Annotated in this window: 51 protein-coding genes and 1 pseudogene (1 of these 52 cut by a window edge); 20 read left to right on the plus strand and 32 right to left on the minus strand. The window is 73.1% G+C overall.

From position 1 onward, the window contains the following. From cobA to AWQ68_RS41475, 4 genes are all read right to left on the minus strand, one after another. Positions 1–155: the 5' end (the start) of a uroporphyrinogen-III C-methyltransferase gene (gene cobA / locus AWQ68_RS32440; RefSeq protein WP_066947931.1), read on the minus strand. The gene continues 1,078 nt to the left of window position 1, outside the view; only the first 155 of its 1,233 coding nucleotides appear in the window; its start codon is at positions 153–155; its stop codon lies beyond the left edge, outside the window. Positions 156–302: 147 nt separating this feature from the next. Then, the gene (cobT, locus tag AWQ68_RS32445; protein WP_084464633.1) at positions 303–1,391 is read right to left on the minus strand and encodes a nicotinate-nucleotide--dimethylbenzimidazole phosphoribosyltransferase; all 1,089 of its coding nucleotides are present in this window, start codon (positions 1,389–1,391) and stop codon (positions 303–305) included. A gap of 16 nt (positions 1,392–1,407) precedes the next feature. Next, a complete protein-coding gene (locus AWQ68_RS32450; RefSeq protein WP_084464634.1) occupies positions 1,408–2,307 on the minus strand; it encodes a sirohydrochlorin chelatase in 900 nt (299 codons plus the stop codon). 156 nt (positions 2,308–2,463) lie between these two features. Further along, positions 2,464–3,537: a GNAT family N-acetyltransferase gene (locus tag AWQ68_RS41475; RefSeq protein ID WP_084464635.1), complete on the minus strand. Its 1,074-nt coding sequence runs from the start codon at positions 3,535–3,537 to the stop codon at positions 2,464–2,466. A gap of 80 nt (positions 3,538–3,617) precedes the next feature. Here AWQ68_RS41475 and AWQ68_RS32460 point away from each other — a divergent pair, with 80 nt between their 5' ends. Both AWQ68_RS32460 and AWQ68_RS32465 read left to right on the plus strand, forming a co-directional pair. Beyond that, positions 3,618–4,034, plus strand: coding sequence for a DUF2795 domain-containing protein (locus AWQ68_RS32460; RefSeq protein WP_066947934.1), 417 nt, complete (start codon positions 3,618–3,620; stop codon positions 4,032–4,034). Between the two features lie 11 nt (positions 4,035–4,045). Further along, positions 4,046–5,116, plus strand: coding sequence for a baeRF2 domain-containing protein (locus AWQ68_RS32465; RefSeq protein WP_066947936.1), 1,071 nt, complete (start codon positions 4,046–4,048; stop codon positions 5,114–5,116). Here the strand turns inward: AWQ68_RS32465 and AWQ68_RS32470 are convergent. From AWQ68_RS32470 to AWQ68_RS32480, 3 genes are read right to left on the minus strand one after another with little or no spacing between them, the layout of a single operon-like run. Beyond that, entirely contained in the window at positions 5,106–5,750 is a 645-nt protein-coding gene (locus AWQ68_RS32470) for a LutC/YkgG family protein (protein ID WP_066947939.1), read from the minus strand. The genes AWQ68_RS32465 and AWQ68_RS32470 overlap by 11 nt on opposite strands. Beyond that, complete coding sequence (locus AWQ68_RS32475; RefSeq protein WP_066947942.1) at positions 5,747–7,198, minus strand: lactate utilization protein B; 1,452 nt, start codon at positions 7,196–7,198, stop codon at positions 5,747–5,749. Before AWQ68_RS32475 ends, AWQ68_RS32470 begins: the two co-directional genes overlap by 4 nt. Continuing rightward, on the minus strand, positions 7,195–7,938 hold the full coding sequence (locus tag AWQ68_RS32480) for a (Fe-S)-binding protein (protein WP_066948065.1): 744 nt from the start codon (positions 7,936–7,938) through the stop codon (positions 7,195–7,197). The genes AWQ68_RS32475 and AWQ68_RS32480 overlap by 4 nt, the downstream gene beginning before the upstream one ends. Positions 7,939–8,028: 90 nt before the next feature. Here AWQ68_RS32480 and AWQ68_RS32485 point away from each other — a divergent pair, with 90 nt between their 5' ends. Both AWQ68_RS32485 and AWQ68_RS32490 read left to right on the plus strand, forming a co-directional pair. Further along, entirely contained in the window at positions 8,029–8,742 is a 714-nt protein-coding gene (locus AWQ68_RS32485; protein WP_066947944.1) for a FadR/GntR family transcriptional regulator, read from the plus strand. Between the two features lie 50 nt (positions 8,743–8,792). Further along, positions 8,793–9,806 carry an LLM class F420-dependent oxidoreductase gene (locus tag AWQ68_RS32490; protein ID WP_066947947.1) on the plus strand — a complete coding sequence of 338 codons (1,014 nt, stop codon included), beginning with the start codon at positions 8,793–8,795 and terminating at the stop codon, positions 9,804–9,806. A 48-nt stretch (positions 9,807–9,854) separates the two neighbouring features. Here AWQ68_RS32490 and AWQ68_RS32495 read toward each other — a convergent pair whose 3' ends face one another. Beyond that, a complete protein-coding gene (locus AWQ68_RS32495; protein ID WP_157546022.1) occupies positions 9,855–10,259 on the minus strand; it encodes a hypothetical protein in 405 nt (134 codons plus the stop codon). A gap of 41 nt (positions 10,260–10,300) precedes the next feature. Between AWQ68_RS32495 and AWQ68_RS32500 the strand changes: the two genes are divergently transcribed. Beyond that, positions 10,301–10,915: a TetR/AcrR family transcriptional regulator gene (locus tag AWQ68_RS32500; protein ID WP_066947953.1), complete on the plus strand. Its 615-nt coding sequence runs from the start codon at positions 10,301–10,303 to the stop codon at positions 10,913–10,915. A gap of 387 nt (positions 10,916–11,302) precedes the next feature. Next, positions 11,303–11,692, plus strand: a pseudogene (locus tag AWQ68_RS45385) (DUF4328 domain-containing protein); the annotation flags it as partial. A 47-nt stretch (positions 11,693–11,739) separates the two neighbouring features. On the opposite strand, the gene AWQ68_RS32505 reads toward AWQ68_RS45385, so the two are convergent. Both AWQ68_RS32505 and AWQ68_RS32510 read right to left on the minus strand, forming a co-directional pair. Next, positions 11,740–15,468 carry a DNA polymerase III subunit alpha gene (locus tag AWQ68_RS32505; RefSeq protein ID WP_066947955.1) on the minus strand — a complete coding sequence of 1,243 codons (3,729 nt, stop codon included), beginning with the start codon at positions 15,466–15,468 and terminating at the stop codon, positions 11,740–11,742. Further along, positions 15,468–15,734, minus strand: a complete 267-nt coding sequence (locus AWQ68_RS32510; protein WP_084464637.1) for a DUF6504 family protein — start codon at positions 15,732–15,734, stop codon at positions 15,468–15,470. Before AWQ68_RS32510 ends, AWQ68_RS32505 begins: the two co-directional genes overlap by 1 nt. Before the next feature lie 245 nt (positions 15,735–15,979). Between AWQ68_RS32510 and AWQ68_RS32515 the strand changes: the two genes are divergently transcribed. From AWQ68_RS32515 to AWQ68_RS32530, 4 genes are read left to right on the plus strand one after another with little or no spacing between them, the layout of a single operon-like run. Beyond that, positions 15,980–17,125: an ABC transporter substrate-binding protein gene (locus AWQ68_RS32515; RefSeq protein WP_218007123.1), complete on the plus strand. Its 1,146-nt coding sequence runs from the start codon at positions 15,980–15,982 to the stop codon at positions 17,123–17,125. After that, positions 17,122–17,985: an ABC transporter permease gene (locus AWQ68_RS32520; protein ID WP_066947961.1), complete on the plus strand. Its 864-nt coding sequence runs from the start codon at positions 17,122–17,124 to the stop codon at positions 17,983–17,985. The genes AWQ68_RS32515 and AWQ68_RS32520 overlap by 4 nt, the downstream gene beginning before the upstream one ends. Continuing rightward, positions 17,973–18,824 (plus strand): ABC transporter permease, encoded by an 852-nt coding sequence (locus AWQ68_RS32525; RefSeq protein WP_084464638.1) that lies wholly within the window; start codon positions 17,973–17,975, stop codon positions 18,822–18,824. The genes AWQ68_RS32520 and AWQ68_RS32525 overlap by 13 nt, the downstream gene beginning before the upstream one ends. Further along, positions 18,821–19,915: an ABC transporter ATP-binding protein gene (locus AWQ68_RS32530; protein ID WP_066947964.1), complete on the plus strand. Its 1,095-nt coding sequence runs from the start codon at positions 18,821–18,823 to the stop codon at positions 19,913–19,915. The genes AWQ68_RS32525 and AWQ68_RS32530 overlap by 4 nt, the downstream gene beginning before the upstream one ends. Positions 19,916–19,921: 6 nt before the next feature. Here AWQ68_RS32530 and AWQ68_RS32535 read toward each other — a convergent pair whose 3' ends face one another. Next, complete coding sequence (locus AWQ68_RS32535; protein WP_066947967.1) at positions 19,922–20,866, minus strand: NADP-dependent oxidoreductase; 945 nt, start codon at positions 20,864–20,866, stop codon at positions 19,922–19,924. Between the two features lie 113 nt (positions 20,867–20,979). On the opposite strand from AWQ68_RS32535, the gene AWQ68_RS32540 reads away from it, so the two are divergent. Both AWQ68_RS32540 and AWQ68_RS32545 read left to right on the plus strand, forming a co-directional pair. After that, a complete protein-coding gene (locus tag AWQ68_RS32540; protein WP_218007124.1) occupies positions 20,980–21,828 on the plus strand; it encodes a helix-turn-helix transcriptional regulator in 849 nt (282 codons plus the stop codon). A 49-nt stretch (positions 21,829–21,877) separates the two neighbouring features. Continuing rightward, the gene (locus AWQ68_RS32545; RefSeq protein WP_066947970.1) at positions 21,878–22,837 is read left to right on the plus strand and encodes a quinone oxidoreductase family protein; all 960 of its coding nucleotides are present in this window, start codon (positions 21,878–21,880) and stop codon (positions 22,835–22,837) included. Here the strand turns inward: AWQ68_RS32545 and AWQ68_RS32550 are convergent. From AWQ68_RS32550 to AWQ68_RS32565, 4 genes are all read right to left on the minus strand, one after another. Next, complete coding sequence (locus tag AWQ68_RS32550) at positions 22,827–23,939, minus strand: PucR family transcriptional regulator (protein ID WP_066947973.1); 1,113 nt, start codon at positions 23,937–23,939, stop codon at positions 22,827–22,829. The two genes, AWQ68_RS32545 and AWQ68_RS32550, sit on opposite strands and share 11 nt — an antisense overlap. Further along, positions 23,939–24,739 carry a DUF2705 family protein gene (locus AWQ68_RS32555; RefSeq protein ID WP_066947976.1) on the minus strand — a complete coding sequence of 267 codons (801 nt, stop codon included), beginning with the start codon at positions 24,737–24,739 and terminating at the stop codon, positions 23,939–23,941. Before AWQ68_RS32555 ends, AWQ68_RS32550 begins: the two co-directional genes overlap by 1 nt. Continuing rightward, positions 24,720–25,643 (minus strand): ABC transporter ATP-binding protein, encoded by a 924-nt coding sequence (locus AWQ68_RS32560; protein ID WP_066947979.1) that lies wholly within the window; start codon positions 25,641–25,643, stop codon positions 24,720–24,722. The genes AWQ68_RS32555 and AWQ68_RS32560 overlap by 20 nt, the downstream gene beginning before the upstream one ends. A 118-nt stretch (positions 25,644–25,761) precedes the next feature. After that, entirely contained in the window at positions 25,762–26,727 is a 966-nt protein-coding gene (locus tag AWQ68_RS32565; RefSeq protein WP_281217807.1) for a cobalamin biosynthesis protein, read from the minus strand. A 663-nt stretch (positions 26,728–27,390) separates the two neighbouring features. On the opposite strand from AWQ68_RS32565, the gene AWQ68_RS32570 reads away from it, so the two are divergent. From AWQ68_RS32570 to AWQ68_RS32580, 3 genes are all read left to right on the plus strand, one after another. Further along, positions 27,391–28,137 carry a hypothetical protein gene (locus tag AWQ68_RS32570; protein WP_066947984.1) on the plus strand — a complete coding sequence of 249 codons (747 nt, stop codon included), beginning with the start codon at positions 27,391–27,393 and terminating at the stop codon, positions 28,135–28,137. Between the two features lie 174 nt (positions 28,138–28,311). Continuing rightward, entirely contained in the window at positions 28,312–28,665 is a 354-nt protein-coding gene (locus tag AWQ68_RS32575; protein ID WP_066947986.1) for a hypothetical protein, read from the plus strand. Positions 28,666–28,777: 112 nt separating this feature from the next. Further along, on the plus strand, positions 28,778–29,539 hold the full coding sequence (locus AWQ68_RS32580) for a Mut7-C RNAse domain-containing protein (protein ID WP_066947989.1): 762 nt from the start codon (positions 28,778–28,780) through the stop codon (positions 29,537–29,539). 376 nt (positions 29,540–29,915) lie between these two features. Here AWQ68_RS32580 and AWQ68_RS32585 read toward each other — a convergent pair whose 3' ends face one another. The 10 genes from AWQ68_RS32585 to AWQ68_RS32630 all read right to left on the minus strand — a co-directional run bounded on the left by AWQ68_RS32585 (position 29,916) and on the right by AWQ68_RS32630 (position 40,272). Then, a complete protein-coding gene (locus AWQ68_RS32585; protein ID WP_066947992.1) occupies positions 29,916–30,905 on the minus strand; it encodes a cytochrome d ubiquinol oxidase subunit II in 990 nt (329 codons plus the stop codon). A 21-nt stretch (positions 30,906–30,926) separates the two neighbouring features. Beyond that, positions 30,927–32,282, minus strand: a complete 1,356-nt coding sequence (locus tag AWQ68_RS32590) for a cytochrome ubiquinol oxidase subunit I (RefSeq protein ID WP_245656328.1) — start codon at positions 32,280–32,282, stop codon at positions 30,927–30,929. A 100-nt stretch (positions 32,283–32,382) separates the two neighbouring features. Beyond that, positions 32,383–33,339, minus strand: coding sequence for a UDP-glucuronic acid decarboxylase family protein (locus tag AWQ68_RS32595; RefSeq protein ID WP_066948078.1), 957 nt, complete (start codon positions 33,337–33,339; stop codon positions 32,383–32,385). Continuing rightward, entirely contained in the window at positions 33,339–34,259 is a 921-nt protein-coding gene (locus AWQ68_RS32600) for a glycosyltransferase family 9 protein (protein ID WP_245656330.1), read from the minus strand. The genes AWQ68_RS32595 and AWQ68_RS32600 overlap by 1 nt, the downstream gene beginning before the upstream one ends. Then, positions 34,250–34,927 carry an SDR family oxidoreductase gene (locus AWQ68_RS32605; RefSeq protein WP_066947995.1) on the minus strand — a complete coding sequence of 226 codons (678 nt, stop codon included), beginning with the start codon at positions 34,925–34,927 and terminating at the stop codon, positions 34,250–34,252. The genes AWQ68_RS32600 and AWQ68_RS32605 overlap by 10 nt, the downstream gene beginning before the upstream one ends. Before the next feature lie 57 nt (positions 34,928–34,984). Then, positions 34,985–35,536 carry a D-sedoheptulose-7-phosphate isomerase gene (locus AWQ68_RS32610; protein ID WP_066947997.1) on the minus strand — a complete coding sequence of 184 codons (552 nt, stop codon included), beginning with the start codon at positions 35,534–35,536 and terminating at the stop codon, positions 34,985–34,987. Next, entirely contained in the window at positions 35,512–36,690 is a 1,179-nt protein-coding gene (locus AWQ68_RS32615) for a glycosyltransferase (protein WP_066948000.1), read from the minus strand. Before AWQ68_RS32615 ends, AWQ68_RS32610 begins: the two co-directional genes overlap by 25 nt. Continuing rightward, positions 36,687–37,706: a glycosyltransferase family 9 protein gene (locus AWQ68_RS32620; RefSeq protein ID WP_066948003.1), complete on the minus strand. Its 1,020-nt coding sequence runs from the start codon at positions 37,704–37,706 to the stop codon at positions 36,687–36,689. The genes AWQ68_RS32615 and AWQ68_RS32620 overlap by 4 nt, the downstream gene beginning before the upstream one ends. Next, the gene (locus AWQ68_RS44425) at positions 37,703–38,632 is read right to left on the minus strand and encodes a glycosyltransferase family 2 protein (RefSeq protein ID WP_066948006.1); all 930 of its coding nucleotides are present in this window, start codon (positions 38,630–38,632) and stop codon (positions 37,703–37,705) included. Before AWQ68_RS44425 ends, AWQ68_RS32620 begins: the two co-directional genes overlap by 4 nt. Further along, positions 38,629–40,272: a carbamoyltransferase family protein gene (locus AWQ68_RS32630; RefSeq protein ID WP_066948009.1), complete on the minus strand. Its 1,644-nt coding sequence runs from the start codon at positions 40,270–40,272 to the stop codon at positions 38,629–38,631. Before AWQ68_RS32630 ends, AWQ68_RS44425 begins: the two co-directional genes overlap by 4 nt. Before the next feature lie 146 nt (positions 40,273–40,418). On the opposite strand from AWQ68_RS32630, the gene AWQ68_RS32635 reads away from it, so the two are divergent. Together AWQ68_RS32635 and AWQ68_RS32640 are read left to right on the plus strand one after the other, a co-directional pair. Continuing rightward, the gene (locus tag AWQ68_RS32635; protein ID WP_066948012.1) at positions 40,419–40,946 is read left to right on the plus strand and encodes a D-glycero-alpha-D-manno-heptose-1,7-bisphosphate 7-phosphatase; all 528 of its coding nucleotides are present in this window, start codon (positions 40,419–40,421) and stop codon (positions 40,944–40,946) included. Positions 40,947–40,983: 37 nt separating this feature from the next. Then, positions 40,984–41,913: a glycosyltransferase gene (locus AWQ68_RS32640; RefSeq protein ID WP_066948015.1), complete on the plus strand. Its 930-nt coding sequence runs from the start codon at positions 40,984–40,986 to the stop codon at positions 41,911–41,913. A gap of 30 nt (positions 41,914–41,943) precedes the next feature. On the opposite strand, the gene egtD is transcribed toward AWQ68_RS32640, so the two are convergent. The 5 genes from egtD to AWQ68_RS32670 form a co-directional block, all read right to left on the minus strand. Further along, positions 41,944–42,873 carry an L-histidine N(alpha)-methyltransferase gene (gene egtD / locus AWQ68_RS32645; RefSeq protein WP_066948018.1) on the minus strand — a complete coding sequence of 310 codons (930 nt, stop codon included), beginning with the start codon at positions 42,871–42,873 and terminating at the stop codon, positions 41,944–41,946. Between the two features lie 48 nt (positions 42,874–42,921). Then, positions 42,922–43,737 (minus strand): class II glutamine amidotransferase domain-containing protein, encoded by an 816-nt coding sequence (locus AWQ68_RS32650; protein WP_066948021.1) that lies wholly within the window; start codon positions 43,735–43,737, stop codon positions 42,922–42,924. A gap of 6 nt (positions 43,738–43,743) precedes the next feature. Further along, positions 43,744–45,123, minus strand: coding sequence for an ergothioneine biosynthesis protein EgtB (gene egtB / locus AWQ68_RS32655; protein ID WP_066948024.1), 1,380 nt, complete (start codon positions 45,121–45,123; stop codon positions 43,744–43,746). Between the two features lie 96 nt (positions 45,124–45,219). Further along, complete coding sequence (locus AWQ68_RS41490; protein WP_084464641.1) at positions 45,220–46,470, minus strand: glutamate-cysteine ligase family protein; 1,251 nt, start codon at positions 46,468–46,470, stop codon at positions 45,220–45,222. A 90-nt stretch (positions 46,471–46,560) separates the two neighbouring features. Beyond that, positions 46,561–47,229 carry a hypothetical protein gene (locus AWQ68_RS32670; protein ID WP_066948026.1) on the minus strand — a complete coding sequence of 223 codons (669 nt, stop codon included), beginning with the start codon at positions 47,227–47,229 and terminating at the stop codon, positions 46,561–46,563. 95 nt (positions 47,230–47,324) lie between these two features. Between AWQ68_RS32670 and AWQ68_RS32675 the strand changes: the two genes are divergently transcribed. From AWQ68_RS32675 to dapD, 3 genes are read left to right on the plus strand one after another with little or no spacing between them, the layout of a single operon-like run. Further along, on the plus strand, positions 47,325–48,626 hold the full coding sequence (locus AWQ68_RS32675) for a sensor histidine kinase (RefSeq protein WP_066948030.1): 1,302 nt from the start codon (positions 47,325–47,327) through the stop codon (positions 48,624–48,626). After that, positions 48,623–49,294: a response regulator gene (locus AWQ68_RS32680; protein WP_084464643.1), complete on the plus strand. Its 672-nt coding sequence runs from the start codon at positions 48,623–48,625 to the stop codon at positions 49,292–49,294. The genes AWQ68_RS32675 and AWQ68_RS32680 overlap by 4 nt, the downstream gene beginning before the upstream one ends. A gap of 1 nt (position 49,295) precedes the next feature. After that, a complete protein-coding gene (dapD, locus tag AWQ68_RS32685) occupies positions 49,296–50,261 on the plus strand; it encodes a 2,3,4,5-tetrahydropyridine-2,6-dicarboxylate N-succinyltransferase (RefSeq protein WP_084464644.1) in 966 nt (321 codons plus the stop codon). 336 nt (positions 50,262–50,597) lie between these two features. On the opposite strand, the gene AWQ68_RS42980 is transcribed toward dapD, so the two are convergent. Further along, complete coding sequence (locus AWQ68_RS42980) at positions 50,598–50,912, minus strand: HNH endonuclease signature motif containing protein (RefSeq protein WP_066948033.1); 315 nt, start codon at positions 50,910–50,912, stop codon at positions 50,598–50,600. A gap of 910 nt (positions 50,913–51,822) precedes the next feature. Then, on the minus strand, positions 51,823–52,041 hold a 219-nt coding region (locus AWQ68_RS44430), incomplete at its 5' end, for a hypothetical protein (RefSeq protein WP_218007125.1).

Here is a 52,041-nt window from a genome sequence, read left to right on the forward strand (position 1 = left end):
AGATCGTCGAGGGCGGGGGTGGCGCTGGGCGAGACGAGGACGACGGAGGCTCCGGCGTCGAGCAGGGCGGGGATTCTCCGCTGTGCGACGCGGCCGCCGCCCACGACCAGAACCCGCCGTCCATCGAGGCGAAGGCCAAGCAGGTAGGGCGCCATGACCCCAATCTCCCTAATGCGTCAAGCGTGCAGTGTTAGGAGGCAAATTTACCGGTTGGCCGGTGACCGACGGCTCAGCGGATCAGGATCTGCCGGACGACGCGTCCCCCGTGCCGTCCGCCCCGACAGATCCTAGAGCAGGGCGGGTCAGTGCTCCTTGTCGGTCACTCCGGCGGAATCGAAGGTGGCGACCTCGTGCATCACCCGTACGGCGGCGCTGACCAGCGGGTGGGCGAGCAGGCCGCCGGTGCCCTCGCCGAGGCGGAGTTCGAGGTCGACGAGCGGCCGCAGGCCGAGGTGGTCGAGGGTCGCGGCGTGGCCCGGCTCGGCCGAGCGGTGCCCGGCGACACAGTAGGAGGCTGCGGCGGGAGCGAGGGCGACGGCCGCGAGGGCGGCGGAGCCGGCGATCACGCCGTCGAGGATGACCGGCACACGCGCCGCGGCGGCGGCGAGGATGAACCCGGCTATCGCGGCGTGTTCCAACCCGCCGACGGAGGCGAGGGCGCGCAGGGCGTCGTCGCGCCGCTCCGGCGCGAAGCCGTCGGTCTCCCGCAGCCGGTTGGCCTCCAGCGCCCGGCGCACGACACCGATCTTGTGCTGGTGGGTGGCGTCGTCGATGCCGGTGCCGCGCCCGGTCACCTCCGCCGCCTCGCGTCCGGTGTACGCGCAGATGAGCGCGGCGGAGGCGGTGGTGTTGGCGATGCCCATGTCCCCGGTGATGAGGCAGCGGGCGCCGCCCTCGATCAGCTCCCGGGCCGTCTCGACACCCACCGCGAGCGCGGCAGCGGCCTGGTCGGCGGTCATGGCGGGGCCGAGGGACAGGTCCGCCGTGCCGTACGCGACCTTGCGGGCGCGCAGGCCGGGTGCGGCGGGCAGATCGGAGGCGACTCCCACGTCGACCACGGTCACCGAGGCCCCGGCCGAGGCGGCGAACGCGTTGGCCACGGCCCCGCCGGCCAGGAAGTTGGCCACCATCTGGGTGGTCACCTCCTGCGGCCACGGCGAGACGCCCTGAGCGTGCACGCCGTGGTCGGCGGCGAAGATCGCGAGCGCGGCGGGCGTCGGCATCGGGGGCGGGCAGACGCCCGCCACCCCGGCGAGCCGTACGGCGACGTCTTCGAGCGCACCGAGGGCGCCGCGCGGCTTGGTGAGCCGGTCCTGGTGCTCTCGTGCCCGTGCCATCGCATCGCGGTCGGCCGGGCGGATCGCCGAGATCGTCTCATCAAGCGGTGTCAACGCGTGCTCTCCAATGTCAGACGGGGGTGGGGATCTCCGACTCGGGCTCGCCCCTGGTCAGCCGCTCGACGGCCAGGGCCTCGGTGAACCGGCGGCGTGCCGTCCACACGCCTGGGTCGGCGGCGCCGGCCAGCGCCTCCTCGTACCGGTCGATGACGACGTCGGCGAGGCCCTCGCAGTCGCCGATGACCTCGGCGCAGCGGATGTCCAGGCCCTCGTGGTTCGCGCCGTACGCCAGGGCCTGGGCCCAGATGCGTTCGAGGACGCCGCCGGCGAACAGCAGGTACGGCAGGACGATCACGCGCTTGGCCCCGAGCCTGCGGCAGCGCTCCAGGCCGCCGGGGACGCCGGGCCGGTTGTGCGACATGTACGCGGTCTCGACGGTCAGCATGTCGGAGGCGTGGGTCTCCCAGAACAGCCGGGAGACGCGGTGGACCTCGGCGTTGACGGCGGGGTCGGCGGCGCCGTGGCCGACCAGGACGACGGCCGTCTCGGCGGGGTCGATGTCCTCGGGCATCTCCTCGGTGACGAGGCGGGGCATGTCGGCCTGGGCGTCGGCGAGCCGCTCGGCGAGCAGTTCGAGGATGCGGGGGTCGGGGCCGAGCGGCCGGGCGAGGTCGAACTCCAGAGTGGGGTGGCGCTCCTGTTCCAGCGCCATGGTGCCGGGGATGTCGCCGAGGGCCTCGCGGTCGCCGGTGAGACTGAGCGGCAGCGCGATGAGGTGGTGGTGGCCGTGCGCGATCAGCGAGGAGATGGAGTCGCGGAGCTGCGGCCGGGCCTTGTTGATGAAGCCTCCGGTGACCTCGGCGACGCGCTGATCGAGCCGGCAGCGGAGCCGATGAACGAACCTGCCGAACTCGGCGACCCCCGTCTCATCGTGGGTCCCGTGCCCGATGAGCAGCAGCGGCGGTTTCATCTGCCTGATCTCCCATGCCTTGACCTGCGGATTTGTAATCCGGCTCGCGAGGATAGCCGACCGTGCCGACGATGGGCACTGCTCGTGCCGTCGGCAAGGGTCAGACGGGCGAGACGATCATCCGGCCGGCGGCCGCTCCGGACATAGGAAATTTCATTACATTTCCCCTCTGAGCACACTGAACATTACGGCATCGGAGCGTCCGCCGGGCACCGGAACCGCCTGCCGCAGTATGCCTTCCTGGACGAAACCGGCCCGTTTCGCCACCGCCTGGCTCGCGTGGTTGCCGGTCGCGATCACGAGCTGGACGCGGTCGAAGCCGAGGTCGAGCAGGTGCGCGGTGACGAGCCGGGTCGCCTCGACGGCGTGGCCGCGCCTGCGCGCCCACGGCGAGATCCAGTAGCCCACCTCGACGTCGCCCCGCTCCCGGTCGGCCCGATGGACGCCGACCGCGCCCGCGAGCCGTCCGCCGTCGCGCGGCTCGATGGCGAAGTTGGCGCCGGAGAGGCCGGGCGCGTGGGCGTGGCGGGTGCACCACTCGACCGCGCGTTCCAGGGTGTATCCGGCGGCCCACGGCATCCAGCGGGCGATCTCGGGGTCGTCCCGCACCGCGGCGAGCACGTCGAAGGCGTCCCGCCGGTCGAACGGCCGCAGGACGATGTGCTCGCCGCCGAGCCTGCGTCCGACGACCGTACGGCCGTCGCCGCGCAGCAGACCGAAGACGACCAGGTCGTGCGGGCCGTCGTCCTCGAAGCCGGCGCCGCGCAGCACCCCCTCACGGATGAATCCGGCCTTCTCCGCGACCCTGATCGAGGCGGTGTTGTCCAGGTTCGCGCGCAGCTCGACCCGGCGCAGCGGCCCGGGGCCGAGCATGCGGTCGGTGAGCCCCTTGAGCGCCTCGGGCGCGTACCCGCGCCCCCGGTAGGCGGGGCGGACGCCGTAGCCGACCTCGGCGGTGGCCGCGGCCCACTGGGCCTTGAACAGGCTGATGGCGCCGACGATCACGCCACCCGCCTCCATCGCGAGGTGGATGCCCTGACCCGAGCGCCACAGCTCGTGCACGCCCTGGGAGAGCCAGGCGCCGACACCGATCGCGTGGCCCGGGGCGCCCGGGGGCAGCCCCACCTGCCCGCCCTCCTTGACGATCTCGCATACCTGCGCGGCGTCACCCGGGCCGAAGGGCCGCAGGACGAGCCTCTCGGTGGTGATCATGAGGCGCTCGTCGAACATGGATTCCCTCCGGTTGCGATGTTTGGGGGGGACGGGGCGGGTACGGGCCTCCTCATGACCCGGATTCGGGAGGTGAGGTCATGAGTATCCAACGCGGCAGCGACAAGCACAGCCCCCGGGTGGACGACGAGCAGAAGCACGAGACTGAGGGCCTCACCCGGGGCGGTGGCACCACCCACGCCGAGGAGTGGAAGGAGCCGGAGCCGACGCAACGGGCCGAGGAGGACCTGCAGCCGGGCCGCCGGCCGCCGGGGCACGAGCCGGGAACCCCGATCGGCATCACCCCCGCGGACGTCGAGCGCCGCAGCAACCTGGCCAAGTGGCTGAGCGACGCCGAATACCCGGCCAACCGCGAGAACCTGTTGGCCCACGCCGAGGAGAAGAGCGCTCCCGACGCCGTGATCGAGGCCGTCCGTCAGCTTCCCGAGCTCAAGTTCCACAATGTCGGCGAGGTGGCCGAGGCCCTCGGGCTCGGGGTCGAGCGCCACCGCTGGTGAGGGGAGACCTCGTGAGACTGGACTCAGTCCGTCATCTGTACGAGCGCCGCGGACCTTTCGTCTCGGTCTATCTGGACACCGCCCGCATCACGGAGGACGCGGCCACCGCGGTCGAGCTGCGCTGGCGGCGGATCGACGAGGAGCTGACGGCGCGGGGCGCGCCGCCCGAGGTGCGCGCCCCCATCGGCGAGCTGGTCAAGGAGCCGACGCAGGCGGCGCCGGGGCGCGCGGTGTTCGCCGAAGGGACGTCCGTGGTGCTGACCGAACCCCTGGCCGCGCCGCCGCGGCGCGAGATCGCCCGCTGGTCGCCGCTGCCCCACGTGGTGCCCATGCTGGCCCAGCGCGGGGAGACGGTGCCGCACCTGGAGGTCCTGGCCGACCACGCGGGGGCGGACGTGATCGTCTCGTGCGGCGGCCGGAAACGCGAGCTGACGGTCGAGGCCGCCGCCGAGTGGCCCATCCAGAAGACCGGCCAGGGGGGCTGGTCGCAGACCCGGTACGAGCGGGACGCCGAGGAGACCTGGCGGCGCAACGCCGTCGCGGTGGCCGAGGTGATGGAGAAGGAGGCGCACGGCATCGGCGCGGAGGTCATCGTGCTGGCGGGCGAGCCGCAGACCCGCCGCATGATCATGGACGCTCTCAGCAAGGACACGGCCTCCCGGGTCGTGGTGGCCGAGCGCGGCAGCCGCGCCCCGGGGGCCGCCGACGAGCCGTTCCAGTCGGAGGTGAACCACGCCATCGAGGTCTGGCAGCGGAAACGGCACACCGCGCTGCTCGACGCCTACCACGCGGGGCCGTACGCGACGGGTCTGGCCGAGACCGCGCGGGTGCTGCGCGACGGGCGGGTGGCGACGCTGCTGCTGCGGGACGACCCGACCTCCGACGCCACGCTGTGGATCGGCCCGGAGGGCACCCAGCTCGCCGCCGACCCGGGCGAGCTGAACGACCTGGGCGTGGACCTGCCGGTCGAGGAGCGGGCCGACGCCGCCCTGGCCCGTGCCGTCGCGATGACCGACGCCGAGCTCTGGTTCGTGCCGGAACTCGACTCTCCCGACGGCGTCGGCGCGGTGCTCAGGTACTGATCACGACTTCGAGGGTGCGCGGGCCGTGCACGCCCTCGACCCGGTCGAGCTCGATGTCGCTGGTCGCCGACGGCCCGCTGATCCAGGTCAACGGCCGTTCGGGGGCCAGCCGGGCCACGGCGTCCGGCACCCCCGCCACGACCTGGTCGGCGCGTACGACGCACAGGTGGTAGTCCGGCAGCAGCGTCAGCGCGCGGCGTCCCTGGCCCGTGCCGGCGTCGAGGACGATCGTGCCGGTCTCCGCGATCGCCACCGCGCATCCGGTGATCACGCCGTCCACGCGGTCGAGGTCGTCGGCGCTCAGTTCGGGGTCGTCCCCCACGGTCTCGTACGGCAGGGCCTCGGCCTCCCGGGGGCGGAGCCAGGCGGGCGGGAGGCCGTCCGGGACGACGAGGCGAGCGGCGTCACGGCGGGCGAGCGCCTCCCGCACCACGGAGGCGATCTCGGCTTCGGGGACCACGTGGACGATCGCCCGGTAGTCGCGCAGCCGCTCGGCGAGCAGGTCGATCGGCCGCGGCTCCGCGGTCCCGGCGTCGGGACCGGTCGCCCCCCGGTAGTCGCGGGGCACCTCCACGTCGGGCGCACCCGCGACGGCGCCTCTGATGCGGGCGAGGATCTGGTCGCGCGCGTTCATCGGGCGCCTCCGTCCTGGCGCTCGGTTCCCGTCCGTCCCCCGGTGCGGTCCCACCAGTCGCGGAACGACTCGCGAGGGATGTCGGGGAGGTCGCGGGTGTCGGTCCACGCCGACATCGGGCCGGGCAGCCGCTTCGGCACGAACCGGCGCAGCCGCCCGCCCGCCCGCTGCGCCAGCGCGAGCCGTTCCGGCCGGTTGAATATCCAGCCCGCGGCCGCCATGCCCAGGCGCTCCGCGCGCGGGTGCCGCGCCTTGGCCCGCAGGTCGACCAGCACCTCCGGGATGTCGATGGCCACCGGGCACACCTCGTAGCAGGCGCCGCACAGCGACGATGCGTACGGCAGCGAGCGGTCCAGCTCCGATCCCATGCCGCGGAGCTGCGGCGTGAGGATCGCCCCGATCGGGCCGGGATAGACCGATCCGTAGGCGTGGCCGCCGGCGCGCTCGTACACCGGGCAGACGTTGAGGCAGGCGGAGCAGCGGATGCAGCGCAGCGCCTGGCGGCCGACCTCGTCGGCGAGGACGCCGGTGCGCCCGTTGTCGAGCAGGACGAGATGGAACTCCTGCCCCTCGGTCGCGCCGGTCCAGGTGGAGGTGTAGGGGTTCATCCGCTCGCCGGTCGAGCTCCGGGGCAGGAGCTGGAGGAAGACCTCCAGGTCGCGCCAGGTCGGCAGGATCTTCTCGATGCCGACGACGCTGATCAGCGTCCGGGGCAGGGTGAGGCACATCCGGCCGTTGCCCTCGGACTCCAGCACGACCAGGGTCCCCGTCTCGGCGATCATGAAGTTCGCCCCGGAGATCGCGACCTTGGTGGAGAGGAAGCGCTCGCGCAGGTGCAGCCGGGCGGCCTCGGCGAGCGCGCGCGGGTCGTCGGTGAGGTGCTCCGGCGCGGGCCGGCCCCACTCGCCCATCCGTTCCTGGAAGATCTCGCGGATCTCCGCGCGGTTGCGGTGGATGGCCGGGACCAGGATGTGCGAGGGCCAGTCGTCGCCGAGCTGGACGATCAGCTCGGCCAGGTCGGTCTCGTACGCGGTGACCCCCTCAGCGGCGAGCGCCTCGTTCAGGCCGATCTCCTGGGTGGCCATCGACTTGACCTTGACCACCTCGGTCTCGCCGGTGGCCCTGACCAGGTCCGCGACGATGCGGTTGGCCTCGTCGGCGTCCCTGGCCCAGTGGACGTGCCCGCCCGCCGCGGTGACCGCGGCTTCGAGCTGCTCCAGGTAGCGGTCGAGGTTGCGCAGCGTGTGGTCCTTGATCGCCTTGCCGGCCTGGCGCAGCCCCTCCCAGTCGGGGAGCTCGGCGACGACGGCCGCCCGCTTGCCGCGGATCGTGCGGGTCGCCTTGCGCAGGTTGAACCGCAGTTGCGAGTCCCGTACGGCCACGGCCGCGTTGGCAGGGAAGCCGCGTTCGAGGGCGCGGCCGGGCATGCCGAGGAAGGTGCGGCTCACGGGGCGGACCTCTCGATCGTCGCGGTGACCTCGGCGGCCTCGGTCGCGGCGAGGATCTCGGCCAGATGCATGATCTTGACTCCGGTCTTCTGGCGGGTCAGCGTTCCCCCGATGTGCATCAGACAGGAGTTGTCGGCGGCGCACAGGACCTCCGCCCCCGTGGCCATGACGTTCCCGACCTTGTCGGCGCACATCGCGGCGGATATCGCGGGATTCTTCACGGCGAAGGTCCCCCCGAAGCCGCAGCACTCCTCGGCGCCGGGAAGCGGCACGAGCTCCAGTCCCCGGACGTTCCGCAGCAGCCGCAGCGGCCGGTCGCCGAGGTGGAGGCCGCGCAGGGAGTGGCAGGTGGGGTGGTAGGTCACCCGGTGCGGGAAGTACGCCCCCACGTCGGTCACGCCGAGCACGTCGATCAGGAACTCGGAGAGCTCGTAGACCTTCGGCACCACCTCTCCGGTCGCGGCTGGGGCCAGCCGCGGGTATTGCTCGCGGACCATGGCCCCGCACGAGCCCGACGGCACGACCACGGCGTCGTACCCGCCGAAGACCTCGGCGAAGTGGCGCGCCAGCCGTACGCCCTCCTCGCGATAGCCGGTGTTGACGTGCATCTGCCCGCAGCAGGTCTGCGCCCGGGGGAACGCGACGTCGACGCCGAGGCGGCGCAGCAGCGTCACCGTCGCCTTCCCCGTCCCGGGGAAGAGCGTGTCGTTGACACAGGTGATGAACAGGGCGACCCGCACGTACGGCTCCCGCATGTATGGTCTGACCAAATATGGTCTGACCATACACCCGGCCACGGAGCCGGTCCCACACGGCGAGGAGGACGGACGTTGAGCGTCGTCGACGGTCACCGGGAGCCCCGGCGCGCCCCGGAGGGCGCCCGGACGCGGGCCTTCGAGGAGGTCCTCGACCGGATCGAGGAGCGGATCGCCGCCGGCGGGCTCACCGTCGGCGACCGGCTGCCCGGGGAGCGCCAGCTCGCCGAGGAGCTCCGGGTGAGCCGCTCGTCGGTCCGCGAGGCCCTGCGCGCGCTCGCGACGCTCGGCGTGGTGTCGTCCCAGGTCGGGCGGGGCCCGGACGCCGGGGCGGTGTTGACGTCGCGGCCGGACAGCGCGCTCACCGAGCTGCTCCGGCTCAACCTGAGCCTGTCCACGCTCACCATGCGCGAGGTCGTGGACACCCGCCTGATGATCGAGCAATGGGCGGCCGCCCGGGCGGCGGGCGACGGCGGGGCCGCGCTCGGCGAGATGGCCGAGGCCGTCGCCGCGATGGACGCCGCCGCCACCCCCGAGGAGTTCGTCGCGCACGACATCGCCTTCCACATGGCCCTCGCGGCGGCGTCCGGCAACCGGCTCACCTCCGCGATCATGCGCGCCCTGCGCGACGCGGTACGGCACTACGCCATCGACGCCGTGCTCCGCCTCGGCGACACCGCCGATCTGCAGGCCGACCACCGCCGCATCCTCGACGCGGTGCGCGACCGCGACGCCGAGGCTGCGACGGCCGCCGTCACCGAGCATCTGGCCCGTGCCTATCCGGGCTAGAACGTGTTCTAATCAGGTTCCACGCGCAGACGCGACCTGAGGAGGACCGGGTGGCCGAGGACCTGAAACTGGGACTGAATCTGGGCTACTGGCAGCGGACGGCCGACGACGCCACCGCGCTCGTCCAGGCCGCCGAACGCCTGGGATACGACTCGGTGTGGACGGCCGAGGCGTACGGGAGCGACGCGTTCACCCCGCTCGCCTGGTACGGCGCGCGGACCAGCAGAATCAAGCTCGGCACGAGCGTGGCGCAGATCTCCGCGCGCACGCCCGCGGCCACCGCGATGACCGCGATGACGCTGGACCACCTCACCGGCGGCCGGCTGCTCCTCGGCCTCGGCGCGTCCGGGCCGCAGGTCGTGGAGGGCTGGTACGGCCGGCCGTTCGCCCGCCCGCTGGCCCGGACCCGCGAGTACGTCGAGATCATGCGCAAGATCTGGCGCCGGGAAGAACCTGTTATGAATGACGGGCCGAACTATCCGCTGCCGCTGCCCGGCGGCCTCGGCAAGCCGCTGAAGCTGATCACCCGCCCGCTCCGCGCCGACATCCCCGTCTACCTCGGCGCGGAGGGCCCGAGGAACGTCGCGCTCGCCGCCGAGATCGCCCAGGGCTGGCTGCCGCTGTTCACCTTCCCCGACAAGATCGACACGATGTACGGCACGGCGCTCGCGGGGGCGCGGCCGGGCTTCGACGTGGCGGCCATGGTCATGACGCTGGTCACCGACGACGTCAGGGCCGCTCTGGACGGCGTCAAGATGATGCTCACGCTGTACATCGGCGGCATGGGCGCGAAGACGCGCAACTTCCACGCCGACATCATCGGCCGCATGGGGTACGCCGAGGCGGCGGAGCGCATCCAGGCGCTCTATCTCTCCGGGCGCAAGGAGGAGGCGTTCGCCGCGATCCCGGACGAACTGGCCGACGGCATCTCGCTGGTCGGGCCACCCTCCCGGATCCGGGAGCGGCTGAAGCCGTGGCGGGCGAGCCCGGTGACGAACCTCCTCGTCATGGGGCCGCGCGACGAGGAGACGCTGCGCACCATCCGCGACCTCGTCCTCGGATAGGTCCGGCACAACACGGCGAGACGCTTCTCGCAGACGTCCCCGTGCCCCTCAGCCGTCGCGCCGCAGCCGGATCAGCGGCCCGACGGCGAGCGCGCCGTACGCGTAGAGCAGGAAGACGGCCAGCGTCGCCTGCCGTTCGACGGCCAGCGCGGGGTAGGCGAAGCCGGCCACCGTCATGAGCGCGGCGTCGCCGAGCAGGCCGACGGCGGCGAGCGCGACACCGAGGCGCAGGCGCGCGTCGTGGCCGGTCCGCCCGAGCAGCCGCGCCTGCACGTCCCCGAGGAGTGCGCCGAGGAGGAGCGAGCCGCCCCCCAGTGCCAGGACGAACGCCCAGGCCGCGGCGGTGTCCGCGACGGGGACGACGACGTGGCCGAGCGGCCAGAACACGGCGGTGGCGGCGACCCACACCCCGAGACCGGACAGCAACGGGAACGCCCACGGTGATCTCATCATGGGGCACAGAATATATGAAACAGTCGTGGTAGAAATTGGGGGTGGGCAGACCGAAGAATCCGACGCGCCGGGACGAGCTCCTGGAGAAGTGCTGCGACCACCTGCTGGAGCACGGGGTCTCCGGGGTGTCGCTGCGTCCCCTGGCGGCCGAGGTGGGCGCGTCGCCGCGCACGCTCCTGTACCACTTCGGATCGCGAGAGGAGCTGATCGCCGAGGCACTGCGCCGCTGCCGGGCGCGCTATCTCGCCGTGGCCGACGCGCTCGTACGGGACGCCACCCCCGTGGGCGGCGACATCGCAGGCGTGCTGGCGACGCTCTGGACCCACTCCGCCACCCCGGCCGCCCGGCCGTTCCTGCTGCTGTTCCTCGACGCGTACACGTGCGCGCTGCGCTCCAGCGACGGCGAGGGGGAGATCCTCACCGAGCTCTTCGGCCGCTGGCACGACCGGATCACGGGGGAGCTGACGGCCGTCGGCGCCGATCCCGGCCCGGCCGCGTCCGTCGCCTCGCTGGCGATCGCCGTTCACCGCGGGCTGCTGATCGAGTGGCTGGCGACCGGCGACAGCGCCCGCCTGGACGCCGCCCGCGCCGCCGCGCTCGACATGCTCGGCGCGCTCGCCTCGCGCGCCCTCGCCCGGGGCGGGCCAGGCGCCTAGAACCGCGCCCCTGGACCGCGCCGCGGTCGCTCTTCGCTCCCAACTCTCCGGACCGCCCTTCACCAGCGACGATCGATCTCCCGGCCAAAGCGGCGGGAAGCGCGTGCCAAACCTTTCTATGGCCCGTGGCGGACGCCGGATCGACTCCGATTAGCCCCGGTACCAATGGGATACGAGAGGGGCAAGTGACACGGAGGCCGGGGGGAGAAACACATGCGGTCCGCCTCGTCGGAAGTGAGCCGGTCGGCCGTGGCGGTCTACGCGAGCCTCGGCGCGCAGGTCGCCGCGATGGCCGCGCTCGTGGTCTTCGAGCACGTACGCGGGCGGCGGCTGTCCCGCGAGATCGCGGCGATCGGCGGCGACCCGCACAACCCGGCCGCCCGCGAGATGGTCGGCGCCGTGACCGTGTTCGCGGTCCTCATGCTGCTGCTCGCCGGGGCCACGGTCACGGCGGCGGTGGCCTATCTGAGCTGGCTGCGGAGGGTGCGGCCGGCGTCCTCCGGTCTCTACGCGATCGGTGCCTGGCTGGTGCCGGGCGTGAACCTCGTGGCGCCCCCGATCATCGCCGACCAGGCCTGGCGGGAGGCGGCGCGCGGCCGGGGGAACCGCTCCCGCTGGCTCCCGCTGCTCGTCGGCTGGTGGGTGAGCTGGCTGGCGCTGATCTGGCTGGTCCTGGTACGGCTGCCGCGCACCCGTGGCCCGGCCGACCTGACCGGCGTGGGGCTGCTCGAACTGGTGACGGCGGCGGTCGCCGCCGCGCTGTGCGCCGCGACCGTCCACCGGATCACCGGATTCCGCGGCCTGCGGGCGGTCGCCGCCAGCCGTCACCGCCCGCGCGTGCGGGTGGGCCCGGAGCTGCCGGAGCTCGCGTGCCAGAGCCGCCGCTGGGGCTCGGCGGGATGGGCCAGGAAAGCCGCGGCGTCGCGCACGCCCGGGGCCGGCCCGATATCGGAGTAGGGCGAGAGCCGGTAGCCGTTGCCGTACTCGATGGGACGGCCGCCGACGCCGCCGCCGGACTCCGGCGTCTCGTCCAGCAGGGCGCGTACGGCGTCGATGCCGCCGCGCGGCGGCGGCGCGCGCCACAGCTCGTCGAGATCGACGAGGTTCCAGCAGTTCAGCGCGCGCAGCGAGACGGCCCGTGCGCCGGTCCGCCGGACCACCCCGCGCGCGACCAGCAGCCACGACCCGAACACGGTCGCCGCCGTGTGCGCCTGCACCGACTCGAAGAACGTCAGGTCGATCGGTCCGGTGGAGTCGTCGAGGGTGAGGAAGATCACCCGCTGGCCCGACCGCACGGCGGGCGTCTGGGTCGCCACCTTGACCCCGGCGACCAGGATCTCGGCGCCGTTGCGCTGCCGCAGCAGGTCTCTCGCCCGGACGACGCCGATCGCGTCGAGCAGCTCGTCGTGGAAGCCGATCACGTGCCGGCTGACGTCCATGCCGAGGACGGCGAGCTCGGCCTCGACCGCCTCGGCCTCGGTCATCTCCGGCAGCTCGCCGGGTGTGACCCGCTCGGCGAACGCCATCGGGAGCTGCACCGCCGCCGTGTCGCCCTTGGCCGCCACACCGGCCGCCGACGAACGGTCGAGCGCGCCCACCTGGGCGATCAGGTCACGCCTGGTCAGGCGGCCCGGACGCCATCGGGGGCCGCCGGGGCGCAGGCCGTACATGGCGTCGAGGCCGCCGACCTCGACGATCCGCTCCGCGACCGGCCGGGACGGGCGGGCCCGATCCCAGAAGTCGGCCACCGACGTGTACGGCTGGCCGGCGACCATCCGGTCGACCTCGGCCTCGCTGACGCCGCGTACCGCCGAGAACGGCACGCGCAGGGCGTAGCCCCGGCCGAACCCTCCGGTCTCCCCGTCAGGTCCGCCGTCGACACCGCTGTCGGCGCCACCGCCGAGATCGACGTCCTGCCGCCGCGGGCCCAGGTCGCCGGGCCGGACGCGGAGGGTCAGCGACTCCCCCGTCGCCTCCCCGCCCTCCGGCGTCTCGCCGTACGGCTCTTCGGGGGGCGGCCCGGCCGTCTCGCCGGCGGCCTTCTCGACCCGCCAGTGCCGGCCGGAGCGGTTGACGTCCAGGGCCAGGATCCCGACGCCGCACCGGCGGGCCTCGTCGAGGATCACCCGGCTCGGGTACATGCCCGGCTCGTGGGTGAGCACGCCCGCCAGGAAGGCGGCCGTGTGGTGCCGCTTCAGCCACGCCGACTGGTAGGTCGGCAGCGCGAACGCCGCCGCGTGCGCCTTGCAGAACCCGAACGCGCCGAACGCGTCGAGGACCTTCCACGCCTTCTCCACGGTGGCGGGGTCGAACCCCCTCTCGCCGGCCAGCGGCACGAACCAGTCGTGGACCGCCTCCCTGCCCGCCGGCGTGTCGAGGGCGCGGCGGGCCTTCTCCGCCTCCGACAGCCCGCAGCCGGTCATGACGTCGATGACCTTCAGCACCTGCTCGTGGAAGACGACCACGCCGTGGGTCTCCCGCAGCGGCCCGTGCAGCTCCTCGTGCGCGTACGACGGCCGCCGGAAACCGTGCCTGGCCTCCAGGTACGGCGTGACCATGTCGGAGTTGACCGGGCCCGGCCGGAACAGCGAGATGTCCACGATCAGGTCGTGCATCGTGCGCGGCTCCAGCTTGGCGACCAGCTCGCGCTGGCCGGGCGACTCGATCTGGAAGCAGCCGATCGTGCGGCCCGAGCAGATCATGTCGTAGGTGTCCGTGTCGTCGCGGGGGACGGCGTCCAGCTCGATCCGCACGCCGTCGACCCGCTCGATCTCGTCCAGCGCGTGGGCCATCGCGGACTGCATCCGCACGCCGAGCACGTCCAGCTTGAGCAGGCCCGCCTCCTCGACGTCGTCCTTGTCGAACTGCGACATCGGGAAGTCGAGCATGCTGCGCTCCACCGGCGTGCGGTCGCGCAGCGCCGCGTTGCCGACCAGCACGCCGCACGGGTGCAGCGCGATGTGCCGGGGCAGCCCGTCGAGCTTCTCCGCGAGCCGGAACACGGTCTCCAGCGACCGGTCGTTCAGACCGCTGTCGCGCAGCTCGGGGAGGTCTGCCAGGGCGGCCCGGATCTGCTTGGCGCGGATGTGCGGGAACGCCTTCGCGATGGCGTCGACCTCGTGCGGGGGCAGCCCCATGGCGGAGCCGACGTCCCTGATCGCGCTGCGCGCCCGGTAGGTCTCCATCATGGAGACACAGGCCACCTGGGCCTCGCCGTACCGGCCGAGGATGGCGCGGTAGCAGTCGAGCCGGCGCGCGGACTCGACGTCCACGTCGATGTCCGGCAGGCCGCGGCGTCCCTCGGACAGGAAGCGCTCCATGAGCAGGCCGTGTTCGATGGGGTTCACCTCGCCGATGCCGGCGAGGTAGTTGACCAGGCTGCCCGCGCCGGAGCCGCGGATCGCGCAGCGCACCCCCATGCCGCGGATCATGTCGGTGATGCCGGCCACGGCGACGAAGTAGCCGGACAGCCGCTTCCGCTCGATGATGTCCAGCTCGGCGGCGAGCCGCTCCCTGGCCTCTTTCGACCGTTCCATTCCCCGGCGGCGCAGCCCCTCCTCGCAGCGGCTCCGCAGCATCGGGACCGGGTCGCCGCCGATCTCGGGCAGGTGCAGCGCGCCCGGCGGGTCGGACAGGAGCGGGACGATCTCGACCGGGTCGAGCGCGCACCGCTCCGCCACGCGGCGCGTCTCCGCCAGGAGCCGGGCCATCCGGCTCCGGTCGCCGCCGCAGACCCGCTCCGCCACCCCGGCCATCTCCTCGCCGCTCTTGAGGTACGCCTGGGAGGACTGCTCCAGGTGCCGGGCGTGCAGCGGCGCGAGCCGGCGCGCGGCGTCCAGCACGTTGCCGACCTGGTGGTCGGCGGGGTCGAGGTGGCGCGCCGCGTTGGTCAGCACGGCGGGAAGGCCCGCCCAGTCGGCCAGGCCGAGCATCCGGGCGGCGACGTTCGCATCGCGGTAGCCGTAATGGTCGGTCACCTCGACCACGACGTCGGGCACCGCGGCGCGCCAGGCGGCCAGCAGCGCCCGCGCCTCCTCGTCGCGCTGCCCGGCCGCCGCGCGGCCGACGTCGGACCTGGGCCCGAGCAGCACCACCAGCCGGGGCTCGCCCGAGGGCCCGCGCGCGTGCTCGGCGAGCATCTCGCGCGTCACGTACGGCTCGCCGCGCTCGCCCGCGTGGTGGGCGGCGGTGACGAGGCGGCATAGGGGGCCCCAGCCGTCCGCGCGGGCCAGGACGACGACCCGCCGCTCGCCGTCGCCCGCCGAGCCGTCGCCCCGGGTCTCCCCGGCCTCGCCGTGGACGCCCGCGCGCCTGCCGCGCGCCGTGTGATGGTCGTGGGCGCGCAGGACCAGGTCGACGCCGGCGATGGGGGCGAGCCCCTCGGCGTGGCATGCCTGGATGTGCTTGATCACGCCGTAGAGGCCGTCGCGGTCGGTCAGCGCGAGGGTGTCCATGCCGTGGGCCGCCGCGCGCGCGACCAGGGCGGGCGGGAAGGCCGTGCCGTACCGGAGGGAGTAGGCCGAGGCCACGTGGAGATGGACGAAGGAGGCCATCAGTCCCACGCCCTCAGCAGCAGCCAGCCGCGGCTCGCGGTGTCGAAGCGCAGCTCGTAGGTCCCGACGCCGGGGCCCATGCCGGCCTCGACCCGCCAGAACCGCCGCTCACCCGGGTCGGTGTCGGAGGTCTTCCACCACTCGCGGGCCACCACCCAGTGATCCTGGACCTGGCGGATCGCGTAGAGACGGTCGCGCCAGACGAACTGGGCGGGCCGGCCGTCCCTGACCCACACCTCGATCGGATCGCCGTAAAGTCTGCTCAAGACGGATCTTCCCCCCATGATCGGCACCCGGGGGAAGGCGGGCGCTACGTGCTACTTCGAACATATGTTCTCAGAAGATCGACCGCAACTCGGTCGGAGGAACGCGCCGCGAGCCGTTCACAAAGCGCCATCGTCTCGGGCCCTTCTGTTCACCAAAGCGCAATCTGCCCAGGGCTAACTGGGGCTGGTTTGTTGCATTGAGTTCGCCTACGTTCGATCCACGTACGACAGTGGGAGACAAAAGCGTGTCTGCGCGCATCGCCGGCCTCGTGGCCGCCCTTTCCCTGGCCATCCCCTTGAGCGCGGCGTGCGGAGCCGCCCCCACCGAGAGCACGTCCGGCTCCGGAGGGCCCGACGCGAAGACCGCCACCTCCGCCGCCGACTTCGGCGGGATGGACAAGCTGGTGGAGGCCGCCAAGAAGGAAGGCAAGCTCAACGTCATCGCGCTGCCCCGCGACTGGGCGAACTACGGCGAGCTCCTCGACACCTTCTCGCAGAAGTACGGCATCACGATCACCAGCGACAACCCCGACGGCTCCAGCTCGGACGAGATCAACGCGGTGAAGACGCTCAAGGGCCAGGACCGCGCCCCCGACGTGCTCGACCTCGGCCAGTCCTTCGCGCTCAGCGGCGCACAGGAAGGCCTGTTCGCGCCGTACAAGGTGCAGACGTGGGACAAGATCCCCGACGGCCAGAAGGCCGCGGACGGCGTCTGGGTCAACGACTACGGCGGCTACGTCTCGATCGGCTGCGACGCCAAGAGGGTGGCGAACTGCCCGCAGACGTACGCCGACCTGCTCAAGCCCGAGTACAAGGGCAAGGTCGCCCTGAACGGCGACCCGACCAAGGCGGGCGCGGCCTTCGCCGGGGTCTACGCCGCCTCCCTGGCGAACGGCGGCTCGTTCGACGACATCCAGCCCGGCCTGGAGTTCTTCAAGAAGCTCAAGGCCGCCGGCAACTTCAACCCCGTCGAGTCCACCCCGGCGACCGTCCAGAACGGCGAGACGCCGATCAGCATCGACTGGGACTACCTCAACGCCGGGTACGCCGACCAGTTCGCGGACAAGGGGGTCGACTGGAAGGTCGTCGTCCCGGGCGACGGCAAGTACGCGCAGTTCTACGCGCAGGCCGTCAACAAGGACGCGCCGCACCCGGCGGCCGCCCGCCTGTGGCAGGAGTTCCTCTTCAGCCCCGAGGGCCAGAACCTCTACCTCAAGGGCTACGCCCGCGCGGTCCTGCTGCCCGCGATGCAGGCCGACGGCACGGCCGACGCCACCGCGGTGGCCAAGCTCCCCGCGGTCGAGGGGACGCCCACGTTCCCGGGCGAGGCCCAGATCAACAAGGCCAAGGAGACCCTCGCCACCGGCTGGGGCGCCGCGGTCTCGGGATGAGCCGTCCCGCAAGTACGGCGTCCGCCCCGGTGCCGGGCCGGAGCCGTAGAAGATCGAGAGGATGGATCGCGACGGCGCCGCTGCTGGCGTTCGTCGCGGTCGTCTTCGGCGCGCCGCTGGTCGTGCTGCTCGGCGGCACGTTCGTCCGCCAGGGGCGGTTCACCGGTGAGAACCTGGCCGAGTCGCTGCAGGGGGCCTACCTCACCGCGCTGATCGGGAGCGTGAAGCTGTCGGCGACGGTCGCGGTGCTCGGCACGGTCCTCGGCGTCTTCCTCGCCCAGGCCGTGGTCGCCTCCCGGCTGCGCGAGGCCGTCCTCACGGCGTCGGGCGTCCTGGCGAACTTCGGCGGGGTGCCGCTGGCGTTCGCCTGGATCGCCACGCTGGGCAACTCCGGCGTCGTCACCCGCGTCCTCGGACTCGGCGAGCACGGGTGGAGCCTCTACAACTTCTGGGGGCTCACCCTGGTCTACCTGTATTTCTCCATCCCGCTGACCGTCCTCGTCGTCACGCCCGCCCTGGACGGCCTGCGGCCACAGTGGCGCGAGGCCGCGCTGAACAACGGCGCCTCGGCCTGGCAGTACTGGCGGTACGTGGGCGTGCCCGTGCTCGCGCCGTCGCTGCTCGGCGCGGTGGTGCTCCTGTTCGGCAGCGCCTTCGCCGCCTACGCCACGGCCGCGGCGATGGTCGGCACGACGGTGCCGCTGGTCACCCTCCAGATCGCCAACGCGCTGACCGGCAACGTCCTCATCGGCCACGAGAACGTGGCCCTCGCGCTCAGCCTCGACATGATCGTGATCGCCGGGCTGGTCATGGCCGTCTACCTGCCGCTGCAACGGAGGAGCGCCCGATGGCTGCGCTGACCCCGGCCCCGATCGCCGGGGACGCGTCCTCCGCCCCCACGCGCAGGGAACGGCCGCGGGCCTGGCGCGTGGCCGTGCTGGGGCTGGCCGCGCTGTACTTCCTGGTTCCGCTGGCCGCCTCGTTCTGGTTCACGGTGGACGATCCCCAGGGCTTCAGCCTCGACGCCTACGGGCAGATCTTCTCGGCTCCCGGGTTCGCCTCCAGCCTGCTGCTGTCGCTGGGGCTGGCGGTGGCGACCATCGCGGTCGTCCTGCTGCTCACCCTGCCGGCCATGCTGGCCGTACGGCTCGGCGCGCCGCGGCTGCGTCCGGTCCTGGAGGTGGTGTGCACGCTGCCGCTCGTCGTCCCGCCGATCACGTTCGTCGCGGGGATCGGCACCGTGCTGCGGTTCGGGCCGGAGTACCTGGCCACGACCCCCTTCTACCGGACGATCATCGCCCTGCAGAACCCGGACTTCCCCGTGGTGCTCGTGCTCGCGTACGTGGTGCTCGCCCTGCCATACGTCCACCGCTCGCTGGACGCGGGGCTGCGCGCGATCGACGTGCGCACGCTGGTGGAGGCGGCGCGGAACTGCGGGGCCTCCTGGCCGCACGTCGTGTTCCGGGTGATCGTCCCGAACCTGCGCTCGGCCCTGGCCGGCGCGTCGTTCCTCACGCTGGCGCTGGTGCTCGGCGAGTTCACCGTCGCGCGGCTGCTCAGCTTCCAGCCGTTCCCGGTGTGGATCGTCTACATCTCCGGATCGCAGGCCCAGGTGTCGGTCGCCGTCTCACTGTTCAGCCTGCTGCTCACCTGGCTGGTGCTGCTCGTCGTCTCCGTCGCAGGAAGGAAGCGATCATGACCACGCCCGTCACCGGGGCCACCGGCGAAGCCGTCACGGAGGCCGCCACCGGAGCCAGGGTGGAGCTCCGCGGGCTGCACCGGCGCTTCGGCGGCACCGTCGCCCTCGACGGCCTGGATCTCTCCATCGAGCCCGGCGAACTGCTCGCCCTGCTCGGCCCGTCCGGATGCGGCAAGACCACCGCTCTGCGGTGCGTCGCCGGGTTCGAGCACCCCGACGAGGGAGCGGTCCTCATCGACGGGCGGGACATCACCGGCGTGCCCGCCAACCGGCGCGACGCCGGAATGGTGTTCCAGTCCTACAGCCTCTTCCCGAACCTCAACGCCCGGGACAACGTGGCCTTCGGCCTGCGCGTGCGCAAGGTCGCGGCGGCCAGGCGGCACGCCCGGGCGCAGGAGCTGCTGGAGCTGGTCGGCCTCCCCTCCGTCGGCGAGCGGTACCCGCACCAGCTCTCCGGCGGGCAGCAGCAGCGCGTGGCGCTGGCCCGGGCGCTCGCGCTCGAACCGCGGGTGCTGCTGCTCGACGAGCCGCTGTCCGCCCTGGACGCCAAGGTCCGGAGCGCGCTCCGCGAGGAGATCCGCCGGCTCCAGCTCTCCCTCGGCATCACGACGATCTTCGTGACGCACGACCAGGAGGAGGCGCTGTCGGTCGCCGACCGGGTGGCCGTGCTGCGCGCGGGACGCCTGGAGCAGATCGCCGACCCGGCCACGTTGTACGACCGGCCGGCCACGCCGTTCGTCGCCGAGTTCGTCGGCACCATGAACCGCGTCCCCGGGGCCGCCTCGGGCGACCGGGTCGCGGTGCTGGGACGGACGCTGCCCGTCGACGGCCCGCCCGCCCACGGGCCGGTCGAGGTGCTCGTCCGGCCCGAGGCGGTGATCGTCACCCCCTCGGCCGAGGGCACGGCCACGGTGGTCGCCTCCTCCTTCCGCGGCTCGACCGCGCGCCTGCGCGTACAGCTGGCGGACGGTGGGGAGCTGCTGGCCGACGTGCCCGGCCACGACTCCGTACGGCTCGCGCCCGGCGTCACCGTGACCGTCACCCTCGTCGACCGTCCCGTCCTGGTGTCGGAACCGCGGCGATCTCCCTGAAACCGTTCAGGGGACGAGGATGATCTTTCCGCGTCCGTGCCCCCGCTCGCCCAGGCGGTGCGCGGCGGCGGCGTCGGCCAGCGGGAATGTCGCGCGGATGGGCAGACACAGGGTGCCCGCCGCGTGCAGGGCGACGGCCCGGGCGAGAGCCGGGGCGGTGCGGTCCTCCGCGGGATCGCCCCCCGTGAAGCGCACCCCGAGAGGGCCCGCCTCCGCCGGATCCACGATGCTGACGACCCGCTCGGGGCCGCCGAGCAACTCGACGGAGCCTGCGAGAACGCCGCCGCCCGCTGTGTCCAGCACGGCGTCGACGCCGCCGGACACGACCTCGCGGACCCGGTCGAACAGCCCCTCGCCGTATTCGACGGGGACGGCGCCCAACGTGCGCAGGTAGGCGTGGTTCGCCTCGCTCGCGGTTCCGACCACGTGCGCGCCCGCCGCGATCGCGAACTGCGTGGCGAGGCCGCCGACGCCGCCCGCCGCCCCGTGGATCAGTACGGTGTCCCCGACCGCGACCTCAAGGAACTCCAGCGCGCGGTAGGCCGTCTCCGCGACCATGTGCAGGCCGGCCGCCCGTTCCCAGTCCAGATCGGCGGGCTTGGCCGCGAGCCGGTCGGCGTCCGCCAGGGCGTACTCGGCGTACGCGCCCACGGCGGGCCCGAAAACCTCGTCGCCGACCGACCAGGAGCTGACACCAGCGCCGATGCTCATCACGACACCGGCCGCCTCAAGCCCGGGAACGTGTGGGAGATCCACCGGGAGGAAGTCCGTCAGCGCGCCCCCTCTGATCTTCCAGTCGACCGGGTTGACCCCGGCGGCGCGAACCCGCAGCAGCACCTGGCCGTGACCGGGGTGGGGGACGGGTGCGTCGACGAGCCGCAGTTCCTCGGGCTCGCCGTACGAGGAGAACGCGATGGACGCGGCACTGGCCGGGACAGCTGGAACAGACATGATCGACCGCCTTGGGTTCGTTCGGATTCGGGCACGGACGACGGTGCCACCCCGCACGGGCGATGAGGAGCGGAGCGTTTTCCCTAGGACCGGGAATCCTGCTCTGGGGCGGCGTGTTCGGCCTGCTGATGAACGACATGAACCGGGGCGAACTCGCCGACTTCCTTCGCCGATCCCGAGGGCGACTGCGTCCGCTGGACGTGGGCCTGCCCGAGGGGCCACGCCGCCGGACACCAGGCCTGCGGCGCGAGGAGATCGCTCAGTTGTCCGGCATGTCCTTCGACTACTACATGCGCCTCGAACAAGCCCGGAGTCCGCAGCCGTCGACCCAGATGCTCGCCGCGCTCGCGCGGGCGCTGCGGCTCGGCGACGACGAGCGTGACCATCTCTACCTGTTGTCCGGGCATCGGCCGCCCGCCGCCCGTCCCGCGGGAGAGGAGATCAGCCCCGGAGTGCGTCACCTGCTGGACCGGTTGCGCGACACACCCGTCCAGGTCGTCAGCGATCTCGGATACCTCCTGACGCAGAACGCGAAGGCGGAGGCCCTGTTCGACCCTGTCTGCAAGGTGGACGGCGAAGACCGCAACATCGTGTGGGCCTGGTTCACCAACCCCCGGCTGCGGGAGCCGTACACCGCCGAGGAGTGGGAACAAGGCAGCCGCCGCCATGTCGCCGATCTCCGGGTGACCGTCGCCCGGCGCGGCGGCGACGCCGCCTCGACGAACCTGGTCCAGCGGTTGCTGGCGCGCAGCGACGAGTTCGCCGAGCTGTGGGCGCTGCACGAGGTCCGCGTCAACCGGAACCGCCGGATCAGGATGCACCGGCCCGGGATCGGGACGATCGAGTTCGACGTGGAGACGCTGCTCACACCGGCCGACGACCAGCGGCTGCTGATCTACACCGCGCCGTCCCAGCGCCCGAGTAGGACCCGGATCTTCTCTGCGGGCGGGAACAAGGGGTGACCGCGCGGGGGTTGGGCACGAGCAAGGAAGTCTCGCAACGGGAGTTTTCATGCGTGCCATAGTCGTCTCCACCCCGGGTGACTCCTCCGTCCTGGAGTACGTCGAGCGGCCCGACCCGGCGCCCGGCCCGGGCGAGGTGCTCGTCCAGGTCGCGGCGAGCGGCGTCAACTTCATCGACGTCTACCACCGCCAGGGGCGCTACCCGCTTCCGCTGCCGTTCGTCCCCGGTTCCGAGGGCGCGGGCACGGTCATCGCGACCGGGGAGGGCGTGACCGACCTGGTCGTGGGCGACGCCGTCGGATGGGCGAACGCGCTCGGCGGTTACGCCACGCGCGCGGTGATCCCGGCCGACCTGGCGGTGCCGCTCCCCCGGGGCCTCTCGCCCGAACTCGCGGCCGCCGTGCTGCTCCAGGGGCTGACCGCCCACTACCTGACCCACTCGGTGTACGCGGTGCGACCGGGAGACGACGTGCTGGTCCACGCGGCGGCCGGCGGCGTGGGGCTGCTGCTCACCCAGATGGCCAAGCTGCTCGGCGCCCGGGTGATCGGCACCGTCTCCAGCGAGGCGAAGGAGAAGCTCGCCCGGGAGGCGGGCGCCGACGAGGTGCTGCGCTACGAGAACTTCAGCGAGGCGGTCCGCGAGATCACCGGCGCGGGCGTCCACGTCGTCTACGACGGCGTCGGCGCGTCCACGTTCGACGGCTCGCTGGCGTCGCTGCGCCCGCGCGGCATGATGGCGCTGTACGGCGCGGCCAGCGGCCCGGTCCCGCCGTTCGACCCGCAGCGGCTGGACGTGGGCGGCTCGCTGTTCCTGACCCGGCCGACGCTCGGCCACTACGTCGCGACGCGCGAGGAGCTGCTCGGGCGGGCGGGCGAACTGCTCGGCTGGGTCGCCTCGGGGGCGCTCAAGGTGCACATCACCGGCCGCTACCCGCTGGCCGAGGCGCGCCGGGCGCACGACGACCTGGAGGCCCGCCGCACGACCGGCAAGCTCCTGCTCATCCCCTGAGCCCGAAGGGGTCGTGCCGCCCGTCGGGTTCCACCTGACCGTCGAGGGGACGCGCCGGCCAGTCGAGCAGGCGCGCCCCGAGCACCGCGGTCTCCAGGGTGAACCGCTGGGTGGGGTCGGCCGGGGAGAAGCCGGTGAGCCTGCGCACCCGCTCCAGCCGGTAGGTGACGGCCCGGGTGCTGACGCCGAGCCGGCGCGCGGCGGCCGTGTGGTTCCCCTGGGACGCGAACACGGCCTCCAGGGTGGAAAGCAGCGGCTCCGGTCCGCCGCGCGCCGCCTCCAGCGGGCCGAGCACGGTGCCGACCAGGTCCACGATCGCGCCGCGGTCGCGCAACAGAACGGGGAAGACGAGCAGGTCGGCCGCCTTGAGCACCTGGGCGCGCAGGCCGAGCCGCTCACCGAGGTCGATCGCGCCGACCGCCTCCCGGTACGACGTGACGATGCCGCCCGGCCCGTGGTGCGGCCGCCCGACACCGGCCCGCCACGCCGCGAGCGACGACCGTACCTGGTGGGTGAACTCCCCCGTCGCCGCCGCCAGCGAGGCGGGCGCGGCGCAGACCAGCATGCCGTCGCGCCCGGCGACGAGGATGTTGTGCGAGCCGAACCTCGCCACCAGCGCCCGCTCGATCCGCCGGAGCACGGGGGCGTCCGGCGGCAGCGGGTCCGCCGCCCGCACCACGGTCACGGCGTACGCCTCGGCCAGGCGGAGCCCGAAGTGCTCGGCCTGCCGCGCGTCGGCCCGGCCCTGGAGCAGGTCGTCCACGAACTCCCGGCGCGCCTGCTCCTCCCTGGCGATGGCGGTGAGGTGGGCCTCCTCGTACCCCTCGGCGAAGGCCGAGAGGCTGCGCCGTACGGCGCCCAGGATCGCGGCGGTCCCCGGCGCCGCCTGCGTCAGCTCGGCGGCGAGGAGGCAGGCGTCGGCGAGGGCGCGCAGCGGGACCCCGCGCTCGGCGGCGAGCGTGCCGCACACCCTGAGCGCGTCCGTCTCTGAGCGGTCGGGGAGCCGGCCGGTGGCGACGGACGCCGCCAGCGCGGAAAGGTACCCGCCGAGCAGGTCGGCGGGTACCCCGGTCGCCTCGCTCACCCGAACGAGCACGTCCATCAGACTCCTACGTCACGCCGGTCGAACGCGAGGACGGCCACCGCGAGAAGCACGGCCGTCGCGGCCAGCAGGACAAGATAGTCACCCGCCGGCCAGCCCTGGTAGACGGGCCTGCCGTCCAGGAAGTAGTGGAACGGCGAGATCCAGCGGAGCCAGGAGATCGCGTCCACGCTCTTGCCGAGCGTCTCGACGACGTACCCGCCGACCGCGTAGGCCGCGGTGACCGCCAGGGTGAGCGCCCTGCTCCCGGCGACCGCGCCCAGCGCGAGCGCCAGCGTGCCGAAGAACAGGACCAGCAGGTACAGCCCGGCGTGCGCGGCGGCGATTCGCCCGATCGGCACGCCCATGTCATGGACGGCCGCCATGACGGCGATCAGGAGGAAGCTCACGAGCGCGACGCCCAGCAGGCCGAGGGCGAGCGCGGTGAACCGGCCGAGGATGAGCCGCCGCCGGCTGATCGGCAGGGTGAGGACCAGCTCCAGCGTGCCGGACTCCTCCGGCCCGGCGACGGCCCGGTTGCCGAGCACCGCCGCGCACATGATCAGCATCATGGGGCCGAAGAGCTGGTACGCGATGACCTGGAGGTATCCGGCGCCGCTCGTCATGTCGGCCAGCCCGCCCATGAGGTCCTTGAGCGCGCCCGGATACTTGGCCAGCGCGGCCTTCTCGTAGAAGTCCGGGTTCGCCGCGATGCTGTCGTAGATCGACAGGTAGAGCAGGAAGAACGCGCAGACCCCGACGGTCCAGCCGATGAGCGCCCTGCGGTAGTCGCCCAGGGTCTTACGCACGAGCGCGGACATGCCCGGCCTCCTCGTCGCCGTGCTCTTCCTCGCTGTAGTAGGTGAGGAAGATCTCCTCCAGGTCGGGCTCCGCGCTGACCATGTGGACGACGGTGAACCGCGCCGCCGCCTTGATCAGCGCGTCGGGGCGGCCGTCGATGGTGCAGCGCAGGTTCGCGCCCTCGACGATCAGGTCTCGCACGCCCGGCAGGTTCTCGAACGCCTCCCGGGGGACCGGCGCGTCGAAGTGGAGCTCGACCTTCCTGACCGCACGCTCCCTGAGCGCGGCGACGTCCTCGACCGCGACCAGGCGGCCGGAGCGGACGATGCCGACCCGGTCGGAGACGTGCTCGACCTCGGCCAGGACGTGCGAGGACATCAGGACGCTGCGGCCCTCGCGCCTGACCTCGCGGACCATGGCGAGGAACTCCTGCTGGACGAGGGGGTCGAGGCCGCTCGTCGGCTCGTCGAGGATGAGCAGTTCGGGCTCGTGCATGAACGCCTGGATCAGGCCGATCTTCTGCTTGTTGCCCTTGGAGAGCTCGCCCATCCGGGCCGACAGGTCGGCCTCCAGCCGTTCGGCGAGCTCCTCGATGCGGCGCCGCGGCGGCCCGCCGCGCACGGCGGCCATGAACTCGAGATAGGCGCCCGCCTTCTCGCGTCCCTCCACGGCCAGCTCGCCGGGCAGGTAGCCGATCCTGGCCCGCGCCCGGCTGTCGCGCGGATCGAGGCCGAGGACGACGGCCCGGCCCGACGTCGGCCTGATCACGTCGAGGAGCAGCCGGATCGTCGTCGTCTTCCCCGCGCCGTTGGGGCCGAGATATCCGAAGACCTCGCCCGGCTGGATCTCCAGGTCGAGGTCCTGCAGGCCCCGTCGTTTCCCGTAGAACTTGGTCAGTCCTTCGGTCAGAACAACCGCTGTCATGACCGGAATGGTCCTCCCGGTGCCGCGCGGAGGAAATACCCGTCATCGGATATCTGGCGATCTCTTCCTTTCGCGGTTCCGGCAACCGGCCCCGATCACCCCGGGTCGCGGCCGGGGGTCATCGCCCCGCGCCCGCCCCACGCCGGGACCCCGCCGCCCAGCGGGCGCCGACCGCGAGCGCCGCCGCCGTCCAGGACACCGCCCGGGCGAGCCGTACGGCACGGCGGATGTCGGGGACGGCGGGGCGCGGCCCATCCCCCAGCTCGGGCCGCGCTTCGAGCCGCCCGCCGTAGTCGTTCACACCGCCGAGCCGTACGCCGAGGGCTCCGGCGAAGGCGGCCTCGCAGTGGCCGGAGTTGGGGCTCGGGTGGCGGTGCCCGTCCCTCCGCAGCGCGGCCAGCGCCCGGCGGGACGACCCGCGAGTGACGGGAGCGAGGGCGACGGCGAGCAGGCCGGTCAGCCGGGCCGGGGCGAGGTTGGCCACGTCGTCGAGCCGGGCGGACGCCCAGCCGAACCGCTCATGGCGCGGGGAGCGATGGCCCACCATGGCGTCGAGCGTGTTGATCGCCCGGTAGGCGAGCAGGCCGGGCACCCCCGCCACCGCGCCCCAGAAGAGCGGCGCGACGGTGGCGTCGGAGGTATTCTCCGCGACGGACTCGACCGTGGCTCGCGCCAGTTCCGGCGCGTCCAGCCGGGAGGGATCCCGCCCGCACAGGTGCGGCAGCCGCGCGCGGGCGGCGGCGAGGTCGCCGGACTCCAGGGACGTGGCCATGTGCGCGCCCTCGCGGCCGAGCGTGGTCCCTCCGAGGACGGCCCAGGTGGCGGCGGCGGTGACGGCGGTACGCGCCAGCGGACGGCGGCGGGTGAGCCGGTCCGCGGCGACCCCGATCCCGGCGACCGCGCCCACACAGATCGCGGTGAACAGCGTCCCGCGCGCCCGTGAGTCGGCGTATATCCGGTTCTCCAGGGCGGCGACGCGGCCTCCGAAGACGGCGACCGGATGTCCCTTGCGGGGGTCGCCCACGAGGGCGTCGACGACGGCCCCGAGTGCCATCCCTGCGGCGGTGTACCTCTCCGTGCGTATCACGGGGGGAATTGTCTCGTGTTGGCGTGGAACGTGACCGCCGGGTCGGCGGTCCCGCGACACGCGGGTCAGCCCGAGGAGAAGAGATCCCCGTGGTCGCCAGGGTGCGGCCGGGTCTAGGAAACGCAAAACGACCATGAGTAGAGTCGTTATGAAACGGCCGCCTTTCCCACCCGCGAATCGATTCGGCTTTCACCGAAAAGGTCGCGCTTTATCACATTTTGTCCGACCGGATATGGGGAGCTCGTGAACCGGGATCCTGAGCCCAGTCGCCTATGTGACCGTTGCGGGGCAGATGTGGGGAGCCTCCCCACCTGCCCGCGATGCGGCCGTTCCCTGCCCGAACCACAGCCGCCCCGGCCGCCGACGGCGGAGCCGTCCGCGGAAGGCCGGCTCTGGCTGTCCCCGGAGACCTCTCCGTACTGGGCTCCCAAGCCGGTACGGCAGCCGGGCCGGGAGACGCCGGGAGGGCCGCGCCCCCCGGAGGGATCGGCGACGTGGGAAGGGCCGCCGCCGCACGCGGCGCAGGAGCGTGCGGCATGGGACCGACCGGCGGCGTGGGACGATCCGGCCGCACGCGCGGCACCGGGAGACGGCTACGCGGCGGGGACGTGGGAGGCGGGGCCGGGCGGCGGGTCGTGGCCGGAGCCTTCGGAAGAGCCCGTGGAGCCGTGGCGCCTGCGGAACCGGCGCTGGCCCAAGGTCGCGCTGGTCGTCGCTCCGGCGCTGCTCTCGCTCGCGCTCGTGTGGTGGCTCGTCGCCGGGCGCTCCACCGGACCGACGCACACGGGCACGCCGCTGGGCTCGGCCGCCACGGCCGGCCCGGACGCCTCGACGGAGCCGGCGGGCTCCTCGACACCCGATGAGACGCCGGACCCCGCGGCCACGGAACCCGACCCGGAGACCGACACAGAGACCGACACAGAGACCGCCACAGAGACCGACACGGCGGGCGGCTCGGATGAGGAGGCCGGAAGGCAGGCGCAGGCGATCGACACCCTCCTGACGGGCAGCCACTCCGCGCGCTCGGGACTGAGCGACGCGATAGCGAGCGTGAGCGGCTGTGACGGCTCCGGCGCCGACACGATCGCGTCCATCACCGACAGCCGCCGCGAGCAACTCGCCTCGGCCCGGAAGCTCGATGTGTCGTCCCTGTCCGGCGGCGACGACCTCAAGTCGACGCTGATCGAGGCGCTGGACGCGTCGGCGGACGCGGACGCCGCCTTCCTGTCCTGGGCCCGGCGGTACCTGGCGGGCGGCTGCACCGGCCCCGTCACGGGCGACGACGACTACGCCACGGGTCTCGACCGGTCGGCGGACGCCCAGGACGCCAAGACCCGCTTCGTGGAGCGGTGGCGTCCCGTCGCCACGGCGTTCGGTCTCACGCTCTGGCGGGTCGACCAGATCTGACCGTACGGGCCGGGTCGTGTCTGACAGATCAAGCCCTGCTGCGCGCGGCCCAGACGGCGCCTCGCCGCGTTGACACCCCACCCACGGAGGAGATCGACAGTGTGGACGGCCCCAGGCACCGCCTGCGACCATCGCGCTGGCGGTGAAACGTTCTGAGAGGAAGGACGCGTGACAATGGCACGAGTGCTGGTAGTGGGTCTCGATCCCGCCAAGATCCAGGGCTGGGACCCGGAGCCGGTCCAGGCGGCGTTGGCGCGCGGCCAGGCCCGTTTCGACGATCACGGCATCGAGGCCGACTGGTGCCTGGTGGCACTCGACGAGAACCCCGAAGAAGCAATCGAGAAGGCGCTGACCCGCGAAGACTACGCCTGCGTGGTGATCGGGGGCGGCATCCGCAAGCACGAGCCGTTGCTCGAATTCTTCGAGAGGGTGGTCAACATGGTCCGGCGGCACGCGCCCGACGCGGCCATCGCCTTCAACAGCGGTCCCGAGGACTGCGCCGACGCGGCTCTGCGGTGGCTGCGTTAGGAGGAGCAGGCGCTCCACAACACATCTGGCCCCCTGACCGGGCCTTCTCCTCGTCGGCGGTGAGGGCGGGACCCCGCCCCGCCGTACGGGCGGTGGCTGGCATGCTGGGAACATGGCCGGACGGGAGCTGTCCGTCACCGTCGCGCCCGAGCTGCGGCTGTTCCTCTCGCCTCGCGTGCGGCGCGCGGAAGCGCGGGCCGCAGCGGGAGAGACCGGCGGAGAAGCGGCGGGAGAGACGACGCTCCCGGTCCCCTACGACGGCACGTCCTCGCTCGGGCACGTGGTCGAGTCGATCGGCGTGCCGCTCACCGAGGTCGGCGCGCTGGTGGTGGAGGGCCGCCCGGTGCCCCCGGCGTACCGGCCCGCGCCGGGCGAGGCCGTACGGGTGCTCGGGGTCGAGCGGCCGCAGCGGGTGCCCTCGCCCCGGTTCCTGCTCGACGTGCACCTGGGCACGCTCGCCCGGCGGCTGCGGGTGGTCGGCGTCGACACGGCGTACCGCAACGACCTGGACGACGACACGCTGATCGAGCGGGCGAACGCCGAGCGACGGGTGCTGCTGACCCAGGATCGCGGGCTGCTCAGGCGCAGGGCCCTGTGGCTCGGGGCGTACGTCCGGGGATCACGGCCGGACGAGCAGCTCGCCGACGTTCTGGAGAGGTTCGCGCCGCCGCTGGCCCCGTGGACCCGCTGCACGGCCTGCAACGGGCCGCTGGTCGCGACGGGCAAGGCCGAGGTGGTGCGGAGGCTGCCGCCGGGCACGCGCCGCACCTACGAGACGTTCGCCCGCTGCCCGGTCTGCCACCGGGTCTACTGGCGCGGGGCGCACGGCGACCACCTTGAGGAGATCATCGCCATGGCGCGGCGAATCGTGTGACATGTCCGGAATATGCAAACACCGATGTCCGAGAGAGGAAAGACGGCCGGACGCCTGACGGGGTTCACTCCTAGCACACGAAAGGAGTGCCTAACATGCCCGAAACTCCCACGTCAGAGTTCTGGAAGACCCTCAAGCCGATCGAGAACTCCCAGAAACCGGACGCGCTCCCCGAGGTCTACCTTTCCAAGGTCGCCACCGACGACGACCGCTACTACGTGCCGTTCAGCGAGACCGTGGGCTCCCGTCCGCTGTGGATCAACGTCAAGGACGACAGCTGGGCCGCCGCAGCCCAGGTGAGCGCCAATTCTCCAGCCAGGCGCACTTCGCCCGGGTGTTCCGCGCCCACTTCGGCCACACCCCGAGCGAGGCCCGGTCACTCGGAGTCGTACGGCAGCCGCCGCTGGATGAGGAGTAGCCACCCGATCGACGGCAGGATCAGCAGCGCGCCCACGCCGAGCACGATCAACATGACCAGGAGCACCTCGGGTCCGGCCGCCGCCTGCCGGTAGGTGAAGGACGGCGGCAGCATCACGGGGTACTGCGCGACCGGCCACCCCCACATCACCGCGGTCACCGCGAGCACCGCCGTGAGGCGGACCAGCAGGTACCGGCGCACCAGGAGCAGGCCGAGCGACGCCAGGCCCATGACGGCGCTGACCACGACCACGGGCAGCGCGCGGTGGGTGAGCCCGTCGAAGAGCCCGGGGGCGTCCAGGCGCAGCACGCCGATGCCGGCCAGCGCGATCAGGCCCACCACGATCCCGGTGCCGATCGCCCTGCGCCGGAACCCCTCCGGGTCGAGCCCGGCCCGTACGGCGTCGTCGCACAGATAGACGGCGGCGAGATAGGCGCAGACGCCGACCGCGAGTACGCCGCCGAAGACGGAGGTCGGGTTCAGCCAACTGCCGAGCAGGGGCCCCGTGGCCAGGCCGCGCGGCACCCGGCCCGACGCGATCCCCCCGGCGACCGTGCCCAGGAAGAACGGGGTGACCACCGAGGAGATCGCGAACGCGGCGCCGAACAGGCGCCGCTGCCACCACTGCGTGCTCACCTTGCGGAAGACGAACGCCGAGCCGCGGCAGATGATCCCGAGGGCCGCCCCCGTCAGCGGGATGTAGAGCGTGGACATGACCGCCGCGAACACCGGGGGGAACCCCGTCCACAGGACGACGAGCACGAAGATCAGCCAGACGTGGTTGGCCTCCCAGACCGGCCCGATCGCGTGCTCGATGAGCCGCCGGTTCGCGTGCTCGCGCCCGGCGAGCAGGTCCCAGACGCCGCCGCCGAAGTCCGCCCCGCCGAGCAGCGCGTAGAGGGTGAGGCCCACCCACAGCACGACCAGCACGATCTGCGCAGTGTCCATCAGGCGTCCATGGCTTGTCCGTCAGGCCCTTTCCTGGGGGGCGACCGCGCGCACCGGCGCGGCCCTGGTCATGAGCCGCAGTACGTAGAGGGTCGCCACGGTGAGGACCAGATAGACCACCAGCACGATGAGGAATCCGCCCCACAGGCCGGGCGCGGGGTTCACCGCCTCGATCGTGCGCATCCTGCCGACCGCGATCCAGGGCTGGCGGCCCACCTCGGTCACGATCCAGCCCGCCTCGACGGCGACGACGGCGGCCACCCCGGCGAGCGCGGCCAGCCAGAGGAACAGCCGCGGGCGGGGCAGGTCGCGCCGCCGCCACCACGCGACCGCCAGCCAGGCGGACATCAGGAGCAGGAAGAACCCGCTCGCCACCATCACGTCGAACCCCCAGTGGACCGGGTTGATCGGCGGCCGGTCGGCGCGCGGCACCTGATCCAGCCCCTTGACCAGGGTCGAGGGGCTGAGCCCGACAAGGAGCGAGAGCCCGCTCGGCACCTCGACCGCCCAGTGCAGCGTGTCGTTCCGGACCACGCCGCCGAGGCTGAGCGGCGCGTGCGTGCGGGTGCGGAAGAGCGCCTCGGCCGCCGCGAGCTTGGTCGGCTGATACTCGGCGATGACCCTCCCGGCGTAGTCGCCGACGAAGATCTGGATCGGGGAGAGAACCGCGCCGAGCGTGAACGGGGTCAGGAAGCCCAGCCGGTGGTAGCGGTCCCGGCGCCCGCGCAGCATCCCCACCGCGTAGACGGCCGCGGTGGCGAACCCGGTCACCATGAGCGCCGCGATGATCATGTGGACGGTCTGGTGCAGCGTGGCCGGGTTGAACATGGCCGCCATCGGATCGACCCGGGTCACCCGGCCGTTCTCCAGCTCGAAGCCGCGCGGCTGGTTCATCCACGCGTTGGCGCACACGACGAAGAACGCCGACGCCACACCCGCGATCGCGATGGGCAGCCCGCTCAGCATGTGGATACGCGGCGGCAGCCGGTCCCAGGCGTACAGGTAGATGCCGAGGAAGATCGCCTCCATGAAGAAGGCCACACCCTCCATCGCGAACGGGATCCCGATCACCTGGCCGTACACGTCCATCAGACCCGGCCACAGCAGGCCCATCTCGAAGCTGAGGATCGTGCCCGACACGGCGCCCACCGCGAAGAGCACGCCGACCGCCTTGGCCCACCGCCGCGCCAGCAGCATGCGGTCGGCATCGCCGGTCCGTACGGCCCGCCACTCCATGAAGAGGAGCAGGCCGGGCATCCCCACGCCCAGGCAGGCGATGATGATGTGCCACCCGAGCGAGAACCCCATCTGCATCCGGGCCGCGAGCAGGTCGGCCGGGCTGGCCGGGCCCGCCGCGAGGGCGAGCGGGCTCAGCACGGCAACGCCCGTCGGGATGACATGTCATGACACGTCCCCACCGGATATCGCCACCAAACGACGCGGTGTACGTGACCGACTACTTTGCGCAATCCTTTGATCAGGCGACCGTCGGGTACCGCTCGCCCGCGAGCTCCCGCTGGAACCACTCGATCGTCCGGCGCAGCCCGGTCACCGGGTCCACCTTCGGCCGCCAGCCGAGCCGTTCGGCGGCGAGCGAGGCGTCGGGGCGGCGCACCGCCGGATCGTCCACCGGCCGCGGGACGAAGCGGATCGGCGACGACGACCCCGCCAGGTCGCGGACCGTCTCGGCCAGCTCCAGCATGGTCATCTCGGCCGGGTTCCCGATGTTGACCGGCCCCTCGAAGTCGCTGCCGGCCAGCGCCACGACACCCTCCACCGTGTCGTCCACGTAGCAGATGGAGCGCGTCTGGTTGCCGTCTCCGGTCACGGTGATCGGCTCGTCCATGACGGCCTGCCGGATGAAGGTGGGGATCGCCCGCCCGTCGTGAGGCCGCATCCGCGGCCCGTACGTGTTGAAGATGCGCACGATCGCCGTGTCGGCGCCGCGCGCGTTCCGGTACGCCGTGGTGAGCGACTCGGCGAAGCGCTTGGCCTCGTCGTACACGCTGCGCGGCCCCACCGGGTTGACGTTGCCCCAGTAGGTCTCCCGCTGCGGGTGTTCGAGCGGGTCGCCGTACACCTCGCTGGTCGAGGCGAGGACGAACCGCGCGTTCTTCTCCTTGGCCAGGCCGAGGGCGTGCAGCGTGCCGAGGCTGCCCACCTTGAGCGTCTCGATGGGATGGCGCAGGTAGTCGGCCGGAGAGGCGGCGGAGGCGAAGTGCAGGACGAGGTCCACCGAGCCGGGCACGTGGACGAACCCGGTCAGGTCGCACTCCAGCAGCCGGAACCCCGGCCGGCCGATCAGGTGCTCGACGTTGCGGGGCGTACCGGTGAGGAAGTTGTCCAGGCAGAGCACCCTCGCGCCCTGCCCCAGCAGCCGCTCACACAGGTACGACCCCAGGAACCCGGCCCCGCCGGTCACGACCACGTGCATCACACATTCACCTCCAGCAGCCCGAGGGCGGCGTCCAGAACGTCCGGGACGTCGATCTCCAGCAGGCCCGGGTCGGGCCGCGGCGCGTGCGGGTCGCCGCGCCGCCCCGTCCACAGGACGACGTGACGGCCGTTCGCGGGCGGCCCCCAGAGCGCGGGCGGGACCGGTCCGAACAGCACGACCGACGGCGTCCCGAGCGCGGTGGCCAGGTGGGCCACCCCGGTGTCGCCGCAGACGACCAGCCGCGCCCGCCCGATCAGGGTGGCCAGCTCGTACAGCCCGGTACGCAGCACGCGCTCCTCGGGGAGCCCGGCGAGCGCGGCCACGCACAGCCCGAGCTGCCGCTCCACGCCGGTGATCACGACCCCGGGGAGCGTCGCCGCGACCTCGGCGAACCGTTCCGGCGGCCAGCGCCGGGCGGCCGAGGCCGCACCCGGGTGGACGACCACCGCACCCGCCGGCAACTCCTCGGCGTAACCCGGGTCCGGCCTTCGGACGGCCAGGTCATCGGGGTCGGCGGGGATGCCGTACCAGTCGAGGAAGGCGCACCAGCGGCGCACCTCGTGCAGGTCCTCGCGCCACGGCGGCCCCCCGGGCTCGGGCGCGTGCGCGAGCAGCCGCCCCGGCCGGGTACGGCGCAGCGCATCGGTGCTCTGCGGCCCCCGCCCGTGCAGGTTGACCGCCACGTCCGGCGGAGGATCCGTGGCGGGCACCGGGCCGGGGCCGCGCACGTCCCGCAGCCCGTCCACCCCGCCGATGAGCGGCAGCAGCCCGGCCAGCGGAGCCGGCGCGGCCAGCACGAGCCGGTGCCCGGGGAAGGCCCGCCGCAGCGCCCGCAGCGCGGGCACCGCGGTGAGCAGGTCCCCGAGACCGAGCCCGCGCAGCACGAGCAGCTCCGGCAGCTCCGGCTCTAGGGCCACGACGTCTCCGTGGACGGGCAGACCACCAGCTCCCTGATCTCGCAACCGGGCGGCTGGCTGAGCGCGAAGACGACGGTCGCGGCCACGTCCTCGGGCGGGTTCAGCCCCGCCTCCGGGCCGGGCTTGTACTTCTCGTCCCGGTCGTCGAAGAACGGGGTGCGCATCCCGCCGGGCACCAGCAGGGTCACGCCCACCCGTCCGGCCAGCTCGGCCGCGAGCGCCCGGGTGAACCCCACCACGCCGAACTTGGCCGAGCAGTACGCCGTCGCGTCGCTCAGCGCCCGCAGCCCGAGCGTCGAGGCGACCGTGACCACCCGCCCGCCCCCCTCCAGGTACGGCAGCGCCGCCCGGACGACCGAGGCGGTGCCGAGCAGGTTGACCCTGATCACCCGCTCCCAGGCGTCGGCGGGCACGTCCTCGAGCCGCCCGCACGCGTCGATCCCGGCCGCCGTCACGACGCCGTCCAGCCCTCCCGCCCGATCGGCCAGCTCCCGTACGGCCCGCTCCGCCCGCTCCCGATCGGCGAGGTCGGCCTGGACGAAGTCGACGTCTCCCTCGGGCCGCCGGACGTCGACGACCAGCGGGCGCCCGCCCGCCTTGGCGACCGCCTCGACAGTGGCCCGGCCCAGACCGGAGGCCCCACCGGTGATCAGGATGTTTCCCAGCATGTCATCACTCCTCGGACTGTCGAACATGGACGGACGGGGGCTTCTCGGGGCCGCCGGTCACTCCTGGCACTCCTCGATCACGTCGCAGAGCATGTGGATCACGACCAGGTGGACCTCCTGGACGGTGGCGCAGTCACCGGTGGGGACCGCGAACGTCTCGTCGCACAACGCGGACAGGGAGTTGGGGGCGCGGCCGGTGAGCGCCCAGGTCGTGAGACCGCACTCGCGCCCGGCGACCGCCGCCGCCGTCACGTTCCTGCTCGCCCCGCTGGTGGACAGGCACAGCAGCACGTCGCCGGGCCGTCCGTGCGCCCGCACCTGGCGCGCGTACACCTCCTCGGCCCCGAAATCGTTGCCGATCGCGGTCACCGTCGAGGTGTCGGCGTGCAACGGGATCGCGGCGTACGGGCACCGGTCGGAGCGAAACCGCCCGACCAGCTCGGCGGTCAGGTGCTGGGCCTCGGCCGCGGACCCGCCGTTGCCGCAGGCGAGCAGCCGCCCGCCCCCGGTCAGCACGGCGGCCAGTTTGAGTCCCCAGGTGTGGATCGTCGGCAGCTGGTCGTCGACCGCCGACAACGTCTCGGTCAGCCGGAGCAGATGAGGGTGCACGGCTCGACCTCCCTCCGGTAGACGGACTCGGTCCTGGCCGCCACCTGCGGCCAGCCGTACCGGGTGCGGGCCCGCCGCGCCCCCGCCTCGCCGAGCGCGGCGCGCAGGTCCGGACGGGCCAGCAGGTCGCGCAGCGCGGCGGCCAGGGCGCGGGGCCGGCGCGGCGGCACGAGCACCCCGCATCCGGCCACCGTGTCGAGGTGGCCGCCGACGGACGAGGCGATCACCGGCACCCCGCAGGCGAGCGCCTCCAGCGGCACCATGCCGAACGGCTCGTACCACGGCACGGTGACCAGCACGTCGGCGGACCGCATCAGGGCCGGGACGTCCCGATGCGCGACCGCGCCGACGAGCCGGACCCGGTCCTCCAGCCCGCAGGACGCGGCGACCCCGCTGAGCCGCGCCACCTCCTCCGGCTCGTCGCCCGCGATCAGCAGTTCGGCCTCGGGCACGTCGCTCAGCGCCCGGATGACCGTGTCGTAGCCCTTGCGCGGCACCATCCGGCCGACGCACAGCACGCGCGGACGACCGTCGCGCGGCGCCGCGGGGCCGTCCGGGGTGAACAGCTCCAGATCGACGCCGCACGGCACGACAGCGATGCGGTCCTCGGGCACGCCCATCGCGCGCAGCTCGCGCACCTCGTCCGTGCAGGTCGCGAGCACCGCGGTGGCCCGCCGCCCCACATCGCGCTCGACGGCGATCCGGTCCGGCGGGCTCGTGTCGGCCGCACCCTGCCAGCGCCGCTTCACCGTGCCGAGCGCGTGGAACGTCTGCACGACCGGGACGCCGAGCGGCTCCGCCGCCGTGAGCGTGGCCATGCCGCTCATCCAGAAATGCGCGTGGGCCACGTCCGGCGGGCGGGCCGCCCATCGCCGCGCGAGGTGCTCCGCGAACGCCGGCATGTACGGCGGCAGCTCGTCCTTGGGGATCGACTCGGGCGGCCCGGCCGGCACGTGGTCGACGGTCACGCCGGGCGCCATCTCCACCGCCGGCGGCTGGTCCGGCGCGGTCCTCCTGGTGTGCACGGTCACCTCGTGCCCCCGCTCCCCCAGAGCGAGGGCCAGCGCGGCGACATGGACGTTCTGCCCTCCGGAGTCGACGCCTCCGATCGCCGCGAGAGGGTTGGCGTGTTCCGATATCAAGGCGATCCTCATCCCAGGCTCCTGACCGACTGGACCACCTGTTCGGCGGTCACCGACGTGAGGCACGGGTGGCCGGGCACCGGGCAGGTCCGTGCTCTGCTGCCGCGGCACGGCGCCTCCTGGTCGCCGAGCACCACCGAGGGCACCCCGTACGGGGCCCAGCGCGCGGCCGGGACGACAGGGGAGAACAGGCTGACCACCGGGGTTCCGACCGCGGCGGCCAGATGGGCGGGGCCGGTGTTGCCCGCGACCACGACGCTCGCCCCGGCGAGCACCGCGGCCAGCTCGGCGAAGGTGGTGGCCCCGCCGAGGTCGGCGGCGTACGTGCCCGCCACCTCGGCCGTGAGGGCGGTCTCGTCCCCCGTGACCACCACCCGGAAGCCGGACTCGACCAGCTCCTTGACCGTGCGCGCGTGGTCGTCCGCCGGCCAGGCCCGGGCCGGCGCCGTGGTGCCGGGGTGGACCACCACGTATCCGGGCGGACCGGTGAGGTGCGCGACGTGCGGCGACGGGGGCGGCAACGGCCGCCGGACGGCGAGCCGTCCGTCGTCGCCCGGGGGCAGCTCGAAGCCGGCCGCCCTGGCGAGGCCGAGCATCCGCTCCGCCTCCGGGACGTCCACGCTCTCGTCCACGACGTGCCGCACGTCGAGCAGGGAGCCGGGGTAGTCCTCGCTGATGGCGGCGATCCGCCGCGTCCCCGCCAGCCGCAGCAGCAGCGCGAGCGGCAGCGCCGACTGGTGGAAGGAGGTGAGGATCAGCGCGGTGTCCGGGGCCAGGGCGCGCACCTTCTCGATCAGCCGCGCTGCGTGCGCCCGGGTCATCGGCACGTGATCGGGGTCGATCCACGGGGCCCGCCACTCCAGGACCTCGTCCACGCCGGGCAGCAGCTCCGCCGCGGCCCTGCCGTACGGCCCGGCGAGAACGACGACGCGCCGCGCCCCGGCGGCGACCGCGCGCACCGCCGGACCGGCGAGCAGGACGTCGCCCGCGTTGTCCAGGCGCGCGACCAGGACAGTCGCCCTTCTCACCGGCGTCTCCGGATCTCGCCCAGCAGCCGGTACGCGCACGCCGCGGGCGGGATGACCAGGCTGGTGACCGCCATGCGCAGTACCTCCTCCCGCGTACGGGGACCGGGAGCGATCCGCGCCCAGGCGAACTCGGCGGTCAGCGCCGCCCATCCGGCGGCGAGCGCCGTCCCCGCCTTCCGGCGTCCGGTCGCCAGCGCCACGGCCGCACCGGCGCCGCACGCGGTGATCAGCAGGTGGCGGGCCAGCCGTCCGCGCGAGGCGCCCACCGCGGTACGCCAGCCGGGGCCGTGGACGCGCCGCATCAGCGCGTCGTCGGCGTTTCCCCGCTGCGCGCGCACGCTCGCCCAGAACCCGTCGTCGCGTACCGGATGGACGGACGTGCGGCTCCCGCGCGCCAGCGTGAAACCGGAGCGCAGCAGCCGCAGCGCGAGGTCGACGTCCTCCCGGTACGCCCGGGGGAACCGCTCGTCGAACCCGCCGACCCCTTCCAGCGCCGAGCGGCGGTAGGCCATGTCCGCCGTGATCCAGCGGGCGTCCGCCAGGCCGGCGGTGCCGCGTTCGGCGTCGGTGGGGCGGCGGCCGGGCGGGAGGGGCACCTCGAGCCGTCCCTGGCTGCCCGCGACGTGCTCCGGCAGGCCGTCCAGGTCGGCGCGCAGCGCCGGTGTCCACCCGGGCGCCGGGACGACGTCGTCGTCCAGGAAGGCCACCCACGGGGTGCGGGCGGCGCGCCAGCCGGCGTTCCGCGCGGCGGCCGGGCCCCGGCCCCCGGAGCGGATCACCTTCAATGACGGAAGGCTGTCGACCAGGTCGTCGGGGACGTCCCCCGGACGGTCGTCGACCACGATCACGTCGAGGCCGGGATCGAGTGCGGCGAGGGTCGCCCGCAGCGTCGGGCGGCCGATCGTCGGGATGACCACGGTGATCACGTGCCGACCACCGCCCTTCTGCGGACCAGGAACGACCCGAGCACCAGCACGTCAACCGGCGCGGAGCCGAAGCACTCCAGGGCGTCCCTGGGGTCGTCCACCATCGGCCGCCCGGCCGTGTTCAGGCTGGTGTTGACCACGACCGGCAGCCCGGTGCGGACCTCGAACTCCTCCAGCATCCGCGCGAGCAGCGGATCGCGGGAACGTTCCACGGTCTGGATCCGCGCGGTGCCGTCCACGTGGACCACCGCCGGGATCCGGTCCCGCCACTCCGGCCGCACGTCGTGCACGAACAGCATGTACGGGCTGGACACCGGCCCCCTGGAGAAGATCTCGGCCGCCCGTTCGGCCAGCACCATGGGCGCGATCGGGCGGAACTGCTCGCGTCCCTTCACCGCGTTCAGCCGTTCGGTGTTGCCGGCCCGGCCGGGGTGAGCGAGCAGGGAGCGGCGGCCGAGCGCCCGCGGGCCGTACTCGCTCCTGCCCTGGAACCAGGCCACGATCCGGTCGGCGGCCAGCTCGGCCGCGACCGCGCCGGCGAGGTCGTCGGGGCGGTCGTAGGCCACCCGCGCCACGTCCAGCCAGGCGGCCAGCTCCTCGTCCCGCCAGCCGCGCCCGAGGTCGGCGCCCGGCATCGGCGCGACGTTCTCGCCGTGCGCGCGGGCCAGGTGGAGCGCGCCGCCCAGCGCGGTTCCCGAGTCGCCCGCGGCCGGCTGGATCCAGATGTCCGCGAACGGTCCCTCGGCCAGCAGGCGGGTGTTGGCGACGCAGTTGAGCGCCACTCCCCCGGCCATCGTCAGATAGCGGGCCGAGGTGCGGTCGTGCAGCCAGCGGGCGAGGTCGAGCAGCACCTCCTCCAGCCGGGCCTGCACGCTCGCGGCCAGGTCGGCGTGCTCGGGCGCCCACACCCCCTCGCCGCCCTCACGGCGCTTGGCGTACGCGGCCCAGTCGATCGGCTCGACCCGGAACCCGCCGTCGCCGGTCGCGTAGATCAGCTCCCGCAGCTCCGGCAGGTGGCGCGGCACGCCGTAGGCCGCGAGCGCCATCACCTTGTACTCGTCGCTCGAACGGAGGAAGCCGAGGTGCTCGGTCACCTCCTCGTACATCAGCCCGAGGGAGTGCGGGAGCTCCTGGCTGGCCAGGACGGTCAGCTCGCCGTCGCGATAGTGCCCGGCCAGGTGCGAGACCGCCTCCCCGCGCCCGTCGCAGACCAGCACCGCCGACTCGCGGTACGGCGCGGCCAGCCCGGCCGAGGCCGCGTGCGCGATGTGGTGCGGCACGAACCTGACCTGGTCCGGGTCCAACCCGGGCACGGCCGTGGCGAGGAACGCCGGGGCCCTCCGCGCGTAGGTGGTGCGCAGGTCCTCCCAACGCTCGTCCAACCCGGCGAGCCCCGGCCGGACCAGCGCGGGGTCGTAGGAGTAGGCCACGCCGTCGAGGTCGTCGGGCCGCAGGCCCCCCTGTCTCAGGCACCAGGCCGCCGCCTGCTCCGGCAGCTCCCAGGCGGAGAACGGCACCGGGCGCTTGCCGTGCTTGCGCCGGCTGAACCGCTCCTCCTCCGCCGCCGCGACGATCTCGCCATCGATGACCAGGGCCGCCGCCGGATCATGGAAGATGGCGTTGATCCCCAAGAACCGCATCTGCGCACCTCCGCTCGGAAGCGTTTCGATGCTGTTACCGAGAGAAGCGCTTCTGAAACGCGGCTTTGCGTGATGGTCGGACGAGGTAGAAGCGCTTCTTGACGAATGTCACGCTATGTAGTCAATTGAGGGGGTAGGTGCCGGGCATGCGCCGACCCGCCGCCGTCCTTTTCGATCGTGACGGAACGTTGATCCACGACGTCCCGTACAACGCCGATCCCGAACGGGTGACACCGTTCCCGGGGGCGCGGGCCGCGCTCGACCGGCTCCGCCGCGCGGGTGTGCCCGTCGGCGTGGTGAGCAACCAGTCCGGGGTGGCGCGGGGGCTGATCAGCCCCGCCGCGCTCGACGCGGTGAACGCGCGGGTCGAGGAGCTCCTCGGCCCGTTCCATGTCTGGGCGGTCTGCCCGCACGACGAGACGGACCGGTGCGCGTGCCGCAAGCCCGCGCCGGGCCTCGTGCTGCGGGCGGCCGAGCTCCTCGGGGTCAGCCCCCGCGACTGCGTGGTGGTGGGCGACATCGGGCGGGACGTGGAGGCGGCGCGGGCCGCCGGGGCGCGCGGCATCCTCGTGCCCACGCCGCGGACGCTCCCGGGGGAGGTCGCGGCGGCTCCGGAGGTCGTCTCCGACCTCGCGGCGGCGGTGGACCTGGCGCTGCTGACGGGCGACCGCTGACGACCGCTGACGGCTCCATGAGAAAGGGACGATCGGTGTGAAAATCCTGCTCTGGCATGTGCACGGCTCGTGGACGACGTCGTTCGTTCAGGGCCGGCACGACTACGTGGTGCCGCTGATCCCGGACCGCGGCCCGGACGGGCGGGGCCGGGCCGCGACCTACCCCTGGCCCGAGTCCGTACGGGAGGTCCCGTGGGACCGGCTGGCGGCCGAGGACGTGGATGTCGCGGTGTTCCAGCGCCCGCACGAGATCGAGCTGGCCCGCGAATGGCTGGGGCGGGAGGTGCCCGCCGTCTACGTCGAGCACAACACCCCCGCCGGCGACGTGCCGCGTACCCGCCACCACCTCGCGGACCGGGACGACATCCCCCTGGTCCACGTCACGAACTTCAACGACCTGTTCTGGGACTCCGGCCGCGCCCCGACGCGCGTGATCGAGCACGGCGTGGTGGACCCCGGCTACCGGTACACGGGCGAGCTGCCCCGTGCCGGAGTCGTCGTCAACGAGCCGGTACGGCGGACCCGCGTGGCGGGCACCGACCTGCTGCCCGCGTTCGACGTGCCCCTCGACGTGTTCGGGATGCGGGTGACCGGCCTGCCGTACGGCACGTTCGAGGACATGCCGCAGGACGCGATGCACGACGAGCTGGCCCGGCGGCGCGTCTACCTGCACCCCTACCGGTGGACCTCGCTCGGGCTCTCCCTCATCGAGGCCATGATGCTCGGCCTGCCGGTCGTGGCGCTGGCCGCGACCGAGGCCGTGGAGGCGGTCCCCCCGGAGGCCGGCGTGATCTCCACCCGGCTGGAGACCCTGACCTCGGCCGTCTCCGCCTTCGTGGCCGACCCCGAGCGGGCCCGCCAGGCCGGGAAGGCGGCCAGGGCCGCGGCCCTGGCCCGCTACGGCCTTCCCCGGTTCCTGGCCGACTGGGACCGCCTCCTCGCGGACCGGCTCGACGGAGACATCTGACCGGCGTCTGACCGGCGTCCGCCCCGCGGCTCAGCGCGCGGTGCTGAGCGCGAGGGCGAAGTCCCCGTCAGGGTCGGAGTACCAGCGCTCCAGGGCGAAACCCGCCCGCCCCAGCTCCGCCGCGAGCCCGTCGCGGCGGAACTTGGCGCTGATCTCGGTGCGCATCTCCTCGCCGCGGACGAAGTAGACCGTGAGGTCGAGGTCGCGAATGTGCACCCGCACCGGGCGGGTCGCCCGCAGCCGCATCTCCACCCACTCGTTCTCCTCGTCGTACCGGGCCACGTGCGCGAAGTCGTCCGGGACGAAGTCGGCGTTCAGCTCGCGGTTGATGACGTGGAGCACGTTGCGGTTGAAGGCCGCGGTCACCCCCTGGGCGTCGTCGTACGCGCGGATCAGCCGCCCCTTGTCCTTGACCAGGTCGGCCCCGAGCAGGAAGGCGTCGCCGGGCTTGCGGGTGGAGCGCAGCTCCTTCAGGAACATCTCCCTGGCCTCGGGGTCGAGGTTCCCGATGGTCCCGCCCAGGAAGGCGACCATCCCCGGCGGGAGCAGCGACAGATGCCGTTCGAAGTCCGCGCACACCGGCCGCACGGCCAGGTGGGGGAAGCGCGCCGACAGCCGCCGCGCGCTCGCCCGGAGGGTGACCGCGTCCACGTCCACCGGCATGTAGACGCGCATCTTCTGAAGCAGCAGGGCCGTCTTCTCACTGGTGCCGGAGCCCAGCTCGATGAGGGTGTCCGAGCCGCTCCTCCGCACGATGTCGCCGGCATGGGAGCGCAGGATCGCCAGCTCGCGCCGGGTCGGGTAGTACTCCTCCAGCCGGGTGATCCGGGAGAACAGCTCGCTCCCCGCCTCGTCGTAGAACCACTTCGGGGGCAGCCACTTCGGTTCGGAGGTGAGGCCGGTACGGACGTCGTGTTCCAGTGCCTGGCGCAGATAACCGCCGTCGAGATGGTTGATCACTTCCGCTCCTCGGATACGTGTCAGACGTGCTCAGAGGTGCCTGACGGGTCAGATGCGGGTCACGCTCACGCCGTCGGGGGATGCGACGACCAAAGTGCGGTCATCCACGGCACGCCAGCCCGGCCTGCCGTCCAGGGGCTCGCTCGCCAGGAGCACGCCCTCGTGAACATGGGTGAAAAGGGTGTCGCCCCACGCGGAGGCGACGATCTCGGATCCGCCGCAGACGAGCAGGTTGAGCCGGGCCGCCGGGTCCGTCCGCGCCGCCTCGGTGACGACCCGCGCCACCGCCTCGGCCGCGGGCATCCCCGCGCGGAGCCGCGCGAACACGGCCGCGGCCAGCCACGCCGAGTCGCACAGGCTCTCCGGCGGCGCGCCGCCCGCGGCGGGGGCGGCGGCGCCGTTCCAGGGCGCCGTCTCCGGGACCGGCGCCGCGCCGTCAGCCCCGCCTTCGGGTACGTGCTCCGGGACGGTGACGTCGGCGGACAGCAGCGGGAGGAGGGCGTCGCGCTCCACCCGGCCGTTGTGGCTGAGCAGCCAGCGTCCGTCGGAGAAGGGCGCCGTGGCGCTCTCCTCGATCGGCATCCCGATGGTCGCGGAGCGTACGGCCGCCAGCAGGCAGCCCGACCGCGCCACCGCGGCCAGCCCGGGCAGGTTGGCGTCCGCCCATATGGGGATGGAGCGGCGGTAGCGGACCGGCTCGGTCCGCCCGTCGTCGAACCACCCCATGCCGAACCCGTCCGCGTTGACGGTCCCGTACCGCTGCAGCCGGGGCGCGTACGCCTGGTGGAGGAGGCCGTGCTCGGGCTCCCCGATCAGCGACGACAGCGGCCGGGGCGGCCCCAGCCAGGCCGCGTGCCTGCACATCGGCCGTCACCCGGCCGCGCGGGCGCACCGGAACCCCGCGAAGATCTGCCGCCGGATCGGATAGTCCCAGTTCCGGAAGGTCGTACGGATCGCCGTGGGGTGGGTGGCCCACGACCCGCCGCGCAGCACGCGGTAGGTCTCGCCGAAGAACACCTCGCTGTACTCCGGGTACGGGAAGCTGCGGAACCCCGGATAGGGCTGGAACCAGGACGAGGTCCACTCCCACACGTCCCCGATCATCTGCTCCGCGCCGTACGGCCCGGCCCCGGCCGGGTACGCGCCGACGGGGGCGGGCCGGGCCGCCCGATGGCCGAGGTTGGCCTGGTCCGGTCGGGGGTCGGCGTCCCCCCACGGGAACCTCCGGCCGCCGCAGGCCTTCTCCCACTCCGCCTCGGTCGGCAGCCGCTTGCCCGCCCATCGGGCGTACGCGTCGGCCTCGTACCAGGAGACGTGCTGCACCGGCTCGTCGAGGGGCACCGGCTCCATCCGGCCGAAGCGCCTGCGCCACCAGCCGTCGCCGCCGGCGGCACGCCGGCCGCCGTTTCCTCTGTGTCCTATGTGGCGTCCCACGTCGCCTTCCGCGCCGTCGCGGGTCCAGAAGAGCGGGGCGTGGATCCCCTTCTGGCGGACCCACTCCCAGCCTTCGGGCCGCCACCAGCGCGGATCGTCGTACCCGCCGTCCGCGATGAAGGCGAGGTAGTCGCCGTTGCTCACCGGCCAGCGGTCGATCCAGTAGCCCGGCAGGTCCACCAGATGGGACGGCCGCTCATTGTCGTACGCCCAGGGCAGCGCGTCCGTCCCCATGAAGAAGGGCCCCGGATGCACGAACACCTCGTCCTCGGTACGCGTCTCGCCCGCCTCCTGGGCTCGTCCGGGCGGGAGCTCGCCGTCCCGGATCAGCCCCGGCTCCCCCGAGAGCTGCAGCGTGGCGAGCATCGTCTCGTCGTGCTGGTGCTCGTGCTGCACGACCAGCCCGAACACGAAGCCCCCGGCGCGCAGCGGGTCCGGATCGTCCAGGTCGACGGCGTCGAGCACGTCCAGCACCCGGCCACGGACACCGGAGATGTAGCGCCGCGCCTCCGCGGGCCCGAGGAGGGGCAGCGAGGGGCGGTCCTTACGCGGATGCTTGAACGCGTCGTAGATGTCGTCGATCTCGGGCCGGAGCGGGGTGATCCCCCCGGCCGCGCGCAGCACCCACAGCTCCTCGTAGTTGCCGACGTGCGCCAGATCCCACACCAGCGGGGACATCAGCGGGGAGTGCTGGCGCACCAGCAGGTCGTCCTCCATGTCGGTGTACGCGAGCGACCGCGCACGCGCGGCGGCCAGCTCGGTGGCGATCAGTTCCTTTCCCGCTGCCGGGGGAGGCGGGGCGTGCCGTTCTCTCATCCGATCTCCTTCGGTATGGAGACCCCGGGCGCAGCCCTGGGGAGGAAGCGCGGCGGACGCCGCGCGTCACCGGACGCCGTCGCGGCCGTCCGATGGTCACCCGCACATCTCCAGATCGAGGGCGGGGGAACGGCCGCGCTCGATGTACCGGGCGGCGAACCGGCCGACCCGCTCGACCAGCCAGGGCTCCGCCCCGAGCCGGGGCAGCGCCTCGACCGCGGCGCGGAAGCAGACCTCGGCCGCCTGCCGCATCCGCGGCTCCGCCAGGCCGAACCGGGCGGCCCGCGCCCAGGCCCCGCGAACCGGCAACGCCGCGTCGAGCGCGGTGTCGGCCGCCCGGTCGTCCGTGACGAGCGCGTGGACCACGGCGACGCAGACGGGCCAGTCCTCCGGCCCCTGGGCGTCGAGGTAGCGGGTCTCCATCCAGCCGCGCGGCCGCACCGGGGGGAACACGGTCGTGGCGTGGTAGGCCAGGTCGTCGCCGGTCGGCGGTCTGCCCGCGACCCGGGCGAAGTCCCGGTACGGCGAGCCGTCCAGAACCGCGCGGCACGCGACCGCGCCCGGTCCGGCCAGCGCCCGCCCCCGCCCGCCACCGTCCATGCCGCCGTCCATGCCGCCGTCCATGCCGCCGTCCATGCCGCCGTCCATGCCGGCGCGGTTCGCGCCGGCAGTGTCGGACGCGTTCGCGGGCTCGAGGACCAGCATCAGGCGGGCGTCGAGGAGGTATTCGGCCCACTCCTCGGCCGGGTCGCCGCCCCTCGCCACCGGGGCGGTCCTGGTCCGGTCGAGGTTGAGCCAGACTGCCTGGCGGCCGGACATCCAGCCGTCCCTGGGCGAGTTCGCGAAGGCCGCCACCAGCACCGGACCGAGCAGGTGCGCCCGGTCCCAGCGCACCCGGGGGTTCTCCCCGAAGTCGAGGTTCACCTGCACCGAGGCCGTCGAGCACATCATCAGCCGCCCGTACGGCAGGCCGAGGAACGCCGCCATGGCGTCGTACCGCGGGAGGCGAAGCTGCCGAACCGGCGGCCGGATCGAGTCCAGAGCGCGGCCCCCGAGCACCAACCCCGCCGCCGAGAGCGCGAGCCGTACGGCGTCGAGATCCGCGACGAGACCCGCCACGGCCTCGGACAGTGGCAGCGGGGGCGTGGCCAGCTCCAGCTGGCCGCCGGGCTCGAACGTGACGCTGCTCCCGCCGGGCAGCGGCGGAAGCGCGTCGGCGACGCGAGCGATGGGGACCTGGCGCGACGGCGTCTCCGCGTCGAAGACCAGGAACTCCAGCTCTACGCCCACCCGGTCCGTTTCGGTGCGCTGGAAGCACCCCCGAGCAAAAGCCTGAACATCGGTCATCGCCCCTCCAGCCACGGGACCAATGTCATCCCCGCTTTGACTGGCTTGTAACGCCTGTAGTGAAAAGTGGGCTTTGACCTGCCATGAGGCTCACGTCGCGGAGGACCACTCCCGGTCATCCATCCGGATGAGCGAGACTCCGACCGCCCCGAACACCAGGAGCAGGACGACCGGCCCGGCGAGTCCGAGCACCAGATTCCAGGAGCTCGCGCCGAAGAGCCAGACGAGCATCCCGACGAGCACGCCGGCGGGGAACCACCAGCCCGCCCGGCCGGCCCACGCGTACGCGACCGACACGAGGACCAGCCCGAGGAACGAGCCGATCATGCCGGGCATCTGCCAGGCCGCGACCATCGCGGGCTGCGCCGCGTCCTGCATGATCTGCTCCGCCTGCGCGGCCGGAAGTCGCTGGAACAGGACGATGTCGAAGAAGTCGGAGACCATCAGCGCGGAGAAGTTGATCAGGCCGAGCACGGTGACCGCGCCGGCCACGTTGGCGAGCACGACGCCCTTGCGCCGCACCAGGTGCACCAGGCCGATGACGCCGGGCACCCACAGGATCCAGGCGTAGTGCAGAAGCGTCGCGCTGACGCCGGTGGCCGCCGGGTTGTTCGCGTAGGCGAGGGCCTCGTCGGCCCCGGACTCCGTCGGATCGACCGCCATGCCGAGAAGCAGGCAGAGCGGGGCGAGGATGAGGCTGACCCCCGCCGCTGTGCGGCGGAAGGTGTCCGGATTGGTGAAGAACCGATGAACGATCATGCCGGGAACCGTAAAAATCAGAACCCGTTCGGTCGTCAACGCACACTTTGAACGCGTGGTCCCCCGCAAGGATGATTTATCGATATAAAGCCGTCATGCGCTCACCGATCGACTGGCTCGTGGCGATCGTCGTCTGCCTGTTCGCGGTGTCCGAGGAGCTCAGCGGCAGGAGCTCACTCCACGGAGAAGGGCCGTCGATCTGGTGGGTCCTGGCCGGCCTCGCGGCCGCCGTCCTCGTGCTCAACCGGCGCCGCGCCCCCTTCGCCGTCCTGTTCGTCTACTCGGCCGCCAGCATCCTCGGCCTCGCCCTGGTACGCGAGATGGCCGCGGCGTGGCAGTTCTACACGCAACTCGTGCTGCTGTTCACGCTCCTCAGTGAGGTACGGCCGACGAGCTGGAAGGCGGCGGGCGGCCTCGCCGTCACCGGCGCGTACATCGTCTCGATGGTGAGCGCCTCGCCGACGACGACCTGGGGCGACGTCGCCGTGGCGCTGGTCATGGCCGCGATCGCCGGAGGGGCCGGGCTCGCCGTGCACCGCCACCGCGTGCTCGCCCTCCAGGCCGAGGAGCGGGGCGAGCTGCTCGCCCAGGCCGCCGTGGCCGAGGAACGCGCCCGGATCGCCCGCGAGCTGCACGACATCGTCGCGCACAGCGTCAGCGTCATGACCATGCAGGCCGGCGGCGTGCGGCTCATGCTCCGCGAGGAGCAGGACCGCGAACGCGAGGTCCTCGCGACGATCGAGGAAACCGGTCGCGAGGCCGTCGAAGAGCTGCGGCGGATGCTCGGCCTGCTGCGCACGCCGGACCCCGACGACCTGGCCCCGCAGCCCAGCCTCGACCGGCTCGACGACCTCGTCGAGCACTCCCGCGCCGCGGGCCTGGACGTGACCGTCGAGGTCACCGGCACTCCGGTCCCCCTGGCCGCCGGACTCGGCCTCTCCGCGTACCGGATCGTGCAGGAGGCGCTGACGAACACGCTCAAGCACGCCGGCCCTACCCGGGCCGCGGTGATCATCGCGTACGCGCCGGGCGAGCTGCGCCTGGAAATCACCGACGACGGCCCACACGACCGCCCACGCGACGGCCGCGCCCCGCTCACCCCCGGCCACTCCGCACGCATAACGCCGGCCCGCGGCATACCAGGCCGGACCACACCGGCTCCGGACGTACTGGCCCCAGACGTGCCGGGCCAGCGCACTCTGGGCAAGGACACATCAGCCCGGGGCGTGCCAGGGTGGAGCAAGCCGGGGCGGGGCGTTCCGGGACGGGGCGTTCCGGAGCGAGGTGGGCACGGCCTGCTCGGCATGCGGGAGCGAGTCGCCCTGTTCCACGGCACCCTCGCCGCCGGGCCGCTCTCCCCCGGCGGCTACCGCGTACGGGCGGTGCTCCCGCTGTGAGCGAGACGATCGGCATCCTCATCGCCGACGACCAGGCGATGATCCGCGCCGGGCTCCGGCTGGTGGTCGGCACCCAGCCCGATCTCGTGGTGACCGGCGAAGCCGCCGACGGGCAGGCCGCCGTCGAGCTGGCCCGGCGGCTGCGTCCCGACGTGGTCCTGCTGGACATCGCGATGCCCCGGCTGGACGGCCTCGCCGCCGCCCGCCTGATCCTCGCCGAACCCGATCCGCCCAGCGTGATCATGCTGACCACGTACGACACCGACGAGAACCTCGACCGCGCGCTGCGCGCGGGAGTACGGGGGTTCCTGCTCAAGGTGTCGCCCCCCGAGCAGCTCTTCGCCGCCGTCCGCACCGCCGCCGGCGGCGAGGCGCTGCTCGACCCGGCCGTCACCCGGCGCGTCATCGAAGGCTACGGACGGCTGCCCGAGGAGACCTCCGTCCCCGGACCGGATCTCACCCCGCGTGAACACGACGTGCTCGTCCTCATCGCCCGAGGGCTGTCCAACGCGGAGATCGCCGCCGTACTGGTGATCTCCGAGGCCACGGTCAGCAGCCACATCAACCGGCTCCTCGCCAAGCTCGGGCTGCGCGACCGCGCCCAGGCCGTCCGGTACGCGTACGAGTCGGGAGTGGTCCGTCCGGGCGATGCCGGTAGCGTTGGATGATATGACAGCTCTCGATTCCGGCACCATGGGTGCGCACGGCATTGGCGTCGCGACCATCGCCTCTGACGGCACCGTCCTTGACACCTGGTTCCCCGCTCCCACCCTGGGCGACGCCTCCGCTGCGGGGACGCGGCGGCTCGACGCCTCGCAGGCGGGCGAGTTCGCCCCGCTCCTCGGGCGCGACGACGTACGCGGCGTCGAGGTCGTCGCGGTCGAGACCAGCATCGCGAAGTTGTCCGAGCCGCCGGTGGACACGCATGACCTCTACCTGCGGCTCCATCTGCTGTCCGCCCGGCTGGTCCGCCCGCACGGGCTCAGCCTGGACGGCATCTTCGGCTTGCTCTCCAACGTCGTGTGGACCAGCCATGGCCCGTGCGCCGTCGAGGGCTTCGAGAACGTGCGGATCCGCCTGCGCGCCCGCGGTCCGGTGACCGTGTACGGCGTGGACAAGTTCCCCCGCATGGTCGACTACGTCATGCCGTCCGGCGTCCGGATCGCCGACGCCGACCGGGTACGGCTCGGCGCCCACCTGGCCCCCGGCACCACCGTCATGCACGAGGGCTTCGTCAACTACAACGCGGGCACGCTGGGCACCTCGATGGTCGAGGGCCGCATCTCGGCCGGCGTCGTCGTGGGCGACGGTTCCGACATCGGCGGAGGCGCGTCCATCATGGGCACCCTCTCCGGCGGCGGCAAGGAAGTCATCTCCCTCGGCGAGCGCTGCCTGCTCGGCGCGAACTCCGGCATCGGCATCTCCCTCGGCGACGACTGCGTGGTCGAGGCCGGGCTGTACGTCACCGCCGGCACCAAGGTCACCCTCCCCGACGGCACCACGGTCAAGGCCAAGGAACTGTCCGGCCGCTCCAACATGCTCCTGCGCCGCAACTCGACGAGCGGCGCCGTCGAGGTCGTTCCACGTGCGGGCACCGGCATCGAGCTCAACGCCGCCCTCCACGCCAACGACTGACCCGCCCTGCACGCCAGCGACTGACCCGGCCTGCACGCCAGCGACTGACCCGGCCCAGCCTCGCCCCGTCACCCCCAGACGGTGCGAGGCACCTGCTGAGGTCCCGCCAGGCCCGCAGCCGCGTCTCGGCGTGCCCGTCCCGACGCCCCAGCACAGCGGCCGCCCGAGTCGGAGCGCGGTTCGGAAGACCCAACTTGTGGTCATCACTGGCGGGGCCCTGGTTCGAAGGCAGACCCACCTTGTGGTCATCGCCGGCGGGCCCTGGTTCGAGGACAGACCCACCTTCTCGTCATCACCGGCGGGCCCTGGTTCGAAGGCAGACCCACCTTCTCGTCATCACCGGCGGGCCCTGGTTCGAGGGCCGATGTAGGTGAACCCCCAGCGGTCCTTGCCGACGCGGTGCAGTCGGTAGCGCTCAGGGTGCCGGTAGCGGTCGCGGTTGTGGAACTGGCAGGTGGGGCCGAGGTTGTCCAGGTCGGTGGCACCGCCGTCGGACCAGTTGGTGATGTGGTCGATCTGGCAGAGGTGGGCGGGCATGGGGCAGTGGTCGACCATGCATCGGGTGTAGCGGGCGAGGATGGCGCGGCGTTGCCGTCGGGTGGCGCGGCGGGCGGTGCGTCCCACGTCGAGGACGCATCCGTCGGCGTCCATGACCAGGCGGGTGAGGCCGGAGGTCTGGGCGAGCCGGTGGATGTCAGTGACGGGGAGGAACTGTCCGGTGGCCAGCAGCAGCCCGGGCAGCGTGCGTCCCGAGATGAGCCCGCCGGGCGTCGCCCAGTCCGCACCGCATCCTTGTCCCTGTCCCTGTCCCTGTCGCTGTCCCTGTCGCCGTCCCGGTCTCCGCTGCCCGCCATCGCGAGCAGCCGGCGACCCCGGCCCACCAGCCCGAGTGCCCCGGTCAGGTGATCGCTGACCACGCTCCTCGTCACGCCCAGCACTGCGACCGTGCCGCCCGTCATCGCGAGCAGCCTGATCGCACCGTTCGTCGTTCTCGGGCTGCCGGGTCTGCTCCGGTTCCGGCTTGTGCCGCGGCCCATCGTGAGCGCTCGCCCTGGCATCCTGCGCACCTGGCCCGGCATGCTCCGTACCTGGCCCAGCATCCTGCGTACCTGGCCCAGCATCCTGCGTACCTGGCCTGGCATCCGTAACGCCGAGCCCCGTACCGCAGGCGCGCCGATGCTCCGCCACAGCGCCTTTCTTGTCGCCGGCGCCCCGCCCAGACGCCCTGCGTTCCGGTGAGCCGGACGCGTCGGCTGACGAAGAGGCGGACGCCTCACCGCTCGTGAAGGCGGACATTCCGGCTGGCGAACGGTCGGATGTCTTCGAGCGCGCGGGATCGGACGCCTCGCCTCGCGAAGAAGTGCCCGTCCCGGCCTGTGTGGAGTCGGACCCCTCACTGCGCGAAGGGCCGGATGTCTTCGAGTGCCCAGAGGCCGACGCCTCGGCTCCCGTTGGGTCGGACGTCCTGGCTGAGGAGGAGGTGCGCTCCTCTGAGCATGCGGGATCGGATGCATCGCCTCGGGGAGGAGTGGCCGTCCCGGCCGGAGTGGAGTCGAACACCTCACTGCGCGAAGGGCCGGATGTCTCGGAGCGCCCAGGGGCCGATGCCTTGGAGCGCGCGAGATCGGACGCTTCGGATCGCGTCGGGTCGGGCGTCTTGGCTGGCGAGCGGCCGGTTGTCGTGGGGCATGCGGGATCGGACGCCGGGGGCCGCGCGGGAGCGGGCGTTCCAGCCGATGAGGAGCCGGACATCTCGCTGGGCGAGGAGGCGGGTGGGTCG

The sequence above is a fragment of the Microtetraspora fusca genome (assembly GCF_001570365.1).
Lineage (GTDB): Bacteria > Actinomycetota > Actinomycetes > Streptosporangiales > Streptosporangiaceae > Microtetraspora > Microtetraspora fusca.

Coding starts and splice junctions, on each gene's coding strand:
- AWQ68_RS32450 (WP_084464634.1), bottom strand. CDS start 2,307: ATGAAACCGCCGCTGCTGCTCATCGGGCACGGGACCCACGATGAGACG.
- AWQ68_RS41475 (WP_084464635.1), bottom strand. CDS start 3,537: ATGTTCGACGAGCGCCTCATGATCACCACCGAGAGGCTCGTCCTGCGG.
- AWQ68_RS32460 (WP_066947934.1), top strand. CDS start 3,618: ATGAGTATCCAACGCGGCAGCGACAAGCACAGCCCCCGGGTGGACGAC.
- AWQ68_RS32470 (WP_066947939.1), bottom strand. CDS start 5,750: ATGAACGCGCGCGACCAGATCCTCGCCCGCATCAGAGGCGCCGTCGCG.
- AWQ68_RS32495 (WP_157546022.1), bottom strand. CDS start 10,259: ATGATGAGATCACCGTGGGCGTTCCCGTTGCTGTCCGGTCTCGGGGTG.
- AWQ68_RS32505 (WP_066947955.1), bottom strand. CDS start 15,468: ATGGCCTCCTTCGTCCATCTCCACGTGGCCTCGGCCTACTCCCTCCGG.
- AWQ68_RS32520 (WP_066947961.1), top strand. CDS start 17,122: ATGAGCCGTCCCGCAAGTACGGCGTCCGCCCCGGTGCCGGGCCGGAGC.
- AWQ68_RS32525 (WP_084464638.1), top strand. CDS start 17,973: ATGGCTGCGCTGACCCCGGCCCCGATCGCCGGGGACGCGTCCTCCGCC.
- AWQ68_RS32530 (WP_066947964.1), top strand. CDS start 18,821: ATGACCACGCCCGTCACCGGGGCCACCGGCGAAGCCGTCACGGAGGCC.
- AWQ68_RS32535 (WP_066947967.1), bottom strand. CDS start 20,866: ATGTCTGTTCCAGCTGTCCCGGCCAGTGCCGCGTCCATCGCGTTCTCC.
- AWQ68_RS32545 (WP_066947970.1), top strand. CDS start 21,878: ATGCGTGCCATAGTCGTCTCCACCCCGGGTGACTCCTCCGTCCTGGAG.
- AWQ68_RS32550 (WP_066947973.1), bottom strand. CDS start 23,939: ATGGACGTGCTCGTTCGGGTGAGCGAGGCGACCGGGGTACCCGCCGAC.
- AWQ68_RS32555 (WP_066947976.1), bottom strand. CDS start 24,739: ATGTCCGCGCTCGTGCGTAAGACCCTGGGCGACTACCGCAGGGCGCTC.
- AWQ68_RS32560 (WP_066947979.1), bottom strand. CDS start 25,643: ATGACAGCGGTTGTTCTGACCGAAGGACTGACCAAGTTCTACGGGAAA.
- AWQ68_RS32575 (WP_066947986.1), top strand. CDS start 28,312: ATGGCACGAGTGCTGGTAGTGGGTCTCGATCCCGCCAAGATCCAGGGC.
- AWQ68_RS32580 (WP_066947989.1), top strand. CDS start 28,778: ATGGCCGGACGGGAGCTGTCCGTCACCGTCGCGCCCGAGCTGCGGCTG.
- AWQ68_RS32585 (WP_066947992.1), bottom strand. CDS start 30,905: ATGGACACTGCGCAGATCGTGCTGGTCGTGCTGTGGGTGGGCCTCACC.
- AWQ68_RS32595 (WP_066948078.1), bottom strand. CDS start 33,339: ATGCACGTGGTCGTGACCGGCGGGGCCGGGTTCCTGGGGTCGTACCTG.
- AWQ68_RS32605 (WP_066947995.1), bottom strand. CDS start 34,927: ATGCTGGGAAACATCCTGATCACCGGTGGGGCCTCCGGTCTGGGCCGG.
- AWQ68_RS32615 (WP_066948000.1), bottom strand. CDS start 36,690: ATGAGGATCGCCTTGATATCGGAACACGCCAACCCTCTCGCGGCGATC.
- AWQ68_RS32630 (WP_066948009.1), bottom strand. CDS start 40,272: ATGCGGTTCTTGGGGATCAACGCCATCTTCCATGATCCGGCGGCGGCC.
- AWQ68_RS32635 (WP_066948012.1), top strand. CDS start 40,419: ATGCGCCGACCCGCCGCCGTCCTTTTCGATCGTGACGGAACGTTGATC.
- AWQ68_RS32650 (WP_066948021.1), bottom strand. CDS start 43,737: ATGTGCAGGCACGCGGCCTGGCTGGGGCCGCCCCGGCCGCTGTCGTCG.
- egtB (WP_066948024.1), bottom strand. CDS start 45,123: ATGAGAGAACGGCACGCCCCGCCTCCCCCGGCAGCGGGAAAGGAACTG.
- AWQ68_RS41490 (WP_084464641.1), bottom strand. CDS start 46,470: ATGACCGATGTTCAGGCTTTTGCTCGGGGGTGCTTCCAGCGCACCGAA.
- AWQ68_RS32670 (WP_066948026.1), bottom strand. CDS start 47,229: ATGATCGTTCATCGGTTCTTCACCAATCCGGACACCTTCCGCCGCACA.
- AWQ68_RS32675 (WP_066948030.1), top strand. CDS start 47,325: ATGCGCTCACCGATCGACTGGCTCGTGGCGATCGTCGTCTGCCTGTTC.
- dapD (WP_084464644.1), top strand. CDS start 49,296: ATGACAGCTCTCGATTCCGGCACCATGGGTGCGCACGGCATTGGCGTC.
- AWQ68_RS42980 (WP_066948033.1), bottom strand. CDS start 50,912: ATGGACGCCGACGGATGCGTCCTCGACGTGGGACGCACCGCCCGCCGC.